The organism is Pedobacter sp. AK013 (assembly GCF_014205835.1).
Lineage (GTDB): Bacteria > Bacteroidota > Bacteroidia > Sphingobacteriales > Sphingobacteriaceae > Pedobacter.
Map to the genome: position 1 here is coordinate 115,343 of NZ_JACHCQ010000004.1, position 57,671 is coordinate 173,013.

55 protein-coding genes (2 of these 55 running past the window's edge) are annotated in these 57,671 nt (G+C 37.0%); 29 read left to right on the forward strand and 26 right to left on the reverse strand.

Annotated elements, in window-relative coordinates; all coding sequences use genetic code 11:
* A protein-coding gene (locus HDC90_RS04355) for a DUF5686 and carboxypeptidase regulatory-like domain-containing protein (RefSeq protein ID WP_184464232.1) crosses the window boundary here: on the reverse strand, positions 1–2,233 show its 5' portion. The gene continues 215 nt to the left of window position 1, outside the view; 2,233 of the gene's 2,448 nt are visible here — the first part of the coding sequence; the start codon lies at positions 2,231–2,233; its stop codon lies off the left edge, out of view.
* Positions 2,234–2,481: 248 nt separating this feature from the next.
* Between HDC90_RS04355 and kbl the strand changes: the two genes are divergently transcribed.
* The 4 genes from kbl to HDC90_RS04375 all read left to right on the forward strand — a co-directional run bounded on the left by kbl (position 2,482) and on the right by HDC90_RS04375 (position 5,845).
* Complete coding sequence (gene kbl / locus HDC90_RS04360; protein WP_086547474.1) at positions 2,482–3,669, forward strand: glycine C-acetyltransferase; 1,188 nt, start codon at positions 2,482–2,484, stop codon at positions 3,667–3,669.
* Positions 3,670–3,817: 148 nt separating this feature from the next.
* On the forward strand, positions 3,818–4,858 hold the full coding sequence (gene pheS / locus HDC90_RS04365; RefSeq protein ID WP_184464235.1) for a phenylalanine--tRNA ligase subunit alpha: 1,041 nt from the start codon (positions 3,818–3,820) through the stop codon (positions 4,856–4,858).
* A complete protein-coding gene (locus HDC90_RS04370) occupies positions 4,858–5,268 on the forward strand; it encodes a hypothetical protein (protein WP_184464237.1) in 411 nt (136 codons plus the stop codon). Before pheS ends, HDC90_RS04370 begins: the two co-directional genes overlap by 1 nt.
* Before the next feature lies 1 nt (position 5,269).
* Positions 5,270–5,845: a TetR/AcrR family transcriptional regulator gene (locus HDC90_RS04375; RefSeq protein ID WP_167296736.1), complete on the forward strand. Its 576-nt coding sequence runs from the start codon at positions 5,270–5,272 to the stop codon at positions 5,843–5,845.
* Between the two features lie 164 nt (positions 5,846–6,009).
* On the opposite strand, the gene HDC90_RS04380 is transcribed toward HDC90_RS04375, so the two are convergent.
* From HDC90_RS04380 to carA, 5 genes are all read right to left on the reverse strand, one after another.
* The gene (locus HDC90_RS04380; protein ID WP_184464239.1) at positions 6,010–6,693 is read right to left on the reverse strand and encodes a hypothetical protein; all 684 of its coding nucleotides are present in this window, start codon (positions 6,691–6,693) and stop codon (positions 6,010–6,012) included.
* A gap of 54 nt (positions 6,694–6,747) precedes the next feature.
* Positions 6,748–7,704, reverse strand: coding sequence for a Fic family protein (locus HDC90_RS04385; RefSeq protein WP_184464241.1), 957 nt, complete (start codon positions 7,702–7,704; stop codon positions 6,748–6,750).
* A gap of 117 nt (positions 7,705–7,821) precedes the next feature.
* Entirely contained in the window at positions 7,822–8,898 is a 1,077-nt protein-coding gene (locus HDC90_RS04390) for an ABC transporter permease (protein WP_184464243.1), read from the reverse strand.
* A 182-nt stretch (positions 8,899–9,080) separates the two neighbouring features.
* The gene (locus HDC90_RS04395) at positions 9,081–9,845 is read right to left on the reverse strand and encodes an ABC transporter ATP-binding protein (protein ID WP_184464245.1); all 765 of its coding nucleotides are present in this window, start codon (positions 9,843–9,845) and stop codon (positions 9,081–9,083) included.
* A gap of 229 nt (positions 9,846–10,074) precedes the next feature.
* Entirely contained in the window at positions 10,075–11,187 is a 1,113-nt protein-coding gene (gene carA / locus HDC90_RS04400; RefSeq protein WP_184464250.1) for a glutamine-hydrolyzing carbamoyl-phosphate synthase small subunit, read from the reverse strand.
* A gap of 278 nt (positions 11,188–11,465) precedes the next feature.
* Between carA and panB the strand changes: the two genes are divergently transcribed.
* The 3 genes from panB (at position 11,466) to HDC90_RS04415 (ending at position 13,631) form a co-directional block, all read left to right on the forward strand.
* The gene (panB, locus tag HDC90_RS04405; RefSeq protein WP_184464251.1) at positions 11,466–12,281 is read left to right on the forward strand and encodes a 3-methyl-2-oxobutanoate hydroxymethyltransferase; all 816 of its coding nucleotides are present in this window, start codon (positions 11,466–11,468) and stop codon (positions 12,279–12,281) included.
* A gap of 155 nt (positions 12,282–12,436) precedes the next feature.
* The gene (locus HDC90_RS04410; protein WP_184464252.1) at positions 12,437–13,123 is read left to right on the forward strand and encodes an RluA family pseudouridine synthase; all 687 of its coding nucleotides are present in this window, start codon (positions 12,437–12,439) and stop codon (positions 13,121–13,123) included.
* A gap of 82 nt (positions 13,124–13,205) precedes the next feature.
* Positions 13,206–13,631 (forward strand): hypothetical protein, encoded by a 426-nt coding sequence (locus HDC90_RS04415; protein ID WP_184464255.1) that lies wholly within the window; start codon positions 13,206–13,208, stop codon positions 13,629–13,631.
* 136 nt (positions 13,632–13,767) lie between these two features.
* On the opposite strand, the gene HDC90_RS04420 is transcribed toward HDC90_RS04415, so the two are convergent.
* The 13 genes from HDC90_RS04420 to HDC90_RS04480 form a co-directional block, all read right to left on the reverse strand.
* Positions 13,768–14,241, reverse strand: a complete 474-nt coding sequence (locus HDC90_RS04420; protein WP_184464257.1) for a hypothetical protein — start codon at positions 14,239–14,241, stop codon at positions 13,768–13,770.
* A 151-nt stretch (positions 14,242–14,392) separates the two neighbouring features.
* Positions 14,393–15,697: a HAMP domain-containing sensor histidine kinase gene (locus HDC90_RS04425; protein WP_184464259.1), complete on the reverse strand. Its 1,305-nt coding sequence runs from the start codon at positions 15,695–15,697 to the stop codon at positions 14,393–14,395.
* 167 nt (positions 15,698–15,864) lie between these two features.
* Positions 15,865–16,542, reverse strand: coding sequence for a response regulator transcription factor (locus HDC90_RS04430; protein WP_184464261.1), 678 nt, complete (start codon positions 16,540–16,542; stop codon positions 15,865–15,867).
* A 56-nt stretch (positions 16,543–16,598) separates the two neighbouring features.
* Positions 16,599–17,789, reverse strand: coding sequence for an aspartate aminotransferase family protein (locus tag HDC90_RS04435; RefSeq protein WP_184464263.1), 1,191 nt, complete (start codon positions 17,787–17,789; stop codon positions 16,599–16,601).
* 71 nt (positions 17,790–17,860) lie between these two features.
* Positions 17,861–18,301 (reverse strand): hypothetical protein, encoded by a 441-nt coding sequence (locus tag HDC90_RS04440; RefSeq protein WP_184464265.1) that lies wholly within the window; start codon positions 18,299–18,301, stop codon positions 17,861–17,863.
* 3 nt (positions 18,302–18,304) lie between these two features.
* Positions 18,305–18,961 carry a hypothetical protein gene (locus HDC90_RS04445; RefSeq protein ID WP_184464267.1) on the reverse strand — a complete coding sequence of 219 codons (657 nt, stop codon included), beginning with the start codon at positions 18,959–18,961 and terminating at the stop codon, positions 18,305–18,307.
* 33 nt (positions 18,962–18,994) lie between these two features.
* Entirely contained in the window at positions 18,995–19,555 is a 561-nt protein-coding gene (locus tag HDC90_RS04450; protein WP_184464269.1) for an RNA polymerase sigma factor, read from the reverse strand.
* Between the two features lie 92 nt (positions 19,556–19,647).
* Positions 19,648–20,604 (reverse strand): transketolase family protein, encoded by a 957-nt coding sequence (locus HDC90_RS04455; protein ID WP_057932755.1) that lies wholly within the window; start codon positions 20,602–20,604, stop codon positions 19,648–19,650.
* A 77-nt stretch (positions 20,605–20,681) separates the two neighbouring features.
* The gene (locus tag HDC90_RS04460; RefSeq protein WP_184464271.1) at positions 20,682–21,527 is read right to left on the reverse strand and encodes a transketolase; all 846 of its coding nucleotides are present in this window, start codon (positions 21,525–21,527) and stop codon (positions 20,682–20,684) included.
* Between the two features lie 57 nt (positions 21,528–21,584).
* Entirely contained in the window at positions 21,585–22,049 is a 465-nt protein-coding gene (gene bcp / locus HDC90_RS04465; protein WP_184464273.1) for a thioredoxin-dependent thiol peroxidase, read from the reverse strand.
* A gap of 182 nt (positions 22,050–22,231) precedes the next feature.
* Positions 22,232–23,965: a M23 family metallopeptidase gene (locus HDC90_RS04470; protein ID WP_184464274.1), complete on the reverse strand. Its 1,734-nt coding sequence runs from the start codon at positions 23,963–23,965 to the stop codon at positions 22,232–22,234.
* 3 nt (positions 23,966–23,968) lie between these two features.
* Positions 23,969–24,580 (reverse strand): fumarylacetoacetate hydrolase family protein, encoded by a 612-nt coding sequence (locus tag HDC90_RS04475; RefSeq protein WP_184464276.1) that lies wholly within the window; start codon positions 24,578–24,580, stop codon positions 23,969–23,971.
* A gap of 75 nt (positions 24,581–24,655) precedes the next feature.
* Complete coding sequence (locus HDC90_RS04480) at positions 24,656–25,186, reverse strand: T9SS type A sorting domain-containing protein (protein WP_221451787.1); 531 nt, start codon at positions 25,184–25,186, stop codon at positions 24,656–24,658.
* A gap of 180 nt (positions 25,187–25,366) precedes the next feature.
* On the opposite strand from HDC90_RS04480, the gene HDC90_RS04485 reads away from it, so the two are divergent.
* Positions 25,367–27,325: a KUP/HAK/KT family potassium transporter gene (locus HDC90_RS04485; RefSeq protein WP_184464278.1), complete on the forward strand. Its 1,959-nt coding sequence runs from the start codon at positions 25,367–25,369 to the stop codon at positions 27,323–27,325.
* A gap of 3 nt (positions 27,326–27,328) precedes the next feature.
* Positions 27,329–27,481: a hypothetical protein gene (locus HDC90_RS04490; protein WP_167296717.1), complete on the forward strand. Its 153-nt coding sequence runs from the start codon at positions 27,329–27,331 to the stop codon at positions 27,479–27,481.
* Positions 27,482–27,583: 102 nt separating this feature from the next.
* Here the strand turns inward: HDC90_RS04490 and HDC90_RS04495 are convergent, their stop codons facing one another.
* From HDC90_RS04495 to HDC90_RS04505, 3 genes are all read right to left on the reverse strand, one after another.
* Positions 27,584–28,129, reverse strand: a complete 546-nt coding sequence (locus tag HDC90_RS04495) for a transposase (RefSeq protein WP_184464280.1) — start codon at positions 28,127–28,129, stop codon at positions 27,584–27,586.
* Between the two features lie 123 nt (positions 28,130–28,252).
* Positions 28,253–28,804 carry a hypothetical protein gene (locus tag HDC90_RS04500; RefSeq protein WP_184464282.1) on the reverse strand — a complete coding sequence of 184 codons (552 nt, stop codon included), beginning with the start codon at positions 28,802–28,804 and terminating at the stop codon, positions 28,253–28,255.
* Between the two features lie 16 nt (positions 28,805–28,820).
* Positions 28,821–30,770: an amino acid permease gene (locus HDC90_RS04505; RefSeq protein ID WP_184464284.1), complete on the reverse strand. Its 1,950-nt coding sequence runs from the start codon at positions 30,768–30,770 to the stop codon at positions 28,821–28,823.
* A gap of 291 nt (positions 30,771–31,061) precedes the next feature.
* On the opposite strand from HDC90_RS04505, the gene HDC90_RS04510 reads away from it, so the two are divergent.
* The gene (locus tag HDC90_RS04510) at positions 31,062–32,279 is read left to right on the forward strand and encodes an MFS transporter (RefSeq protein ID WP_184464286.1); all 1,218 of its coding nucleotides are present in this window, start codon (positions 31,062–31,064) and stop codon (positions 32,277–32,279) included.
* A 374-nt stretch (positions 32,280–32,653) separates the two neighbouring features.
* Here HDC90_RS04510 and HDC90_RS04515 read toward each other — a convergent pair whose 3' ends face one another.
* The 3 genes from HDC90_RS04515 to yihA form a co-directional block, all read right to left on the reverse strand.
* Entirely contained in the window at positions 32,654–34,357 is a 1,704-nt protein-coding gene (locus HDC90_RS04515) for a M3 family oligoendopeptidase (protein ID WP_184464288.1), read from the reverse strand.
* 97 nt (positions 34,358–34,454) lie between these two features.
* Positions 34,455–35,312, reverse strand: a complete 858-nt coding sequence (locus tag HDC90_RS04520) for a UbiA-like polyprenyltransferase (RefSeq protein WP_184464290.1) — start codon at positions 35,310–35,312, stop codon at positions 34,455–34,457.
* 218 nt (positions 35,313–35,530) lie between these two features.
* Positions 35,531–36,154, reverse strand: coding sequence for a ribosome biogenesis GTP-binding protein YihA/YsxC (gene yihA, locus HDC90_RS04525; protein ID WP_184464292.1), 624 nt, complete (start codon positions 36,152–36,154; stop codon positions 35,531–35,533).
* A 154-nt stretch (positions 36,155–36,308) separates the two neighbouring features.
* Between yihA and ubiE the strand changes: the two genes are divergently transcribed.
* The 14 genes from ubiE to HDC90_RS04595 all read left to right on the forward strand — a co-directional run bounded on the left by ubiE (position 36,309) and on the right by HDC90_RS04595 (position 50,531).
* Positions 36,309–37,040 carry a bifunctional demethylmenaquinone methyltransferase/2-methoxy-6-polyprenyl-1,4-benzoquinol methylase UbiE gene (gene ubiE, locus HDC90_RS04530; protein ID WP_184464294.1) on the forward strand — a complete coding sequence of 244 codons (732 nt, stop codon included), beginning with the start codon at positions 36,309–36,311 and terminating at the stop codon, positions 37,038–37,040.
* The gene (locus tag HDC90_RS04535; protein ID WP_184464296.1) at positions 37,037–37,834 is read left to right on the forward strand and encodes an outer membrane beta-barrel protein; all 798 of its coding nucleotides are present in this window, start codon (positions 37,037–37,039) and stop codon (positions 37,832–37,834) included. The genes ubiE and HDC90_RS04535 overlap by 4 nt, the downstream gene beginning before the upstream one ends.
* An 89-nt stretch (positions 37,835–37,923) precedes the next feature.
* Complete coding sequence (locus tag HDC90_RS04540) at positions 37,924–38,682, forward strand: SDR family oxidoreductase (protein WP_184464298.1); 759 nt, start codon at positions 37,924–37,926, stop codon at positions 38,680–38,682.
* A 91-nt stretch (positions 38,683–38,773) separates the two neighbouring features.
* Positions 38,774–39,220, forward strand: a complete 447-nt coding sequence (locus HDC90_RS04545) for a GatB/YqeY domain-containing protein (protein ID WP_184464300.1) — start codon at positions 38,774–38,776, stop codon at positions 39,218–39,220.
* A gap of 196 nt (positions 39,221–39,416) precedes the next feature.
* Entirely contained in the window at positions 39,417–40,181 is a 765-nt protein-coding gene (locus HDC90_RS04550; RefSeq protein ID WP_057932771.1) for an alpha/beta fold hydrolase, read from the forward strand.
* On the forward strand, positions 40,182–40,844 hold the full coding sequence (locus HDC90_RS04555) for a CBS domain-containing protein (RefSeq protein ID WP_184464303.1): 663 nt from the start codon (positions 40,182–40,184) through the stop codon (positions 40,842–40,844). It begins immediately after the preceding gene.
* 9 nt (positions 40,845–40,853) lie between these two features.
* Positions 40,854–41,735: an NAD kinase gene (locus tag HDC90_RS04560; RefSeq protein ID WP_184464305.1), complete on the forward strand. Its 882-nt coding sequence runs from the start codon at positions 40,854–40,856 to the stop codon at positions 41,733–41,735.
* Between the two features lie 2 nt (positions 41,736–41,737).
* Entirely contained in the window at positions 41,738–42,550 is an 813-nt protein-coding gene (locus HDC90_RS04565; protein WP_184464307.1) for a DUF6089 family protein, read from the forward strand.
* A 19-nt stretch (positions 42,551–42,569) separates the two neighbouring features.
* Positions 42,570–43,310, forward strand: coding sequence for an isoprenyl transferase (locus HDC90_RS04570; RefSeq protein WP_184464309.1), 741 nt, complete (start codon positions 42,570–42,572; stop codon positions 43,308–43,310).
* A 149-nt stretch (positions 43,311–43,459) separates the two neighbouring features.
* Positions 43,460–46,003 carry an outer membrane protein assembly factor BamA gene (bamA, locus tag HDC90_RS04575; protein WP_184464312.1) on the forward strand — a complete coding sequence of 848 codons (2,544 nt, stop codon included), beginning with the start codon at positions 43,460–43,462 and terminating at the stop codon, positions 46,001–46,003.
* A 102-nt stretch (positions 46,004–46,105) separates the two neighbouring features.
* Positions 46,106–46,627: an OmpH family outer membrane protein gene (locus HDC90_RS04580; RefSeq protein WP_184464314.1), complete on the forward strand. Its 522-nt coding sequence runs from the start codon at positions 46,106–46,108 to the stop codon at positions 46,625–46,627.
* Positions 46,628–46,698: 71 nt separating this feature from the next.
* Positions 46,699–47,277, forward strand: coding sequence for an OmpH family outer membrane protein (locus HDC90_RS04585; protein ID WP_184464316.1), 579 nt, complete (start codon positions 46,699–46,701; stop codon positions 47,275–47,277).
* 223 nt (positions 47,278–47,500) lie between these two features.
* The gene (murI, locus tag HDC90_RS04590; protein ID WP_184464318.1) at positions 47,501–48,322 is read left to right on the forward strand and encodes a glutamate racemase; all 822 of its coding nucleotides are present in this window, start codon (positions 47,501–47,503) and stop codon (positions 48,320–48,322) included.
* Positions 48,323–48,629: 307 nt separating this feature from the next.
* Positions 48,630–50,531, forward strand: coding sequence for a class II glutamine amidotransferase (locus HDC90_RS04595; protein WP_184464320.1), 1,902 nt, complete (start codon positions 48,630–48,632; stop codon positions 50,529–50,531).
* Positions 50,532–51,150: 619 nt separating this feature from the next.
* Here the strand turns inward: HDC90_RS04595 and HDC90_RS04600 are convergent.
* On the reverse strand, positions 51,151–51,777 hold the full coding sequence (locus HDC90_RS04600; RefSeq protein ID WP_184464322.1) for a LysE family translocator: 627 nt from the start codon (positions 51,775–51,777) through the stop codon (positions 51,151–51,153).
* Positions 51,778–51,919: 142 nt separating this feature from the next.
* Here HDC90_RS04600 and HDC90_RS04605 point away from each other — a divergent pair, with 142 nt between their 5' ends.
* The 5 genes from HDC90_RS04605 to HDC90_RS04625 form a co-directional block, all read left to right on the forward strand.
* Complete coding sequence (locus HDC90_RS04605) at positions 51,920–53,356, forward strand: MFS transporter (protein WP_184464327.1); 1,437 nt, start codon at positions 51,920–51,922, stop codon at positions 53,354–53,356.
* Positions 53,357–53,420: 64 nt separating this feature from the next.
* Positions 53,421–53,879, forward strand: coding sequence for a dCMP deaminase family protein (locus HDC90_RS04610; protein ID WP_169502862.1), 459 nt, complete (start codon positions 53,421–53,423; stop codon positions 53,877–53,879).
* 659 nt (positions 53,880–54,538) lie between these two features.
* The gene (gene guaA, locus HDC90_RS04615; RefSeq protein WP_184464329.1) at positions 54,539–56,068 is read left to right on the forward strand and encodes a glutamine-hydrolyzing GMP synthase; all 1,530 of its coding nucleotides are present in this window, start codon (positions 54,539–54,541) and stop codon (positions 56,066–56,068) included.
* A gap of 113 nt (positions 56,069–56,181) precedes the next feature.
* The gene (locus HDC90_RS04620) at positions 56,182–57,393 is read left to right on the forward strand and encodes an ABC transporter substrate-binding protein (protein ID WP_184464331.1); all 1,212 of its coding nucleotides are present in this window, start codon (positions 56,182–56,184) and stop codon (positions 57,391–57,393) included.
* A 32-nt stretch (positions 57,394–57,425) separates the two neighbouring features.
* A protein-coding gene (locus HDC90_RS04625; protein WP_184464333.1) for an RsmB/NOP family class I SAM-dependent RNA methyltransferase crosses the window boundary here: on the forward strand, positions 57,426–57,671 show its 5' end (the start). The gene runs 924 nt beyond the window's last position; 246 of the gene's 1,170 nt are visible here — the first part of the coding sequence; it begins with the start codon at positions 57,426–57,428; its stop codon lies beyond the right edge, outside the window.

Below are 57,671 nucleotides of genomic sequence, written 5' to 3' on the forward strand. Positions count from 1 at the left end.
TATGTTCTAAATGTGCTTCGAAATATTGTTGATTGGTACTGAACTGGTAAAAATCTAAATATTGAAACTTCCGCAGATTAGGAGGGAAAATGGTAGAAATGTTACCTGCAAAGTGTTTAAAATCAGGATAAAACATGCTTTTGTTGTTCAGGAATTTACCCACACCAGCCAAAAATGAAGTATAACCCCATAAACCCAACCCGATCCTGTCCTGAGAAACCTCAAGTTTTACAAAATCATAATCAATATCACTGTTTAATACACCGTTAAACCCTTTTTTATACAATAAGGTCATTTTTGGGAATTTAGATTCGGTATAAAACTTGCCATCCGGACGTGTAATGTATTTCTGCCCAATAGTATAAGTTAAACTTGCAGTTGCACTGAACGAGTTATAGGTTGGAAAAAGTGGCGTTTCGGTAGCCGGACTAAAAGGGTTGTTGGATGTGAACTCCCTATCTTTTGCGTCGAAGAATTTAAAGGTAGAATTATTGGTTAAGCTTTTATTTTTGCTATAATCTACACTTACACTTCCCTGCAGGCCCGTTGCCAATTCTCTGGTTGTATTAATGTTAATAAAACTCTTCTCATAAAATTTTGAGAAGTTCTTTTCGTAGAGTAACGAGTTAATGGTATTACCCAATGCAGTCATTGAACCTAAGTTGTTCAAATCAAAAATGCCATTTCCGAATGATGCGCCTATACTTGCTCTTTTAAGGGGATTGTAGTAGTAACTTCCTGTTAAGCTTCCGGTAAGTTTTTGGTTGGCAAAACCATACCTCAGTTCAGGACGGATGGAATAAGATCTCCTATTCTCGAAATCCTTTCTATAGGTAACCCCGTATTTTACTGCAAAACCTTCTACGGTATTGTAAAATATGGCCCTAAGTACTGGATCAAAAGACCAATACTCCTTATCATAGCGGTCGTTAACACTGTAGCCGTGTAATAACAATTTAACTATGCCGAACTTATTATTGTCTTTTTCAAGCGAATCGAGATACTTTTTCGATTCTTTTAACTTCGCTATACTGTCTTTTTTAACATAATTGATTTTTTCATCTTCTGTTAAAGGGATAGGTCGGTTATTTTTCCAGTAAAGGGAATCTTTTTTGTTCACCATTTCGGTAATTTTTAAGATCTCGCCGCTAAAAAAGTTTTTAGGGAATTTAGGGTTCAGGTTATAATTATTGTAAATCCCAACATAATAACCTGCAATTTTAAAGCCCAGCACATTACCTGCAAATTGAAAATTAATAGCGGTAGGCATATAAGTATCCTGAACCTTGGTAAACTGCTGACTGATGTTTAAAGTATCTATAAAGTTAATTCCCGCGTTCTTGGTGAGGTAAACATCAGTATTGTAAATTCTCCAGCTATCATCAATAATATAAATAATCCCCCTAAAAACCGGGTCATTTTCACGGCGGGGAATCACTTCTATTTTGTGGATAGTCTCCCCGTTTTCCTTGCTTTCGCCCAATAATTTATATTTATAATAAAATAAGGCATTGTCTGCAATTGGAGAAATGAACCCTCTTGCGCTTAATTTGTTTTCAAGTAGATAATTGTCGTAAAAATTAATAATTAAATCAGATGCTTTGTTAAAACTAAAGGAATTGTTTCTGCCAGCAACTTTTGATGAAATCATTTCTTCGTGCACATCGTTGGGCCTTCTAAAATTGAACTTGCTTTGCGATTCTGATAAATAAATGATGCCTTTCCTATTGGTATCGAGTTCTAAAACTTTTTGGATGTCCCGACCAAAGAACTTTTTAGGGGCACCCCTTAAACGTTGTACACCTTTGATATAAACATCACAACTAAATTCCTTAACCTCATTTAAATGTGTTTTTCTCTGTTTAATAGCCTTGCGGATAATAGCGTAAGCCGGATCTTCAGCATTTGCCCTAATATTTACGTTTTCTAAAGTATAACTTTCTGATGTTAATGTGATGTTAAGCGATTGATCTGCAGAAAGGTTAATGATATGATCTTGCTGTTTATAGCCCACAGCCCTAAAACTTAAAGTGTATTCGCCATTTTTTAACTTCATGGAGTATTTTCCATCAATATTTGCAGATGTTCCACTAGTTGTATTTTTTAAATAAACAGAGGCAAAAGGAATAGGTTGACCGCTATTATCTTTAACTACACCTGTAACAGTAGATTGTTGAGCAAAAATAATATTGGTAAGGCCACAAAAAAACAGGAGTGCGCAAATTCTTGTCATAATTAATTAGTATACCCTAAATATCGAATATCTTTTAACATATACACATAGTTACATGTTAAAGTTTGTTAAGATCGAAAAAAAAATAGCGATGGCACAATATTTTATGGTAATAATAAAATGCATCACGTCAATTGGTTTGCCGATCAAACGTTTGTCTGTAAGGTTTATGGCGAAAATTGCCTTTTTAGGTCGGAAAAGACTTTTTTTTATAACTTTGAACGTAAAATCAACCATATAAAAAGGCCATGTATAAAACATTACAACCTGTTCTTCAAAAAGAACTTGAAGAAATCGAAAACGCTGGATTATTTAAACGCGAACGTATAATTATTACACCTCAGGGTGCCGACATTAAAGTAAGTGGTGGTGCTGAAGTAGTCAACTTTTGTGCAAATAATTATTTAGGTCTTTCTTCTCATCCAAAAGTAATAGAAGCAGCTAAGAAAGCAATCGACGATCATGGCTATGGAATGTCTTCAGTGCGTTTTATCTGCGGAACACAAGATGTGCACAAAGAACTGGAAGCTAAGATTTCTAAATTTTTAGGTACTGAGGATACCATTTTATATGCTGCCGCATTTGATGCAAATGGCGGAGTTTTTGAACCATTATTTAATGCAGAAGACGCAATTATTTCTGATGAGTTAAATCATGCATCCATTATAGATGGTGTTAGATTGTGCAAAGCACAACGTTTCCGGTATAAAAATGCCGATATGGAGGATTTGGAAAAACAGTTAATTGCAGCCAAAGATTGCAGACATAGGATTATTGTTACCGATGGTGCTTTCTCTATGGACGGATCTGTTGCTCCATTAGATAAAATTGCTGATTTAGCTGATAAATATGAGGCATTGATTATGATCGATGAATCGCACTGTACAGGTTTTATCGGTAAGAATGGTCGCGGGACACACGAGCATTTTAATGTGATCGACCGTATCGATATCATTACCGGCACTTTAGGTAAAGCTTTAGGTGGTGCATCTGGTGGTTTCACCTCTGGCAAAAAAGAAATTATCGATATGTTGCGTCAACGTTCACGTCCTTATTTGTTTTCTAACACCTTAGCGCCAGCAATTGCAGGTGCATCTATCGCAGTATTAGATATGCTAAGCGAAACCACATCATTAAGAGATAAATTAGAAAATAATACAAAATATTTCCGTGAGAAAATGACTGAGGCCGGTTTCGATATTAAACCAGGTTTCCATCCAATTGTTCCGGTAATGTTATATGATGCAAAAATTGCACAGCAATTTGCCGCTAAAATGTTAGAAGAAGGAATTTATGTAATTGGGTTCTTTTATCCGGTTGTACCTCAGGGCAAAGCGAGGATCCGCGTACAATTATCCGCCGGACATGAGCAACATCATTTAGATAAGGCTATTGCTGCATTTACCAAAGTGGGTAAAGAATTAGGTGTAATTTAAAACTTATAGATTTACGATTACTACAAAAGCCGCTTTAAGCGGCTTTTGTAGTTTATGGGTTCATTTTCTTTTATAATGGTATTGTAAACAGATTATTTGAACTCACCAACCCTAAAATTATTGGATAATTTGCCGTATATTTGAAGCCATGTTACAGGATAAAATAACACAATATACCGATAAAATTAATGCTTTCGTAACTGAAAAAGCAGATGAGTTAGAGCAGTTCCGTATTAAATATTTAGGGAGCAAAGGTATAATCAAAGAGATTTTCGACGAATTCAAATCGGTTTCTGTTGAAGAAAAAAGATCATTGGGTAAAGTATTAAATGAGTTTAAACAACTGGCAGAATCTAAATACTTAACTTTAAAAGAATCTACTGAAAATTCTGAAGCGAAAACTGAAAGCACGCAACAAGATTTAACTTTACCTGGCGAAGGTTTCGAAATTGGTTCGCGCCATCCTTTAGCCTTGGTACGTAGAGAAATTGTAGAGATTTTTGCAAAACTTGGTTTTACGGTAGCTGAAGGTCCTGAAATTGAAGATGATTGGCATAACTTCTCGGCACTGAACTTTCCTGAAGAGCATCCAGCAAGAGATATGCAGGATACTTTTTTTATAAAAAAAGATAGTGAGAAAGGCGATATTGCCTTACGTACGCATACTTCTTCAGTACAGGTGCGAATGATGGAGCAGGGCCAGCCGCCATTTAGGGCAATTATGCCAGGGCGTGTGTACCGTAACGAAGCCATTTCTGCCCGTGCACACTGCTTTTTCCATCAGGTAGAAGGTTTGTATGTTGATGAAAATGTTTCATTTGCCGATTTAAAGCAAACCTTGTTTTATTTCGTTCAGGAGTTATATGGAGAAGGTACAAAAGTGCGTTTCCGACCATCATATTTCCCTTTTACCGAACCATCTGCAGAGATGGATATTTCTTGTACCATTTGTAAAGGTACTGGCTGCCAATTTTGTAAATACAGTGGTTGGGTAGAAATTTTGGGTTGTGGTATGGTAGATCCAAATGTTTTGGAAAACTGTGGTATTGATTCAAAAAAATACAGTGGTTTTGCATTTGGGATGGGGATAGAACGTATTGCCAATCTGAAATATGTAATTAAAGATTTGCGCTTATTCTCTGAGAATGATGCACGTTTCTTAAAGCAATTTAAATCTGCTTTAATTTAATGATGAAATATCTATATAGCATATTGTTTGTACTGCTAATTGTTACAGGTTGCGGTAAAGATGGAGGTTACATTCCTGATGTAGCTGTAAATTATAATGTGACCATAACCGAATTTAGCCTTAAATCGGTAAATAATGTATTGGTAGTTTCGAATAATGGAGTGGGTGGGCTACTAATTGTAAAAACACCACTCGGAGGATATGTCGCCTTCGATCGCTGCAGCACCGTAAACCCGGAAAAAATCTGCAAAGTAGCGCCTGATGACAGTGGCGTAACTGCAACCGACCCTTGTTCTGGTGCAAAATTTTCATTGCTTGATGGTAGCCCACAAAAAGCACCTGCAGAAAGAAGCTTAAAAGCATACAATGTTTCTTTGCAAGGCAATACACTAATACACGTAAGCAATTAAAATGGAAGCTGAAAAAATAAAAGAAACAGTAAAAAAGGCTGCCAAAGAACTATTTAGAAAATACGGTTACCATAAAACCAGTGTAAACGAAATTGCAAAAAAAGCCCGTATAGCTAAGGCTACTATTTACAAATATTTTGAGAGTAAGGAACAGGTTTTAGATGGTATCCTGATGGATTACCTGGATCAAAACCTTTACGAAATATTGCATAATAAAGTAAGTTACACTTCAGAAGAAGAGCACTTAAAAGCATTGGTAATGAAAACTAGCCGTTTATCATTTACGGCATGTAACGAATTTATCGGCTGGGACTTTGTTCGTGAAAATGCAAATTCGCAGGAGTTTTTAAAACATTTATCAGATCAGCTTGAGGCCTTATTATTAGCTGCCTATCTGCAATTGGATAACTTTAAGAATAATCCTGCAAGAAGAGAAGGATTGGCCTTTTTACTAAAAGCAAGTAAAAGTATTGTGTTTTCATTTGCATTTACTTCGGTTAGCGATTCTGATGTTCGTAAGAACTTTGTAAGTTTCCAGAAAGAAATATTGCCATTTTTGGTAAAAGCGGCGCTTTAATCCATTAAGCTATATAAAGGCGATCGTCATGCTGAATTTATTTCAGCATCTTTCTTTGCGGTATAGACCCTGAAATGAATTCAGGGTGATGCGGATCTAGTAACTATAGCGTATCCTCGAGAGTTATGTCCTTGATTTGATAAGCAGGCAATAAATAATCAGATTTATTGATTATAATAATCTTTCATCTTAAATTTTTGTACGGTTCTTTTTATTTTTCCATCAACTATTTTTTGAGTAATCACCGTAACGTTATCAGCGATGCTCGAATCTTCAATTATCGATGAGTCTTCGTATAATACATTTTTAGCATCAAATTTGTAATTGATGGTTTTATCAAAACAACAACCATCTTTCTGATGGATGGCAATTTGCTTTGTTTTTTTATCAATATCAAACATACCCAGGTTTTCGCTGGCCAGTTTGGTGAGTTCCTTGTTCGGTAAGAATTTGTTTTCTTTTGATGAAAGATAAACCTCGTATGACGGACTCGCATAAGCACCATTATTACCATTTCTGATGGCAAGATCTTCAAAACCGTCAAAATTAAAATCGCCAAAAATTAAAGGTGTTTGGTATTTGCCAAGTTCCAGCCATCCAAGTTTAGCATTTTGAGTTTCAGTTAAGCTAAAGTACAGGTCTTCAGAGTGGAAGGTGTCTACTTCTCTGTCTGTGACCTTATCATAAACAATAATCGTTGCTTTCCCACCGCAGGCATTCCCTTCACATTTATCAACAAAAATTTTAGCCTTGTATTCGTCAGAGCTGTTGTTTGCCAAGAATTTAAACTGTGCTTCCGAAGTATTGGCAATAAGTAAAATACCACAAAAGATGATCAAACTTTTCATTAAATTTTTTCGGTAAAATTACGCCAATACCATCCACCGAAAAGTTAAAAAAGGTTAACGTTTTCTTTTGCGTGTTTTGATATAGCTTTGTACCGCAGATTTTGTAGTAAGCCAATCTCTACCTTCTTTATAGGCATCTATTTTGCCTTGTCTCGCCAAAAGGCTAACATACTCTTGGCCATAGGGAACATCAGGCTCAGAAACGATATGTGATATTGGTTCATAATCGCCATAATTGTTTCCAGGCAATGCATTTATATAGATATTTAACGAACGCTCTAAGGCCTGTAGCATTAATAAGCAAAGTTTATGGTAATTGCCCTTATTAGCTTGGTTAAGTGCTTCGTAGTATTTCTTTCTGTCATTTTTAAGGATAATAGCAGGAGGGAATCCATTTCGCATGAGTAGTAAATTCATGGCAAGCCTCACGGTACGCCCATTCCCATCAAAAAAAGGATGGATCCAAACGAGTTTATGATGGAAAATACTAGATAATAGAATATCATTTAACCCCAATGGGTTATTATTTACAAAGCTGATTAATTGATCTAATAAATCAGAAACCTTATTGGCATTGGGCGGCGTAAAGTTTGCGCCCACAATGCGCACACCGGCATTTCTTAAACGGCCCGCATAATCATCTTCAATACTTCTAAGCACTAGACCATGAAGCGATAAAATATCAATACTTCTGAGTGTATAGTTTTTATTAACTAAGGTGTAGAGATAATCAATAGCTTTTTCGTGATTATAAGCTTCAAAATGTTCTCGTAACGATTTGCCTTTAACGGTCATACCTTCCTGCAAAACCATTTGGGTTTCTTTCAGGCTTAGGGTGTTTCCTTCTATGCTGTTCGAGTTATAAGTCCACTCTAGCGTAAGGTCTTCTTTGATACGGTGTAGGGCGCTATTAGGTAATGGCCTTGAAGTTTCTAACTTGGCCTTTTTTTCGTATAACCTTTCTATTTGAGGTAATAGCTCTTCTAAATCACTTAAATCAAAATCCCACATACCCAAAGGTAATAATTATCGGTTGTACTTAAAAATAAACATATCCGATATTAATTTTTTTCTCCAAAAATAAATGATAACATATACGTTATCATTTATAATTGTTTTTTAAAGTACTTATTCCCACTTAAATACTTTTACCGCTACTGCGTAGATGCCAATGCCCCATATCAATAGGATCATAATCTGGAATTTAACATCCCACAAACCTAAACCTTCAAAGGCTACTTTGCGCATAGCATCATTTAAATAGGTAAGGGGTAAGGCCCGGCTAATCGGTTGTAACCAACTTGGAAAAGCCTCGATAGAAAAGAAGGTTCCCGATAATAAAAACTGCGGCAGGGTAATAATGTTCGATATTGGAGGTACCATGCTTTCGCTTTTGGCAATACCCGAAATAATAAAGCCAAAACCCATAAACACAATAACACCAAGTGTAGCCAGTATAAGCATGTTGACGACAGTGAGTGCGCCATTTACTAGGGTAAAGCCAAAAAAGAAATGGCCAATTAAAATAATAAATAACGCACCAATTAAGGCAAAGCCAATACGGGCAATTCCTTCGCCAATTACAATGCTCGAACGCTTTACCGGAGTTGCAAAAAAGCGTTTAATTACGAGGGTTTGTCGAAGACTTAAGAATACGAATGCTGTTCCGAAAACGCCCGTGCTTAATAGCGAAAATCCCAGTTGGCCTGGAAGGATAAAATCAATCGTTTTATATTCGCGGCCGGTAATAGTGCTTTCTTTAATTTCTGCTACTGTGGGTTTTAAGGTTTTATCGTAAAAGATGTTGTTTAAAACTGATTTTAAAATCCCGCCTTTATCTCTCGATGCAGAAGTATAAACTACATTAACCGAATAGGCAGCAGAATTTACTTTTCTGTGTACATCAATCATGGCATCAACATTACCTTTTTCAAGTAATTTATCAAACTCGGCTTTTGATTTGTCTTTTATCAAACGGATCATGCCTGTTTTTTCGAGCATACCCATCACTGGGTTGTTAACGTCTGAGCCGGGGGTAACGCCCACATCGATATGTGTTCCGCCCCCACCCAAAAACCCAAAAACAAGGATAAATATCAAGGGGAAAGCGAGGGTAAAAACCACCGCCGAAGGACTCCGCATAATAGACCTGAAACTTGCTTTTGCAAGGGCTAAGGTTGCTGTAAGGTTATTGTATTTTTTCATTTACTATTTGATTAATAGTGGTACTGTTTTTATGTTCTTAGGCCCGTATTGTATTAGTGTAAGTCGTTTTTGTTTAAATGCTGTAATTGCCCGACATAACATTCACAAAAAGATTGCAGCGAAAAGAGCAGGACCTACATTGATACAGGCACTGTCTTAACTTTTTTAAAGACCCCGAAATCTTATTCACGCCATTCCTGACCTGTAAGATTAATGAAAACATCCTCCAGATTAGCTTTTTTAACCTCTTTTTTACGCTCAAAACCGCTGTTTACTAATTTATCTATTAAGTTGTCGGGCGTGTCCAGAGCGATAATCTGTCCGCGTTCTACAAAAGCTACGCGATCGCAAAGCTGTTCGGCTTCATCCATATAATGGGTGGTAATAACCACAGTTGTTCCTGCATCGCGGATTTCCGTAATCAGGTCCCAGAGATTTCTGCGTGCCTGTGGATCTAGGCCTGTTGTAGGTTCATCTAAAAAAATAATCTTCGGTTGGTTAATGAGCGTTGTGGCTATAGAGAAGCGCTGCTTTTGTCCGCCTGAAAGCGCTTTATATTTAGCTTTGGCCTTGTCCTGGAGGTTTACTTTCTCCAGCATCTCCATGGGTTTAATGTTAGCGCCATATAAACCGGCAAAAAGTTCAATCAGTTCGATCAGGTTTAGATTTGGGTAATAACCAGCTGCCTGTAGCTGTACGCCAATAATCTGTTTAATATCCTGCGGCTGTTTGTCGACAGAAAAACCATCAACAATAATTTCACCCGATGTTTTCGCTCTCAAAGTTTCAATAATTTCAAGGGTAGTGGTTTTTCCGGCACCATTAGGGCCAAGCAGACCGAAAATTTCGTGCTCATATACCTCAAAACTAAGCCCTTGAACGGCCACAAAATCATCGTATTTTTTTACCAGGTCTTTAACACTGATAATGGCTTTTTTTGTTTCCATATTGCGAATGTAAGGAGCTTTGAATGAATAGGAAATGAATTTTTGAATACATAACCGAAAATGTCGGTGAAATGATGTTTTATACGGGCGAAAATAGATGATAAAAGAAATCTGCGGATCGGCAGCTTAATTTTTGCCGCAAATCCGCAGATTATTTATGCTTATTCCTTTAACCTCGCGCGCTGGTTTTTTACCTTAACCCTTCGCCTATCAGCCTACTACTTTAACACTACCAAATCAGCTGGCCTTTCATTACTTCAACGAAATCGTCGAATAAGTAACGCGAATCGTGCGGGCCTGGAGAAGACTCAGGGTGATATTGTACTGAAAATGCTTTTTTACCTTTAACGCGGATACCTTCAATAGATTTATCGTTTAAGTTAACGTGGGTAATCTCAACTTTGTCTGAGTTTTTAACCTCATCTGGAATTACACCAAAGCCGTGGTTCTGTGAAGTAACCTCGCAGTGGTTCTTGATAATATTTTTTACCGGGTGGTTTAATCCACGGTGGCCATTAAACATTTTCATGGTGCCGATACCGTTAGCTTCGGCCAATAACTGGTGACCTAAGCAGATACCAAACAATGGTTTATCAACTGCCAAAATTTCAGTGATTGTTTCTACAGCATAAGGCATTACCGATGGATCGCCAGGGCCATTTGAAATAAAGTAGCCATCAGGGTTAAATTTTTCCATTTCGGCAAAAGAGGTTTTAGCAGGGAAAACCTGAACATAGATATCGCGGTTTTCGAAATTGCGCAAAATATTTTTCTTGATACCTAAATCTAAAGCGGCAACTTTTAGGCTTGCTTCAGGGTTACCGTAAAAATAGGGTTGGGTGGTACTTACTTTAGAAGAAAGCTCTAAGCCTTCCATTGAAGGTACTTCAGCCAATTTTTGTTTTAACTCTTCAAGGTCGGTAATTTCAGAAGAAATAATTGCGTTCATTGCGCCTTTATCTCTAATGTGACGAACCAATGCACGTGTATCGATATCAGAAATGGCAACCAGGTTATCATTCTGGAAATAATCCTGAATAGATTCTGTTGCTTCTTTACGGCTATAAACAATGTTGTAATTTTTGCAAACTAAACCAGCAATTTTGATCGAACCTGATTCGATTTCGTCTTTATGGATACCATAATTACCAATGTGTGCATTGGTGGTAACCATTATCTGCCCAAAATAACTTGGATCTGTAAAAATTTCCTGGTAACCTGTCATCCCGGTATTAAAACAAATTTCGCCAGTAGTGGTGCCAATTTTTCCGGCCGCTTTGCCGTAAAAAACTGTGCCATCGGCCAGTAATAAAATCGCAGGTAACTTGGTGTAGTTAGTCATGGTAATTACAATATGGATTTTGATTTAAAAAAGAGTTGAAAAAAGAATGGCTTTCGGCATTAAAGCCGTTTTTGCAGGGTGCAAAAAAAGATGAATATATCCCTTCCATTTCGGGGTACAAAGATAGAATTTTAGATTGGGAATGTAAAGAGAAAAGTGAAATAAGGTGAAAGGTTTAGGGTGTAGGGCTTAAGATGGCTCAACCCTAAACCTTATGCCTCAAATCTTATACCTTTTTAAAGAAAAAACAATACTTTTGGCAACACAAAACAAATCCCATGTCGGTACATAAAGAAATCAAACGCATCACCACACACATTTTACAGGAAATGAAACAACGTGGTGAAAAAATATCTATGTTAACGGCCTACGATTATTCGATGGCAACTATCCTAGATGATGCTGGATTAGACGTTTTACTTGTTGGCGATTCTGCTTCGAATGTAATGGCTGGTCATGAAACTACTTTGCCTATAACGCTAGATCAGATGATTTATCATGCTGCATCTGTAATAAGAGCGGTTAAACGGGCTTTTGTTGTAGTTGATTTACCTTTCGGTTCTTATCAGGGAAACTCTAAGGAAGCTTTGAACTCGGCAATAAGGATTATGAAAGAATCGGGGGCTCATGGCGTTAAATTGGAAGGCGGCGAAGAAATTATCGAATCCGTTCAAAGAATCATCACAGCAGGAATCCCTGTAATGGGACACTTGGGCTTAACACCACAGTCTATTTATAAATTTGGCACCTATACTGTTCGCGCTAAGGAAGAAGAAGAAGCAAATAAGTTAAAAACAGATGTTTTGGCTTTACAGGCTGCTGGTTGCTTTGCAATCGTGTTGGAGAAAATTCCTGCTGCGCTAGGCAAAGAAGTTACAGAAAGCCTGCATATCCCGACTATTGGTATTGGTGCCGGACCAAACTGTGATGGACAGGTTTTGGTGGTAAATGATATGATTGGTTTAACCAAAGGATTTAAACCCCGTTTTTTGCGCCAATATATAAATCTTTATAACGAAATTTTGGGTGCGGCACAATCGTACATCCGCGATGTAAAGGGAAATGATTTCCCGAACGAAAAAGAACAGTATTAAGTCCTTAGTCTTAAGCCTGGAGTTCTGAGCCGGTTAATCGGTTTAAACAACCAATGATTAGTTTGCAATTTGCTTTAACAATCTAGCCATTCAACAATTGAACGCTCACTATTTTCAGTTAACCAATTTAATCAATTAACCAGTTCACCTTTACAATGCCAATTACCGATAAAGACATTCTTTTTGAAGACAATCATTTAATCGCTATTAACAAAAGGGCAGGTGACATTGTGCAGGTTGATGAAACTGGCGATGAGCCTTTGGATGAACAGGTAAAAAAGTATATCGCTAAAAAGTACAATAAACCCAATGGTGCTTTTTTAGGGGTAGTACACCGTTTAGACCGACCGGTGAGTGGTGTAATTTTGTTTGCTAAAACCAGTAAGGCTTTAGAACGGATGAATGCTGTTTTTAAAAACAGGGAAGTAAAGAAAACCTATTGGGCGGTGGTGAAGAACAAACCGCAGAAAGAATCGGCTACTTTGGTGCATTGGCTGGTTAAAAACCCACAGAAAAATGTGGTTTCCTATTATAATACAGAAGTTACTGGCAGCCAGCGGGCCGAGCTTTCTTATAAAGTAAAAGCCAAGGTTGGCGATTATTATCTTTTGGAAGTTGATCCTTTAACAGGCCGCTCGCACCAGATTAGGGTTCAGCTATCATCAATGGGCTGCCCGATTATGGGTGATAATAAATATGGCTATCCGAGGGGAAGCAGAAAAGGAAGTATTTGCCTACATGCACGGCGCTTACAGTTTATACACCCAGTAAAAAAAGAACCTGTAAACATATTCGCTAAATTACCTGTTGATGGGTTTTGGGAACGGTTTGAAGATTTATAGACTAAATTATCTCTCGATTAATCGGACTTTTAAGGATTTGGCACAATATTTAGTCATGTTTCGGCTAAAAACTAAATCCATCATGAAAAACACCTTCTTATCAATTGCCGCAGTAGGCATGCTGGCTTCTACATTAGTATCCTGCGATAGTACTAAAAAAACGGAAACAACTAAAGACTCAAGCGAAATTTCTGCTAATGGAGACACCATTACGAAAGTGACTACAAAAACAACTGAAACCGTTAAAACAGAAGTTCCGACTTTCTCAAGTGAAGAAGTAAATAAAGGCCTTGCTGAGTATAGCAAATTAAAAGACGAATATGTTGCGGCAGTAAAAAGTAAAAATGCTGCTGAAATTAAAGCCATAAGCGATAAATACACTGCTTGGGCGAATCAGGCAACAGGCTGGGCAAGCAAGCTAAAGCCAGATGAAATACAAAAATATTCTGATTACGTACTTAAGTTAAGTGAAGAATGGACGGAAGCTGCAAAAGACGCTTTAAAGTAATTTTAAAATAATAAGAAAACTGGTCATAATGCGGGCTAGAAACTGTCACGTTGAGCCTGTCGAAACGCCTTAAATATATTTTAAGTGTCCTTCAACAGGCTCAGGATGACAATGCTATTTAAGTATGCAACCTCTTTTATTTACATTCTATTTTATCAAAAGTCATCGATCCATCAAACTTTAGTTTGCTTAGGTCTTTGAACTTGGTTTCCCCTTTTTCTTCCTGCACATCGCCAAATCCCTCCGCTATCTGGTTACCCTTTTTCAAAAAAGCCACTTCTCTAATAGATGTTTTGCCTTCAGACTGAAAAATATAGTTCGCAATTATGGTATCACCTTTAACAATTCCGGTTATAGTACCTGCATTTTTATCTTTTTCGTACAAATTATAACCTAGTGTACCTGTTACCTTATTATCCTCTGTTTTTAACGATAGGATGGCAGTATCTCTGTTTTTAATGTACTGGTAGCACCGGATAGAATCGGGGTTTGCCGATGCATTGGCTACTATGGTGGAATCGATTTTGGCCTGTGTTTTTTTTGCTGTGCCGCCCTGGCAAGATGCCATGAATAAAGCCGTTGCTCCTAGTATTGGGATGATGTTTTTCATTAAGATATATTCTTTTCTTATCAGATTGATTTTTTATTATTAAGCAAAGCCTTTGCCAAAAAAATTAGTCAACCTGTGCCGAACTTTATATCGGAATTAAGTTGTACTAAATATAGGGGCAACGTGATAAGTCTATTTGGGAAGTTTTATTTTAAAAAAACAACGAAATGGTGGTTCCTTTGTGTTCTTCAGATTTAATATCGACTTCTATTTTATGGAAACGGGCAATACTTTGCACAATAGCGAGCCCTAAGCCAAAGCCATTTTCTTCGGTATTTCCCCTTTTAAAACGATCGAATGCATTTTCTACAAGTGCCATACTCATGCCAGATCCAGTATCGCTAATGGAAAGGATATATTTTTCTGCTTCGGTTTTATCCGTTATGGTAATGGAACCGCCCACAACATTGTACTTTATCGCATTATTGATGATGTTGATTAAAAGTGTATGTATCAATGCTTTATTTCCTGTGAAATGGAAATCCTTTGAAAGATTAGCACTATAACTGATGTTTTTATCCACTATTCGATCTTCCAGATCTTCATATATATCATCTATTTCGCGTTTGAGGCTAATTTCTTCCGTTTTTAGGTATTGATTGTTTTCAACTTTCGAAATAAGTAACAAGCTGTTGATAATCACCTTTAATCGGTTCAGGGTTTTTAACGACGCGTATATCTTATTTTCATGCTCTACAGGAATACCCGGTGTGTTAAGCATATTTTCGAAGCGTGTACTTAAAATTGAAATTGGGGTAAGTAGTTCGTGCGAAACGTTAGCAATAAACTGCTTTTCTAAGGCGAAAAGTGTGTTTATTTTACGCATAAGAGAATTTATGCTGTTATCCAGGATTTTGAAATCGTTGGTAGTGGTTGGTATATTCTGATAGTTGTAGTGAGATGGATCGTCGACCAGATTAATTTTTTTATCGATTATTAGATAAAAAGGTTTCAATAAGAAGTTGGAAAAAGTAAAGTCGGTTACTAGGGTAATAAGTAAGGCAGCCACCAGTACAATCAGCATGTAAAAACGGATCGAATTTTTAATGGACTGGAGCGCCGTCATGGTTTCTCCAATCTCCAGGTTATACCAGTTTGTATGATAAGAAAATTTATAATTCAGAATTCTGTATACTTCAATATCACCTTCAATTTCCCTCTTTTCTGTAAATACCTTTGCTGTAGAATCTTTTTGATTGTCTGGAATGTCTGTTAAAACAATAAATTCTTCTTTTAATATGTTATAATCGGTAAAAGATTGTTGTTTATTTAATAGGCTGTCAATTTCATCATCATTTAAGTGCTTAATAATTTTATTCTTTTTTTTGATCAGGCGGTTATCAAACTGGTTGTAGGCAAGTCTGTCAAGCGAAAATAAAATGATGGCACCCAACACCAAGATGATGGCAATTTTAGTTATCGCATTATATAAAGAAAATTTAACCTGTAACTTCATTTATATGGATATGATGTTTGATGTAAAATAGGGGGATGGTTTATTGGGCATTGGGTTAACTGGTTAATTGTTTAAAACGGTTAACTGAATTTTTGTATTTTCTAAATCCCTAACCGCAAACTGCTGACTGAAAATTGCAACCCATTAAGCTTCCAGCCCCCAACTGATTAGCAATTAATCCTGTATCCAATACTCCTTACCGTTTCAAACCAATCTATTGAGCTAATCCCTGCAAGTTTTTTTCGCAGGTTTTTAACATGTACATCTACAAAGTTAGAATCAGAATTAACTTCTAAAATGTCACCCCAAACATGCTCAGTTAAGCTCATTCTCGATACCACGCGGTTTTTGTTCAACACCAAATAGTTAAATATTTCGAATTCCTTTTTGGTAAGGTTTAATCTTTCATCACCAAAAGAAACGGTTCTATTCTGGATATTGAGCAAAAAGTTATGAATGTTTACCTCGTTTTTCTCTAATTTGTGTTTCCTACGGGTAATAGCATGCATACGTGCTAAAAGTTCGTTTAACGAAAATGGCTTTGGTAAATAATCATCTGCACCTTCATCAAGGCCTTTAATACGGTCGTCGACAGCACTACGGGCAGTTAAAATGATTACAGCATCATCTCGGTCTTTCGTAGATTTTAATTGTTTTAAAATGTCGAAACCATCGCCATCTGGCAAGCCCAGATCTAATAAAATGAAATCGTAATTGTTTACAAATATCTTTTCTTCTGCAGAAGATTTTTTCCAGGCATGTTCTACAATAAATCCTTCTTTACTCAAGAATTCATCCATTTCTAGCGCCAGGCTTTTTTCATCTTCAACGATTAATACATTCATTTCAGCTAACAGTTAGTAGTTTTATTTTTCAGCATTTTAAGCTATACCTTATGCTTTTACCCTGCAACTAAGTTAATGTTTTTTAAGATGGTCTTGCAAGCTTCTTTAATTTCTTCTTTTGTAATAATTAAAGGAGGGGCAATGCGCATAGAATTGCTGCAATGTAAAAACCAGTCTGATAATACGCCGTCTAAGATACAGGCATCGATGATTTTTTTATTGATCTCGAAATTCTCAAACTCAACAGCAAGCATTAAACCTTTTCCTCTAATTTCTTTAATGGCGGGATGTTGAAGGAGCTGTTTAAACAATTGCCCTTTTTCTTCTACTTCGTCAACAATGAGATCATCAACCAAGGTGCGTAAGGTTGCCAAGCCAGCAGCGCAACAAACCGGATGACCACCAAAAGTAGTCATATGGCCCAAAATTGGTGTGTGCGATAATACCGACATTATTTCCAATGAACTGATAAAAGCGCCAATTGGCATTCCACCACCAATTCCTTTCGCCAGAAGCAGTACATCGGGCACAACATTATAATGCTGGAAGGCGAACATTTTACCGCTGCGGCCAAAGCCAGATTGTATTTCATCGAAGATTAATAAAGTTCCGGTTTCTGTGCATTTTGCCCGCAAAGCCTGCATATAGTTTAAATCAGCAACCCTTATTCCAGCTTCGCCTTGTATAGGCTCGATAAAAACCGCAGCAATTTCTGAAGTGATTTTTTCGAGATCATCAACTTTGTTATGTTCAATAAAACTTACATGAGGCAAGAAAGGGCCATAGCCAGAAGAGTAGAAATCACTTTCCATTAAACTTTCTGCTCCTTGTGTGCTGCCGTGGTAAGCATTTTTGCAGGCAATAAACCCTTTTCTGCCGGTATATCGTTTAGCCAGCTTCATGGCACCTTCTACAGCCTCAGTTCCTGAGTTTAAAAAGTAGGTGCAGCTTAAACTTTTGGGTAAAATATCGGCAAGGGCTTTGGCAAAATTTACCTGAGGCGTTTGCACGTATTCGCCATAAACCATCAGGTGCATATAGGTTTCTGTCTGATCTTGAATAGCCTTCACTACCGCAGGATGGCAATGGCCAACATTACTTACACCAATACCGGCAATAAGATCGATATGTTTTTTGTCCTGCGCATCGTAAATGTAGATTCCTTTTGCCCTTACAAATTCGAGCATAAGTGGCTCTGGAGAGGTTTGTGCATTGTGTTGTAAAAACAACTGACGTTGGGTAAGCATGGCACAAAAGTACGGAATTGAAAGAGTGCTTTAAAACAAAAAAGACCTACATTGCTGTAAGTCTTTTTTGTTTATTGCTTTTGGCCGCCTTTAAATCTATTGAGTAACTCACGTTTAAAACCTTCCTGCGCCCGATAAAACTTTCCAACAATTTTTATCGGTAATACTGATTTAAGTTTATTGTAATATTTTTTATCAAGATTAAGATCTTTTTGCTTGAAATCGAATTCGCTGGTAATTAAACTTTGCACCTGTGCATCGGTTAGATTATCTATTTCAGTTGTTTTTCTGAAAGAGATCATTTTCTGCATCCGTTCTTTGCGTAAAGCAGTTTGTTCGGCCTGCATATCGTTATAAATTGGCCAGAAAATCTTAGCCTCTTCTGGCGATAAATCCAGTTTTTGAGTGAAAAAAGCTATTTTAAGTGATTCTATTTCTTCTGCCTTTGGTCTTTGTGCCAATAGGCTTGTAGGTAATAAAAACATTAAAGCAACAAAAAGTAAATTCTTCATTTCTTAATTATTTAGTTCCTGAGATAAATCACTTGAAGAGAAATTACTCAGGATGTAGTTTTCCATTTCTGTATCTGAGGCAGAAGTAGTTTTTGTATTAGGTGATGTAGTATTTTGCGCTTCTAAATGATCAATGATTGTACTTTCATCAATATCATATAACAGTTGTTCGTTTATAGCTTCCGGTGATTGTACCTGTTGAGCTGTAGTAATTGAGCTGTTCTGGTAAAAATAAATACCAAAGGAGGTCATTAATAAGAAACACGCCGCACTTGTATATTTAACAATGTTGCGTCTCCATAAAGGAATCACTTTAACTTCCTTTTTAGGCGCTGATGCTGCAATCCTATCGGCAATTCTATTCTGCAGCGTGTCGAAATAATTTTCGGGTACTGCAAAGGCTTGTTCTGCCTTAGGCATTTCGGAAAGGGCAACCCGGGTTTGAATGCGTTCCGTTAAATCTTCGAAATAATTCTGCGGAACTTCAAAATTATTGTCACTGGTTTTCTGTTTCAATCCATTTAAAAAGACACCAGAAAAAATGGCCTCATCACAATTTTCGAAATATCCATCAGGAACGGAGAAAGGATTGCGTTTCCCCATTGCCGCAAGTGCAGGGGCTTCGTTCATCCAATCGTTATTTTCTATATTTTCGTTCATCACAGATATATGATACAATTAAAGTGAAAAGGTTTAATAGTCTATTTCATCATTTGTAATAAAAGCTTCAATTTTTTTTGCGGCAATGTGAAATGATGCCTTTAGCGCGCCTACCGAGGTTCCTAAAACCTCCGAAATCTCTTCATATTTCATATCATCAAAATATTTCATGTTGAAGATAATCCGTTGTTTTTCGGGTAGGGTAAGGATTGCTTTTTGCAGTTTAAGCTCAAGCTTATCGCCGTTAAAATAAGATGATGCTACCAGATTATCGGCCAGTTCAGATGAAACTTCATCTAAAGGGGTATTGTTTTTTTGTTTTTGCTTGTTTAAAAAAGTAATTGATTCGTTTGTAGCAATGCGGTATATCCAGGTGTACAATTGTGAATCACTTCTGAATTTATCAAGGTTTTTCCAAACTTTAACAAATACTTCCTGCAAAAGGTCGTCGCAGTCGTCGTGGTTTATCACCAATCTCCTAATGTGCCAATATATTTTTTGCTGGTATTTTTTTAATAACAGGTTAAAGGCTTCATTACGCGTGCGCTCGACAGCAAACATGGTAAGGATTTCTGAATCTTCAACTTGTTTCATTTATGATAATTATAAAACCAAAAAGACACTAAATACACAAAGGTTTGGTTATGCTTAGTGCTCTTGGTGTCTTTGTGGTTAAATTTTAAATTCTATTTTTTTCTGCCAATTACTTTTTGAACAGCTTCAACAATGTTTACAGCATCTAAGCCATATTTAGACATTAACTGATCTGGTGTTCCGCTTTCGCCAAAAGTATCGTTAGTGGCTACAAACTCTTGTGGAGTTGGCAATTCAGTAGTTAACAAGCGTGCTACGCTTTCGCCCAGGCCACCAAATTTATTGTGCTCTTCGCAGGTAACCACACAACCTGTTTTCTTAACTGATTTTAAGATGGCTTCGTCATCCAAAGGTTTAATGGTGTGGATATTAATGATTTCAGCGTCAATACCCAATTCAGCTAATTTTTCACCAGCCTCAATCGCTTTCCAAACCATATGGCCTGTAGCAATAATAGTCACATCAGTACCTTCGTTAACCATCCATGCTTTACCGATCTCAAATTTTTGATCCGGATCTGTAAAAACAGGGATTACCGGGCGACCAAAACGTAAATAAACCGGGCCTTCATATTCTGCAATGGCTATTGTTGCTGCTTTAGTCTGGTTGTAATCGCAAGGATTGATTACTACCATTCCCGGCAACATTTTCATTAAACCGATATCTTCTAAGATCTGGTGTGTTGCACCATCTTCGCCTAAGGTTAAACCAGCATGTGATGCACAGATTTTAACGTTTTTGTTAGAATAAGCTACCGATTGACGGATCTGATCGTAAACACGGCCAGTAGAGAAGTTGGCAAAAGTGCCTGTAAAAGGAATTTTACCGCCTATGGTCATACCTGCTGCAATACCGATCATGTTTGCTTCAGCAATACCAACTTGCGTAAAACGCTCAGGAAAATCTTTAATAAAAGCATCCATTTTAAGCGATCCAACTAAATCGGCACATAAGGCAACCACATTTTCGTTTTTCTTTCCAGCCTCATGTAGACCAGCACCAAAACCCGAACGTGTATCTTTTTTTTCTGTATATGTATATTTTTTCATACCTCAAACCCCTAAAGGGGCTTTATTTGTAGTTAAAATTAAAAGTTATTTACTCCCCCTTCAAGGGGTAAGGGGGGTTAATAGTCCCCTAAAGTTTCTGGTAGTTGCGCTAACGCTGCTGCTAATTGCTCATCATTTGGCGCTGTACCATGCCATTTGTGTGTACCCATCATATAATCTACACCAGCACCCATCTGCGTGCTCATTAAATTCAAAATAGGTTTGCCTTTTCCGGTTAAGGTTTTAGCATAATGTAAACCTTCAACTATAGCTTGCATATCATTACCATCTGTATTAATTACATGCCATCCGAAAGCTTCGAATTTAGCCTGTAAATCATCTAAAGCAAGAACTTTGCTTGTAGGGCCATCAATTTGCTGTCCGTTGTAATCAACCGATGCGATTAAATGGTCAACTTTGTTAAATGGGGCGAACATAGCTGCTTCCCAGTTTTGTCCTTCCTGTAATTCTCCATCACCCAATAAGGCAAAAATGATAGATTTATCGCCATTTAGCCTTTTAGCTAATGCAGCACCAATGGCAACTGATAAGCCTTGACCTAATGAACCTGAAGCAATGCGGATACCAGGCAAATGTTCATGTGTAGTTGGATGACCTTGTAATCTGGAATCTAGTTTACGGAAAGTTGCCAGTTCGCTTTTGTCGAAAAAACCAGCATGAGCCAATGTGCTATACCAAACAGGGGAAATATGTCCGTTCGAAAGGAAGAATAAATCTTCGCCTGCACCTTCCATCGTGAAGTCGGTTTTGTAGTTCATTACTTCAAAGTATAATGCAGTGAAAAAATCTGTGCACCCAAGTGAGGCACCAGGGTGGCCAGACTGACATCCGTGAACCATTCTTACGATATCTCTTCTGATTTGAGAGGCAATATCTTCTAGCTCTTTAATTGTATGTTTCATTAAAATAAGAGGTTGTTGTTATATAACAAAGGTAATATTTTACCCGCTATATCATAATTAGTTATTGATTAAATTGAGTACTTGTTGTGTTGGGTTTTTGGTGTCAACTTTTTTGATGATACGGATAATTTTTCCATCGCCATCTATAATGAAAGTAGTGCGAACTGTACCCATATATTTTTTGCCATACATGTTTTTCTCTGCCCAAACACCATAGTCATTTACAATTTTCTGATCGGTATCTGCCAGTAAGGTAAATGGCAAATTATGCTTGGTTACAAATTTATGATGCGATTTTTCATCATCAACGCTAACGCCTAAAACTACAATGCCTTTGGCCTGTAAACCTTGATAGTTATCTCTGAAATCACAAGCTTCGGCGGTACAGCCAGGAGTATCGTCTTTTGGATAAAAGTAAAGCACAACTGTTTTGCCTTTATAATCGCTTAAAGAAACATCAATACCGTTTTGATCTTTTGATGTAATTGCTGGTGCTTGATCACCTTCTTTTAATTCTGCCATAATTATTGGTTAATCGGTTAACTTTTTGAATCGGTTAATCGTTATTGTTAACCGCTGTGCAATTTAAACAGTTTAAGCTGTTATAGTGTTCTATATATGTTAAAAGATGACATTTTTAGCTTAAAACATGGGTTTTGACATCAATTTGAGCTTGAAATCCCATAATTTTAAGCATCTTATTGCTATTTAAAAAATGTTACCGTGTATTTTCGTGTATTTTCTTTCATGTCTGCTACAACCAGTTCAAGCGTATGTTTTCCAGAAGCGGTTCTTTCGTCGAAACTGTGCCACAATGTTGCCGTTTTAGTATCGAATTCCATCAAAGTCCATTTGCCATCGATATAGCCATTAAAGCTTTTTATTCCAGATAGGTTATCGCTGATCCTAAAAAATATTTTCGGCAAACCTGCCATGTTTTTCCCTTCTGAGATATTAACGGGTACTATTCTCGGCGCAATGGTATCGATGGCAATATAAAAGCTGCCAAAGTTTTTTGGAGTAGCCTTAACATAACCATTTTCGAAAAATCCGCCTTGAGATGAACCGTTAGAATTTACGATTAATGCTTTACTCTTCAGGTTCTCCGGTAGATTATCAGCCTTGATTGAGATATCGAAACCAACATGCAGTGGCGTATACTTATTGTGAATCTGATGTACGGCCGACCAGGCATTACCAGCTGGTTTAGGCAGTTTTTTATAAGTGAAATTTAAATCACTGTACAATGTTCCTTGTTGAAAAACTATCTTAACGTCGTCGGTATTAAATTCATTCACTTTATTATATGGATAAATTATCCCCGCAGGAACACTTGCTTTTGCTATTGGCGCTAAGCCCGCATTTACTGTGAAAGATAAAACAGACGAATTTCCTTTGGAATCGGTAACGATATAACTAAGCTGATGTGTAGCACCATCATTGAAATTAATCCTCCCGCTATTGACTAAGCCACTATAAATTTTTAAAGGGTTACCAGGCTCAACAAAACTTTTCTGGATACTTACTTTAGTATTTAAGTAGGTAGGATAATCAATATGCGAATTAATCGCTTTACTGTCTTCGAAAGCAAAACGTTCAAGAGCAGAAGTGTATACTTTCTTACCATCTACTTCTAACTGAATGGAGTATACTCCATTGGTGCCCGATAAACCATTATGCCTGTCGGTTGCCACGATACCGAAGCCAACCTCGCCTGTTAAACTAATAGGTGCAGTGGCCTTATAACTGCCATTTGTTCCACTAATGCTAATGGCTTGTTTTGCTATATTTTCGTTAAAGGTTTTGCCATTTAAGCGATATACATACAAGCCATGAATAACAGGCGGAATATTATCGGGAATGATGATCCCAAAAAACTGCGGATTTATGGTTTCTTCAGTTTTGGTATCTCTGATTTCGAAATGTAAATGTGGACCGCCTGAGCTGCCACGGTTACCAGACCAGGCAATAATTTCGCCTTTATGTACCGGAATTAATGTAGCATCAGGAAATTCATCAATCTCAAAAGACTTCTTTTCATATTCGAGATTTTTAACAATTGTGGCAATTTTTGGGGCGAAACGCTGTAAATGGCCATAAACTGTAGTAAAACCATTAGGATGATTGATGTACAATGCCTGCCCAAAACCACTGTTCTGAACCCTTAGGCGCGAAATATATCCATCCGCAACTGCGTAAACGGGATAACCTTCGCGTTGGTTGGTTCTGAAATCAATTCCAGAATGAAAGTGGTTGCCTCTGAGCTCTCCAAAAGAACCTGCTAGGGCAGGAGGGGTGATATCCAGAGGCTGTCTGAAATCTGTAATTGGATATTTGTTATTACTGAAAATCTGTTGCGCCTGAACAAAGGTTGAAGCAAATAAAAGGCAAATTGAAATGGAAAATTTGAACTTGTATTGGATCGGGTTTTTAATCATTCGTTACTTTACATCAAAATTTAAAAGTTGCTTTCCTTCTAACCAGGCTTCCAGTTTATCGCCCTTATTTATTTTTCCGACGCCCTGGGGCGTTCCGGTAAAAATTAGATCGCCTTTTTTTAAAGTAATATATTGGGAAACAAAGCTGATTATCTTCTCGAACGAGAATAACAAATCTTTAGTATGGCCAATCTGCCTGCTTTCGTCGTTTATTTTTAACTCGAAATTTAAATTGTAAAGATCTTCAAAATCACTTTTAGGAAGAAAAACGCTAATGGGGGCAGAATTGTCGAATGCTTTGGCCAGCTCCCAGGGTAATCCTTTTTCTTTGTGCCTGCTCTGGATATCACGTGCTGTAAAGTCGATGCCTAAACCTAGTTCGTCATAATAATTAGTCGCAAACTTTTCGGCAATGTGTTTTCCTTCCTTACAGATTTTTAACACAACTTCCAGTTCGTAGTGAATATCATCAGAGAAATCGGGTAGATAAAAAGGTTTATTATCTTTTAAAACTGCTGTATCAGGTTTTAGGAAAATTACTGGTGTGGTTGGAACCGGGTTGTTCAGTTCTTTTGCATGTTCGGCATAGTTTCTGCCAATGGCGATGATTTTCATTCTTAAGAATATGAAATATGATAAAATAGACAGGAATTAAATCCACATCAATCAAAAATAGAAAAGAAAATGGTGTTATAAAACTGAGATCCGTTTTACCTGGCTTTCAGAACCAGCAATAACCCTTAAAAAGTAAATGCCTGGGTTAATTCTATTCGGAATAACAAAACTTTTGGTCTGTTCGCCTGTATTTAAGCGTTCATTTAAAAGTGTTGCCACTTCATTTCCCAATAAATCGATGATTTTGATCGTAGTTTGGGTGCCATCTTTTCCTATAGATAAAACGATATTTAATTGATCTTCTACTGGATTAGGATATATTTTTACGATGCTTAACAATTTATCTTTCGCTACAACTGTTGCATTCTTAGGGGTTGTAGCATAAGTATTGAACATCCCAGAACCACCTACAGTCATATAAAGCGGCTTGTAGGGCGTGATATTGGCTTTAATTTCAGGAATCCGGCTTGTTTTTTTTGTTCTGTTTTTTAAGCTGATGTGAATGCTATCAGTTTGTTGCGACCAAGAGTTTACGCTGCACAGCAAAACAATGCACAATGTGCATGCAAGTTTTGTGAGTAACGTTATCTTAGTGTAGGGTTTCATCAAATTGGTATAGCAAATGTATTAATTTAAAACAAAGAAATTAAACATTTTGTTTAAAACCCATAATTTAACACAATTTAACAATAAAATTTAATTTTCATAGTGTTAAAAATACACAATAATTTGGTTGTTAAATTGTTATAGTTAGTTTACTTTTGCCGCACTAAAATAATCAACGAAGTGTCAAATCATAAAAATGTCAACGCGTTAACCGCCGGCGGTGTTCTAATTAGTTTAGGAATTGTGTTCGGTGATATTGGTACATCACCCCTATATACCTTAAATGCAATTTTTACAACAATTTTAGGTGGTAAGCAAGATATCAATCCAACAAATGTGCTAGGCGTTTTATCCTGTATCATTTGGACATTAACCCTACAAACCACCATTAAGTATGTTATTATAACGCTAAGAGCCGATAATAAGGGCGAGGGTGGTATTTTCTCTTTATTCTCCCTGGTGCGCAAAAAGGCTAAATGGCTGGTGGTTCCGGCCGTTGTAGGGGGCTGTGCATTACTTGCAGATGGTATTATCACACCCAGTATTACCGTAACATCGGCAATTGAAGGGCTTACCAATAAGTTTGAGGTACCGGTTATTCCAATTGTACTAACCATTTTAACTATCTTATTTGTTATCCAGCAGTTCGGAACCAATTTGGTAGGGAAGCTATTTGGTCCGGTCATGTTTGTTTGGTTTGCTGTTTTGGGTGTTTTAGGTGTGTCTTTTATTGTAAAGGATTTCAGCATCCTAAAGGCATTTAATCCATACTATGCTATTCATTTACTGGTTACCAATAAACTAGCATTTTTAATTCTGGGCGGTGTCTTTTTATGTACAACAGGGGCAGAGGCTTTATATTCTGACTTGGGGCATTGCGGTAGAAATAACATTAGAACCAGTTGGATTTTTGTGAAACTTACCCTTATTCTAAACTATTTGGGGCAGGGTGTTTGGATTTTGCAGAACAGTGGGAGTTACGTTCCTGGGGCAAAGATGAATCCGTTTTTCCAGATCGTTCCAGATCAGTTTCAGATCCCAATGGTTATACTGGCTACAATGGCAGCAGTAATTGCCAGTCAGGCTTTAATTAGTGGCTCTTTTACCTTAATTGCCGAGGCAGTGCGCTTAAATCTTTGGCCTAAAATTAAAATTGTTTACCCATCAGTTTCTAAAGGCCAGTTATATGTTCCTTCGATTAACTGGATGTTATGGATTGGTTGCTGTGGCATTGTATTGTTGTTCCAAAAAGCAGAGAAAATGGATGCAGCCTATGGTTTATCAATTACGATAGCCATGTTAATGACCACTATTTTGGTGAGTTTTTATTTGAGAAGTAAACGTTTTCCGAAATATTTAATAGCCTTATTCTTTTTTACTTACGTCATTATTGAGGGTACATTTTTGATCAGTAATTTAACCAAATTCTTACATGGTGGTTGGGTAACGGTATTAATCGGCTCGTTACTATTTACCGTGATGTGGAGTTGGTTTGTGGCCCGAAAAATCAAAAACCGCTTTGTTAAATATGTCGAAATTGAAGATTATTATGAGATTTTAACTGAATTAAGCAGCGATGAATCGGTTCCAAAATACTCTTCTCAGCTGGTTTATTTAACCAGCGCTAACTTTAAAACGGAGATCGAATCGAAGATTATCTATTCCATTATTCAAAAGGAACCAAAACGTGCTGATGTATACTGGTTGGTACACGTTGATGTAATGGACGAGCCATATACTTTAGATTATAAGGTTGAATTCCTAATTCCGGGCAAGTTAATCAGAATCGACTTTAGGTTAGGTTTCAGGATTGAACAACGTGTAAATTTATTGTATCGTAAAGTGGTTGAAGAGTTAGTGAAAAATGGAGAGATCGATATTACGAGCCAGTATACCTCGTTAAACAAACATAAAATTGCAGGCGATTTCAGGTTTGTTCTTTTAGAAAAACATTTATCTAAGTTTACCAAGTTGAGTTTCTACGAGAGGCAGATTATGGATTACTATTTTATCCTTAAAAAATTAAGTTTGTCTGAAGAGCGAAGTTTTGGTTTGGATAGCAGTTATGTTGATGTAGAGAAAGTTCCATTAATTTTCGTTACACCAGATGATATTGAATTAAACAGGTTGCCAGTTTAATTAATGAGAAAAGCGATCATGATAATGGGAATCGGCTTGTTTTTAGCTGGCCCCATAGCAAAAATATATCATCTAGACCATGCCAATAATTATATGATAGCATCTGGATTAGGGTTGGTGATGATTACCGCTCTGGCCTTTATAAAGAAGAAATAAATATAATCCTCTTTCTATTAAAGAAAGGGGATTTTTGTTTCAATAAAAAACTTATCCTCATCCCATTTGCGCTATCGGTTGGTGTCTCACCAACCGAAACAATCAATCCCTAAAATGTGTTAGTATCTTGAATTGATCAATTCCTGTTTCATAAAAGTTTGCGCTACTCCATTTATAGTCTTCAGGATAGGTACATAAATTCCATTTCTCTTTAATTGGATTATCATGTATATAATCTAATTTTTGAATCAAAATGCTTTCTCTACTTAATGGAATGGCTAATGGATCTCTTTTCCAGAATTGAAAAATCCTATCGCTCTTTTGAGAACGGTATTGATTTATAAGTGTAGGATTATTAACCATTAAATATTTTCTGAACTGGTGCGCTGTGAATTTAGTGAAGCTTGCTGCTGGAGCTTCTTTTCTATTTAATTTGAGCATGTTCCAGATTAAATGAATATGATTAGGCATAATGCCATAACCATAAACTTCAATAAGTTTTTGATCGACTAAAAATTTCAGCGAATTTATGATGATCATTTTTAAGTTATCATCTATTAATAAATGAGCAAAACTGCAGATGGTATTGGTATAAAAATATGGATAATGATAATCCATTTGTCCCTGTCTTTTGTGGAAAATATTCATAATTTATTCGTATTTGAGTTGCAGGGACAACTTTTATACAATATACAGATATTCCAATTATTATCAAATTTTTTCGGTCGGTGAGACACCGACCGATAGCGTAATGAGTAATTAAGTAACAGCTTATAGCTTTCCCCTTAAATATTTACTCATTGTATTGGTATAGTTATCATCAAAGCCTATAGCAGAAATTTCCTTATACTTTATCTTTGTCAGTTCATCATCCAGATAACCTGCGGGATCGAAGTTCAGAATTTTTAAACTTCTTTTTTTCACTTTTACAATCTCACCGATTTTAAAAAAGAATCTTTTATTGTTTTCGTTTTCTACAACACAGTTTAACTTTGTGTTTTTTATAGAATTGAAAATGGTTTCCCAGCTTTCTAAATCAATTTGGTAAGGCATTTCGATCAGCTTTTTCTGTCCCTCCTGTTCCATTATAGCATCGAAAAATTGATCATAATTGTTGTGCCTGATTTTGATAATAGAAGATATTGGGAAAATGGCAAATCCGTTAAACAGAAAATCATCGTTCTCTTTAAGGAAAACGAAATCAAATGAGTGACCTAAGATATAACCGTGAGAAAGTGCGTAATATTTGTTACCAACGTCTCTTTTAATTTTGACATAGTTTTTCTCTTCCTGAAGTTTCTCTATTTTCTCAAAAATTGTCATATCATTCATCTATAGCTTAAATCTCTGGATTTGCCAATTTACTATGCTTGTAACCGTAGGCAAAATAAACCACAAGCCCTACTACCAGCCAGATGCCAAAACCAATCCAGTTCGAAATGCCAAGCTCGCACATCATGTACAAACAGCTGATCAGCCCTAAAACTGGAATTAACGATAAGTTCTTGGTAATGCAATAGTAGGTAATGATTACACAGATGATCAAGAAAATCCACATTGGAATTTTGTGTTTAAATAAACCCCAGCCACTTTCGTATTTCTTTTCTATAGGTACTTTGGAAGTTGAAATAAACTGCTCGTAACGATCAGCAGGTAATGCACTTAGATAAGATTCTGCATCTACTTTTTCTGCCAATAAAATTTGTGGTGCAGCATTCTTAACAATTTCTTCTTTAACAATTTTCAGCTCATCGCCACTTAAAGAAGTAACAAAAGTTACGGTTTGGATGGTTTTAGGCGAATTGAAAAAGAATGCTTTTGTTTCTTTCCCATATTTGGTGAATGCAAAAATTATGGTCGCAATTAATATAATCGGAATAATAAACTTACTATTTATGTAAGGTATTTTGAATTTCCCACGTTGAACATCGGGCCTGTTCTGTAATACTAAAACCCCTGCACAAACCAATACGAAAGCAAAAAGTGTTCCGATAGAACAGAGATCGGTAACGATGGTCAGATTCATAAACAATGATGGTACAGCCACTACAAAGCCTACTACAATAGTTGCAAATGAAGGTGTTTTGTATTTCGGGTGAATTTTAGAAAAAGATTTAGGTAATAGCCCATCTCTGCTCATACTCATCCAGATACGTGGTTGACCCATCTGAAAAACCAAGAGCACACTGGCCATTGCAAATACGGCACTTACGGCAATAATACCGCTCATTAATTTTAAGTTAATCTGATCAAAAACGAATGCTAACGGATCGCCAACGGCTAAGGTATCCGATTTAACAATGCCGGTTAAAACCAATGCGATAGCTACATAAAGGATGGTGCAGATAATAATCGCCCACATCATTCCACGAGGTAAATCGCGTTGAGGGTTTTTACATTCTTCAGCCGTTGTAGAAATGGCATCGAAACCGATATAAGCAAAAAAAACTGCCGAAACCCCCTTTAAAATTCCAGAAACTCCGTTTGGAGCAAATGGATCCCAGTTTTTTGTATCTACATAAAATATACCCACGGCCAATACCAAAAGAATTACCGCAAGTTTAACCACCACCATGGCGTTACTGGCATTACGGCTCTCTTTCATACCGCGGTAAATTAACCAGGTAATTAAAATGATAATGCCTAGAGCAGGAATATCTGCAACGAGGTGAAAACCACCGATTTTCGGAGCGGTAAGCCACGCATTATTGGCCAAAGCTGTAGCCGAATCTAAATCTGCTAGGTTTTTGCCAGCTGCTAAAAGCGCCTCAGCATGTTTATGTCCGTTATAAGCACTGAGATAATCCATTGTCATCCAATCGGGTACATGGATGCCATCTATGCCTAAAGGAGGTATTTTTATGGTAGAGAGTAATCCTGTAAAGTAATCAGACCAGGATATGGCTACCGTAATATTACCGATGGAATACTCCATAATGAGCGACCACCCGATAATCCAGGCAATCAATTCGCCAAAGGCCACATAAGAATAGGTATAGGCACTACCAGAAACGGGCACCATTGATGCAAACTCTGCGTAAGCAAAGGCCGCAAAACTACAGGCTACTGCAGTAAAAATAAATAAAAAGATTACTGCCGGACCACCATCTGCACTTGCCTTGCCAATCGTACTAAAAATTCCTGCTCCAATAATCGCTGCAATTCCAAAAGCTGTTAAATCGCGTACACCGAGTGTTTTATGTAGTGTATTTTCATGGTCGCCATAGCCTTTTGCCGCATCTTGTAATATCTTGGAAATAGATTTCTTTCTGAATAGCTTTTCGAACATCTTTTATTTGCTTGTTTCTCCAAACTTATAAAAAGTTTGGTTAAAAACGTTTAAAGCAGGATATAATTTTCATTTCACTACTCGTTGGATGGTATAATGCCGTCGAAAAGAATGGTAATTATTAGATTAAAGTAAAAATTTGCAATTATTTGGCTTAAATAATCCTTTGTTTGATTCGCATAATTTTTGAATAAGTGAAAGCCTTAATTTTGTTGTCAATAATCAATCAGGTAAATAAGAGCTCATAAATGGATGTTTGATTTGAATATTTTTAACGATACAGTGCCCAATATGAATGCAGATACAACACAAATAAAATACATTAAAGAACGTCACCAGGGTTTGGCTACTTTACTGGCCTTTGCTTTAATCCCGTTATCGGGTTTTGCTACCGATATTTACATACCTTCTTTACCAACAATGGCTGGCGAAATGCAGGTAAGCAGCGTTCAGGTTCAACTTACACTGAGCATTTTTTTAATTAGCTATGGGGTGGCACAACTTTTTATCGGGAGTGTGCTCGATAGTTTTGGCAGGTATAAAATCTGTTTATATTCGCTATTAATCTTTGCTGCAGCAAGTATCATTATCGCGGTTACCCACAACATTTACCTCATTTATTTGATGCGGATTGTTCATGGACTTACTGTTGGCGCAATTGTGGTAGCAAAAAGGGCTTACTTTGTCGATCTTTATGAAGGCGACCAGCTAAAGCACTATCTCAGTATGTTTTCCATCATCTGGTCTACAGGGCCAATTATAGCGCCTTTTATTGGCGGTTATCTTCAAACGGCATTTGGCTGGGAATCTAATTTCTATTTTTTGGCTGGTTTTGCACTTGTTTTTGCGGTGCTGGAGTTATTGTTCAGTGGCGAAACCTTAAAACATTTTACCGATTTTCAACTGAAAAAGATAACGGGCATTTATATCGAAATGATTAAAACAACGAGCTTTACATTGGGGATTGTAATGTTGGGACTAGCCTATTGTATGGTGATGGTTTATAATATGACCGGTCCGTTTATTATTGAGCACCACTTTAATTTTTCGCCGGTTATTGCCGGTTATAGCTCCTTGTTTTTAGGTTTTGCATGGATGGTTGGAGGCTTTATCGGCAAGGCTACCATTAACAGGCCCTTCTTTAAAAGATTAACCATAAACGCCTTATTTCAGGTAGCTTTTGTAGTGTTGATGATGGTGAGCTTAAATTTTGTTTCTAACCTCTGGTCGTTAATTTTCTTCGCCTTTTTGATTCATGTAGGAGCGGGTTTCACCTTTAATAATTACTTTACTTTCTGCCTAAGCAAATTCCCGAAAAATGCCGGCATTGCAGGTGGATTAACAGGAGGGATTACCTATGTGATTGTTTCTTTTTTGAGCTATGGCATTGTAAACCTGATCCCGGCCAAAGATGAACGTAACCTTAGTTACAGTTATCTGATCATGATTTTGTTATCGATTTTGGTGATGTTTATCATCCTTAGGATCAGGAAAAAGAATGAAGTGTAGTTTATAGGAGATGATGTGTTTTTTTTCCTCTATGTGAAGTAGCATATTTTTTTGGAGCGCAAAGCCTGTTATACATAGGTAAGGTTCAGTCCCGCTGTTTGTTACAATCCTTTATTCTCATTCGGCTTACCACGCTTAGTGGGGTCGAATAGCCTTTACAACATCCATGGGCCGTGATAAAAGAACTAAACTTTAGTTTTAGCGAGACGCTAAGACCAGGTAAGAGTGACCAGAATTGGTAGTAATCTGTATTCATCCTTTTTGTCTGTGTTTCATAAAAGCAAAAAAGGTTGTGATAAAATACCACGACCTTTGATTTATTATGATGAGGAGGAAAAGCCTTTTGTCTTTCACCTCAAAACCTTCTACCTTTCTTACCCTAGTTTCTCTAGTTCATCTTTCACAAAATTCGCCAGCTCTTTTACATATTCGGCACTAAAATCAAATTTGATTCCGGCAGTTTCATATATTTCGTTCATTGGTTTTGTATAACCTAAAGCAAGCGCTGCTAAATATTGTTCTAAAGCTTTTTTAGGGTTTTCTTTATAATTTTTCCAAACTGCAATGGCACCTAACTGGGCAATTGCATATTCGATATAATAAAAAGGAACTTCGAATAAATGTAGCTGTTTTTGCCAGCCATTACCGAATTGTTGTTCTAAATCTGTCCAATCAGCAAAACCTGCACCAAAACGGTTAAAAATCTGCTTAAAGGTTTCTTCACGGTCGGCTGCGGTATGGTTAGGGTTGGTGTAAATCCAGTGTTGAAACTGATCAATTACGGCAACCCATGGCAATGTTTTCAAGACATCGGCCAACTGTTCTTTTTTAGCACGGTTTAAATCTTCTTCATTGTCGAAATAAACATCCCAATTATCCATTGAGATTAATTCCATACTCATCGATGCCAGTTCGGCCACTTCAGACGGACAATGCTTAAAATCGTTTAACTCTAAATTTGCTGTTAAAAAGGTATGAATGGCATGGCCGCCTTCATGAACCATTGTGGTTAAATCGCGCAGTGAATTTGCTGAGTTCATGAAGATAAATGGTGCTCCGGTTTCAGCTAGTGGATAATTGTAACCACCTGGCGCTTTACCCTTTCTGCTCTCTACATCAAAAAGGTTATTGGCTTTCATTGTAGCGAGTTTTGAACCTAATTTTTCGTCAATGGCATTAAAGCAGGCAATACTTTTATCAATGAGTTCTTCACCATTGTTAAAAGGTTTTAAAGCTGGTTTACCACTTATACTCACTTCTAAATCCCAAGGTTTTAACACCTCCAGGCCTAATGCTTCGCGGCGTTTTTCAGCTTGTTCTTTTAAAATCGGAACAATTTCTTTTTCAATCGCATTGGCAAAATCATAACAATCCTGCGGGGTATAGTCAAAACGGCCTAAGGCTTGGAACATATAATCGCGATAGTTTTCAAAACCAGCATTTAAGGCAACCTGATTACGCAGTTTAATCAGGTCATCAAACAAAATGTTTAAATCATCTTTATCAACCAAACGGCGCTGTTGGATCGTTTTCCACGCATTTTCGCGTACCTCGCGGTTTAAATCTTTAATAAAAATCGAGGCTTGCTCCAAAGTATATTCCTGGCCATTTAGCTCAACACTCATGGCGCCTGTAATACCCTGGTATTTTTGTTGTTTTACCTGTAATTCGGTAAACAGCTCAATATTTTCATCGCGGTAAAGTTCCAGGGCTTTTTTAATGGCGCGACTGTATACAAAATATTTTTCTTTGTCCAGATCATCCATAAACGGACTTTCGACAAATTTTTTGTTCAATTCGTTGGCTAATGGAGAAATTTTTGGCTCTATTTCAGTCGCAAAATATTGAAAGTTTTTAACCAGTTCTTCATTTGTGGTATCGCAGCTCATTCTGATGTATCTCCAGGCAAAGTCTTCTTCCAAAGCGGCTTCCAGTTCAGAGCGGTCTTTTAACCAATGCTCTAACTCAGCAGTGCTGGTTATTTCGCGGTTTTGCAGTTCGGTAAAAAGTGGTTCTAAATTTTCCCAGGTAATGTTTAATTCCTGTGGAATATATGTTCTAGTTTTCTTAGTTATCATAGTAATTAATTATTGAATTAGAGAATGATTGAAGGAGTGAATGGTTTACTGCACAATGCTATATTCTCCCATTCAAAATTCAGTTATTCACTCATTTTTATTTATGTCTTAAATACGCGTCTATTAAAAAGCATATTGCAAATACTACCGATGCATAACCGTTTAAGGTTTGGAATGCCCGGTTTACCTTGCTTATGTCGTTTGGTTTTACAAGCAGGTGCTGGTAAATCAACATCGAACAGAAAAATATAATCCCTACATAATAAACCCAGCTAAACTCGGTAAAGAATACAGGTAAAATTACGCAGGCTGCCGATAATACATGCAATAAAACCGAAACGTTCAGCGCATTTTTTATGCCAAGCGCCGATGGAATGGAATGTAATTTTTCTTCACGGTCAAATTCTTCGTCCTGTAAGGCATATATAATATCAAATCCACTTACCCAGAATAATACGGTTAAGGAGTAAAGTACAGGAACCAACGCAAAATGTCCGGTTACGGCAATGTAAGCACCAATGGGAGCAAGTGCCAGGCCTAAGCCCAAAACCAAATGGCAAAGCGCAGTGAAACGTTTGGTGTAGCTATAAAACAAGACCACAAACAAAGCCACTGGCGATAAATAAAAACAAAGCGGGTTAATGAAGTAGGTGGTAATGGCGAAAAGTACACAATTGGCGATAACGAAAATCAACGCCTCATTTGCCGAAACTTTCCCTGCAGGTATATCGCGCATTTTAGTGCGCGGGTTCTTTGCATCAATATTTCTGTCGAGATAACGGTTAAAAGCCATGGCTGAGTTTCTGGCAAAAACCATACAGAGCAAAACTAAAATCAGTTTATACCAGGAAAATGGGTTTTCTGTTGTGGTTACGCCCAAAAAGAAACCAATCATGGCAAATGGTAGTGCAAAAACAGAGTGAGCAAATAATACGAGTGAAAAGTATTTTTTCATTTGTTTGTTAAAACGGGTTAACTGGTTAATTGTTTAAATCGGCTAACTGGTTAATTGTGTTAGTTGGGTCAATGGTTTAATCGTTCATAGCTTAAAAGTTCAAAGAAAAATCAGTCATTAAAACGATTTCTGAAACATGCTACCAACAACCCAACCATGAACTACAAAACTACGAACCATTTACCAATGAACTAATGACTAGTGAACCAATATGCCATTTAGAACTTCTTATAATCTGTTGGTACAACAAAATCCTTATTTACTTCGTAGATGAAATTTAAAACATCATCTTTTCCGTTCCCTTTTTCGGCAGAAGTGATAAAGGTAGCCGGAATCTCTTCGAAAAATTCGCCTAATTTTTTCTTAAAGGCAGCTACATTTTTCTGGGTGGTGGTCATGCCCTGTTTATCGGCTTTGGTAAAAATTAGCGAAAACGGTATCTGTTTTTCACCTAACCAATAACAAAATTCAATATCAATTCCCTGAGGATCTAAGCGGCTGTCTATCAAAACAAAAACACATTGCAGACTTTCTCTTTTGGTGATGTAGGCGCGGATAAATTTCTCCCACTTCTCTCTGCTGGTTTTAGAAACCTTGGCATAACCATAACCAGGTAAATCGACAATATACCAGGCCTCATTAATTAAAAAGTGATTAATTAACTGTGTTTTTCCCGGACGTTGCGAGGTTTTGGCCAATCCATGCTGATTAACCAACATATTGATTAATGAAGATTTACCTACGTTAGAGCGGCCAATAAATGCATATTCGGGCATGGTTGGTACAGGTAGTGCCGAAATCTGCGTGTTGCTGCAAACAAATGTTGCCGTTTTGATAATCATAGTGCAAAGGTAACAATTAGTTTTGAGTTGAGAGTTGGGCGTTCGGAGTTGAAAACCCGTTGCCGTCAGCGATTCGTAAAGTTTAGAGGAATTGCTAAACTGCAAACTCTAAACGCCCAACTGCAAACTCTTTTAGCTATCTTTGCTCCATATCATGAATCAGAATATCACCCCATACCAAGTAGAAGATGCAACTAAAAAAGAACAGGTTGCAACCATGTTTAATAACATTTCTGGCACTTACGATTTTTTAAATCATTTTCTTTCCTTAGGCATTGATGTATTATGGCGCAAAAAAGCCATTAAAGAACTGGTTTCCATCCATCCAAGAACTTTACTTGATGTTGCTACAGGAACTGGTGATTTTGCTTTTGAAGCCATAAAAAAGCTTCAGCCCGAAAAGGTAATTGGCGTTGATATTTCTGAAGGAATGTTAGAAGTGGCCAAGAAGAAAATTAACGAACGTAGCTTAAACGAAGTTTTTACTGTTCAGGTAGGTGATTCTGAAGGCTTACATTTCGAAAATGATACTTTTGATGCCATTACTTGCGCTTATGGTGTGCGTAATTTCGAAAACCTCGAAAAAGGATTAACCGATATGTACAGGGTATTAAAGCCTAACGGGAAAATGGTGATATTAGAGTTTTCTAAACCAAAGGTTTTCCCCGTAAAACAATTGTATAGTTTTTATTTTAAACAGGTAACGCCTTTCTTTGGAAAACTATTTTCTAAAGACCATAGAGCCTATACTTATTTGCCAGAATCGGTAGCTGCTTTTCCTGACGGAGAAGATTTTACCAATCTGATGGAAAAAGTTGGCTTTAAAAGTACCAAACAAAGAATTTTAACGTTTGGAATAAGTTCGATATATGTAGGAACCAAATGATCAGAAAATTAAGCCTCATTCTTTTACTTTTTATCGCTTCTAAAACCACTTTTGCTCAAAATTGGGGTGGCGGAATAGATGATGAAGATTGGAGTTTTGGTTTTAATTTTCAATATATCTCAGCCGAATACAAGATACTTAAAAAGCCAAACTGGCGATCGTCTTTTTATGAGGTGCCAAATTCTCTGGATCCCTCTTACGATCCGAATTCGGGCATTCCGGTTACCTCAACATTAAATTCTATTTCTAGCCCACCATCTCAAGGTTTTGGATTGGGTTTTGTAATGAATAGGATGATTTCTGATAACTTCGATATCAGGGCAACGCCCTCCCTTATTTTTAGCGATAGGATGGTAATTTATGAGTATGAGCCCATGGCACCGATTAACTTGGGCAACGGACAAACAAAAAACTTTCAAACAGTTGTAGAAAGAAAAGTTCAGGCCACGATGTTTGAATTTCCATTGGGCATAAAGGTAAAATCGAACCGGATGAACAATTTTAGGGCATACTGGTTGGGTGGTGCTAAATATTCGATAGATATAGCTTCGAAAAAGAAAACCTTCGATGAAGGAGAAACAGCCGTAAATAAGTTTTTAAAAAATAAAAGAAATTACCTGTCGTACGAAACAGGTATCGGTTTCGATATTTATTTCGAGTATTTTAAAATGTCGCCCGAAATAAAACTCTCGTATTCAACCAATGATTTGCTTCAGCACGACAATACTGTTTATGCCAATCCGATAGATAAGTTGAAATTACGTCAATTAACATTCAGTTTGATTTTTCAATAGTCCTGCAATCCAAAAAAACTTACCTTTGTTGGTGTAGGTAAATCAAAGATGAGATCTTAAAGGATTACCAAGGCTTAAAATTCATAAAAATGTCTAAAATCGCATTAATTACAGGTGCAACTTCTGGTATTGGCGAGGCGTGCGCACATACATTTGCCCAACAAGGTTATAATTTGGTATTATTGGCCCGCAGAGCAGATCGGTTGGCTAAAATTGCCCATCATTTGGAAGATAAATATGCCATTAGCATTAAACAGGTTTTTGCAGATGTTCGCGATAAAGAAAGTCTTACTACTGCTTTAGAAGTTTTGCCAGCAGAATGGAAAAAGGTTGATGTTTTGATTAACAATGCTGGTTTGAGCCAAGGTTTAGATCCCATTGATAAAGGTGATACCAACGATTGGGATACCATGATTGATACCAATGTAAAAGGCTTGCTTTATGTAACCAAAATTGTTTCCAACTGGATGATCCCAAATCAATCGGGCCATATCATTAACATTGGTTCTATTGCCGGGAAAGAAGTTTATCCAAATGGAAACGTATATTGTGCTAGCAAACATGCTGTAGATGCTTTGAGTAAAGGTATGCGTATCGATTTATTGCCACATGGGATAAAGGTTACCGAAATTAATCCAGGCATGGTAGAAACCGAATTTTCGGTAGTGCGCTTTAAAGGTGATGAAGACCGGGCGAAAAAAGTGTATGAAAACCTGGAGCCGCTAGTTGCCGATGACATTGCCGATGCGATTTGGTATGTAGTAAGCAGGCCGAAACATGTTAACATTAACGATATGCTGATTATGCCAACCGTACAGGCTACAGCAACAATTATAAATAGAGTATAAAGTTTTCAGTTGACCAATTTGGTAATTCAATAATTAACAACCTTGAACAGTTAACCGATTTAAACAGTTAACCAATTAACCACAATTAACAATGATATCAAATACAATAGATCAGGAAATAAAAAAAGCCATGTTGGCTAAAAATAATGCACAGTTAAGAGGTTTAAGGGCAATAAAAGCAGCCTTACTTTTAGCTAAAACAGAGAAGGGATCTTCAGAAGAAATTACCGAACAAGCTGAACTTAAAATTCTTCAGAAACTGATTAAACAACGCCGCGAATCTGCTGATATTTATAAGCAACAAAATCGAGAAGATTTATATCAGGTAGAAGAAGAAGAAATTGAAGTGATTAATCAATTTTTACCAAAACAGTTAGATAGGGCTGAGGTTGCCTCAATTATTGAGGGTGTAATCAAACAATCTGGTGCTACATCGGTTAAGGATATGGGTAAAGTAATGGGGATGGCAAATGCAGCACTTGCAGGTAAGGCTGATGGTAAATTAATTGCAGAGATTGTTAAAGAAAAACTAGCATAGTTTAAAGCTAAAAGCGTAAAAACTAAAGCTAAAAGCTTATTATAAAATGCGTATCTGGGTACTGAATAATTGTTTCTCGATACTTATAAATGGGTTTTTATACCGTTTTCGATTTTATTTCAGAAAAATGGCATATAAATGCATAAATTTAATTTTACTCTACTAACTTAGTAGCACAATACCATCTAGAATATATATGACTTACCCGATAATAGAAGAAGACGGATTTAAATACATCGAAGCTGGAACAGGCGAGACACTGGTATTGCTACATGGCCTAATGGGCGAACTAAGCAATTGGGAACTGGTTATCGAACAGTTTAAAGATCGCTATCGTGTAATTATTCCAATTTTACCAATTTACGATTTGCCTATTTTAACATTGGGCGTAAAAGCATTGTCGAGATATCTTCATCGCTTTTTAAAATATAAAAATTTAAACCAGGTAGTGCTTGTTGGTAATTCACTTGGTGGCCATGTAGGTCTAGTATTTACGGTTGCTCATCAGGAATTTGTTAAGGCCCTGGTGCTTACCGGTAGCTCTGGTTTATACGAAAATGCTTTTGGAGGATCTTTTCCACGTAGAGAGAGCTACGATTATATTAAGGAAAAAGTAGAATTTACTTTTTACGATCCGGCTACGGCAACTAAAGAACTGGTTGATGATGTTTTTAAAACAGTTAACGATAGATCGAGGGTTATTCGTATCTTAACCATGGCAAAATCGGCAATACGCCACAATATGGCTAAGGAACTGTCTAAAATTACCATACCGGTTTCCTTAATATGGGGTAAAAACGACAAGGTTACTCCGCCAGAAGTGGCAGAAGAATTTCACGAATTGCTGCCGAATTCGGAATTGAACTGGGTTGATAAATGCGGTCATGCACCTATGATGGAGCATCCCGAAATATTTAATGCATTTTTAGAGAAATTTTTAGATAGAATATTGTTGAAATAAATGTTTGCAGCAGAAATCATATCAGGTGCAATTCCATCACTAAGAACCGATGACACGGTACAGAAAGCTTTAGATCGCATGAACGATTTTAAACTAAAGCACTTACCAGTTGTTAACGAGGTAACTTTATTGGGTTTGGTTTCTGAAGATGATTTACTAAATATTGATAATCACGATACCCTTTTAAGCGATAGTGCAGTAAATATACTTAATGTTTTCGTGTTGGGTAATGCACATGCTTACGATGTAATCAGGTTATTGAGCCAGCTAAAATTAACGGCTGTTCCGGTTTTAGATCAACAGAAAAATTATGTTGGTTTAATTTCTATCAATAACATGGTAAATGCTGTGGCCGAACAGTATGCCGTAAACGAACCCGGCGGAATTATTGTTTTGGAGATTAGTAACCGCGATAATTCGCTGGCACATATTGCGCAGATTGTTGAAGCCGATAATGCACAGGTACTCTCTTCTTATGTGAATTCTTTCGAAGATTCTACCCGTTTAGAAGTAACGCTCAAAGTAAATAAAACAGAAATTACTTCATTGGTAGCCTCTTTCGAAAGATATGATTATCTGGTTAAAGAGGTATACAATAACACCCAGATTGATGATGGATCGCAGGAGCGTTACGATTCTTTCATGAACTATTTAAATGTATAAACCTACTTTATGAGGATTGCAATTTACGGCAGAGATTTTAATGATACGGTTTTGCCCTATGTACAAGAGGTTTTTAATCATTTAGCCGAGCATCACATTCAGCCTGTTTTATATTCTAAGTTTAAAACATCGCTTCATGGTAAAATTAAATTGCCTGCAAACACCGTTATTTTTCATAATCATACCGAATTAAAGGAACTTGCCGATGTATTGCTGAGCTTAGGTGGAGATGGTACCTTACTCGATACCCTATCATTAATCCGCAATTCGGGCATACCTGTAATCGGAATCAATTTTGGCCGTCTAGGATTCTTGGCCAGTATAAACAAAAATGAAATTGGATCGGCGCTCAATGCCCTGATCAATAAAGAATATACCTTAGATTCCCGCTCACTTTTAACTTTAGAATCTGATAATGGTTTATTTGGTGAAGAAAATTTTGCATTGAACGATATTACCATTCATCGTCGCGATAATTCAGCAATGATGATTATCCATGCTTCGATGAATAATGAGTTTATTAACTCTTATTGGGCCGATGGATTAATTATTGCCACCCCAACAGGTTCAACAGCGTACTCATTAAGTTGCGGCGGACCGATTATTTATCCAGATTCTGAAAATTTTGTTATTACCCCTATTGCGCCACATAATTTGAATGTGAGACCAGTAGTTGTGCCAGATAACAATAAGCTCTCTTTCGAGGTAGAAGCCAGAGAATCAAAATTTTTGGTTTCCTGCGATAGCCGAACCGTTACTGTAGAGCGTTCAGTAAAAATTAGTATAAAAAAGGCAGATTTTTGTATAAATCTTGTCCGCCTTAATAATGAAACCTACTTAAACACGTTAAGAAATAAATTATTATGGGGCATCGATACCCGTAACTACTAAGTATGACGCCAAACAAACAGCTATTAATTATCCTCTTTTTCATCTTTAGCGGGCAGCTTGTTCATGCACAGCGTACGGTAATAGGCGAACCCTCTTGGGAAGTTGGGGTGATGGCTGGTGGTGCAGGTTATATCGGCGATCTTAATCAGAACAATCCTTTGCTAATTAGTGGTCTTTCGGGTGGGCTTTACGTAAAACGAAACTTTAACCAATACCTTGGTGTGCGTTTAAATTATACTTACGGGCAGATAAAAGCCGATGATTCTTATTCGAGCAATGAGCAGTTCCGAGAAAGGAACCTGCGTTTTAAAACGATGCTGAACGAATTTAGCGGCTTAATTGATTTCAATTTTTTCAATTTTAATCTCGGTGGAGGAAACAGACAATTTACACCATACCTTTTTACGGGGGCTGGTCTACTTATATTTAAACCTACGGTAAAAATTGATGGTGAAAGATATCGGTTAGATCGACTCAGAACCGAAGGTCAGGAAAATGGTTATAACAATGCTGTTTTAACTATCCCATATGGAGTAGGGCTAAGGTATAACTACAAAAACACCTGGAGCGTTTTTACAGAATTAGGTTATAGGACACCATTTACCGATTATCTGGATGATGTGAGCGGCCGTTATCCGGTTAATCCTGTATTTGTTGGAGAAGGCCAAAATCAGGTTAATTTATCCGATCCTTCACGCTATCAAATCGGACAGCCAGGAACCCAAAGAGGCGATTTTCGAAAAAGGGACACTTATCTATTTGTTAGTGTTGGCATATCTTTTACCTTTGTATCCTCAAAATGCTATTCCTTTTAAGCTGATTTTGACATAATTAATGGGATTTAAAGAACAAATAGACTATAGCCGCCTGCCAAAGCACATTGCCGTAATCATGGATGGTAATGGAAGATGGGCAAAAGGCCAGGGCAAAGTGCGGGTTTTCGGACATGAACAAGGTGTACTTTCTGTAAAAGACATTGTAGAAGGTTGTGTTGAGGTAGGTATTGAATACCTTACTTTATATGCTTTTTCTACTGAAAATTGGAATAGACCCAAAGAAGAGGTAGATGCTTTGATGCAGATTCTGATTTCTACCATCAACAAGGAAACCGAAACACTTAATAAAAATAATATTAAGCTGAATGCTATTGGCAATATTGCTTCTTTACCCCAAGAGTGTATTGATGATTTAAAAGAAGCTATGGAGAAAACAGCCCATAACGAAAAATGTACATTAACACTGGCATTAAGTTATAGTGCAAAATGGGAGATTTTGGAGGCTGCAAAAAAAATTGCATTAGCAGTAAAAAACAATATCGTTTCTTTGGATGATATTAACGAAGACCTGTTTTCTTCTAAACTAACAACTGTAAATATACCCGATCCTGAACTCATGATCAGGACAAGTGGCGAACACCGGATTAGCAATTATCTGCTTTGGCAAATGGCTTATACCGAGTTTTATTTTACTGATGTTTTATGGCCGGATTTCAGACGTGAAGATCTTTTCGAGGCTATTGTAGACTATCAAAAACGCGAACGCCGTTTTGGTAAAATTAGTGAACAATTAAACTAATTTTTCTTTTAACACTTTTTAACAAGCGTTTAAACTAACTTAGCACCACTTTTATACGATAAATGAAACCATAATAAGGGAACAACGTAAAGAAATTTTACTTTATAAAATATCGTTACCTTTTGGCCATTACTGAACAACTAATTTTAATGAAAAGAATATTTCAAGTTTTAATCCTACTAGTTTTAGCCGCTCCGGCCTTCGCTCAAATACGTCCACAAGGTCAGGCACCGGCAACCCCTTCTTTAAAGGTTGGTGGCCTAGATCTCGATTATTTTAGTCCAAAGGAATACATCATTGGTGGTACAACAGTAACGGGAACCCAGTATTTAGATAAAGAGGTATTAATTACCTTATCTAAATTAGCTAAAGGTGATAAAATCGTTCTTCCTGGCGAGGCGACTTCTGATGCAATTAAAACGTTGTGGGCACAGGGCTTGTTTGATGATGTTAAACTTAACATCGAAAAAATTGTTCAAGATTCTGTTTATTTTGAAATTGAAGTAGTGGAACGCCCGCGTTTAAGTTCTATAGATTTAAAAGGTATCCGCAAATCTGAAAAAACTGCCATTCAGGAAAAGCTAAATGATAAAACAGGTAAAATCGTAAACGATAACTTGTACAATACCACCTCGGCCATTGTTAAAAAATACTTATTGGATAAGGGCTTTTTCTTTACTCAGATCGATTACAAAACACGTAAAGATCCGAATGCAGAGAACAGTGTGGTATTAGAAGCTAATATAGATAAAGGTCACCGTGTTAAAGTACAGCATATCGATTTTACCGGGAACAAAGATTTCAAATCAGCAAAACTGAGAAAATACCTTAAAAACCCTAAACAGTTTGCTTGGTGGCGTTTTTGGGGCTCGGGAAAATTCGCGAAAGAGAAATACGAAGAGAATAAGGTAAAAATGATTGCTAAAATGCACGAGAAAGGTTATCGTGATGCAGAATTACTAAAAGATACCATTTACCAATATAACAAGAAAAAGGTTAACATTAGAATGGACCTTTACGAAGGTAAAAAGTATTATTTTGGTAATATTACCTGGGCAGGTAATGCCATTTATCCGGATAGTATTTTGAAAAAAGTATTAACCATCGAAAAAGGTGATGTTTTTAGCGAAGAAAAATTAAATAAAAAATTAAACGGTGGTGGAGAAAACGGTGGCGACATTAACAGTATGTATACCGATAATGGATATTTAACTTTTAATATCGATCCGGTACAGACCAAAATTTATGGCGATACTGTTGATGTGGAATTACGCATGTACGAGGGGCCGCAGTATACCAACAACCGCATTACTTTAAAAGGTAACACGATTACAAACGATAAGGTTGTTTTACGTGAGATCCGCACTAAACCAGGACAGAAATTTAACAAAAGTGATTTAATCCGTACCATTCGCGAAATTGGTCAATTAGGTAACTTCGATGAGTCTAAAACTGTACCTACGCCTCGTCCTAACCCAGCAGATGGTACCGTAGATATTGAATATGCAGTAGAAGAGAAGCCTTCAGATCAGATTGAGCTATCAGGTGGTTTTGGTGGTGGCCGTATCATTGGTACGTTAGGTTTAACTTTCAATAACTTTTCATTACGTAACTTATTTAATTTAAAAGCTTATAAACCGTTGCCAAAAGGTGATGGGCAAAAATTAAGCTTACGTGGACAGACGAACGGTAAATATTACCAATCGTATAGTTTCTCATTCTCACAACCTTGGTTTGGTGGCGAGAAACCGGTAAGTTTTGGGGTGAGTGCATTTACTTCATTACAATCTAATGGATTAAGTTCTGATAACGCGCAGTTCCAAAAAATACGTTTAAATGGTGTAACTGTTAGTTTGGGTAGAAGATTAAACTGGCCAGATAACTATTTCCAATTAAGCCATGCTATTAACCTGCAACAATATATCTTAAATAATTATTCAGGATATTTATTTAGCACAGGTACTTCTTATAACTTAAACTTATCACAAGAGATTAGCCGCGATTCAAGAGATTCGCCTATCTTCCCTAAATCTGGATCGTTCTTACGTTTCACTATTCAGGCAACGCCACCATATTCACTGTTTAACAAGGTGAATTATGCAACAGCATCTGATAAAGAAAAATACCGTTTTACAGAATATCATAAATGGAAATTTGATTCACAATGGTATCAACGTGTTGTAGGTAACCTGGTAATTAAAGCACAAGCACAATTCGGTTTCTTGGGTCAATACAATAAAGCAGTTGGCCAGTCAGCATTCGAGCGTTTCAAACTAGGTGGTGATGGTATGCAAGGATTCGATTTCTTACAAGGATCTGAGTTAATTGCAATGCGTGGTTATTCTAATAATACTGTAATTCCGGTAGGTTCTAATCCAAACGTAGCACAACAGTCTGGTAGCCCAATTTACACTAAATATGTATTGGAAGCGCGTTATCCGGTTATTGCAAGTCAACAAGCTACTGCATTTGTTTTGGCCTTTGCAGAAGGTGGTAATACCTGGAACAGGTTTAGTGATTTTAACCCTTTCAACATTAGAAGATCAGTTGGTGTTGGTGCAAGGATCTTCCTTCCTATATTTGGCTTGCTAGGTATTGATTACGGATATGGTTTTGATGCTATACCTGGTTTACCAAGCGCGAACAAAGGTCAGTTCCATTTTAGTATCGCACAACAATTAGGTGGATTTTAATTGATAAAGAACAAAAAATTAACTAATTATGCAATAAATCATTGCAATAGGAGTTTAAAGAAAGCTTAGGTTATTAACTATATCATTTAACACACACACAAAATGAAAAAATATCTTTTTATCGCATTCCTACTCTGCACTTCTTTTGGTGCCTTTGCACAGAAGTTTGCTTATGTAGACACAGAGTATATTTTGAAGCATTTACCAGAATATAAATCGGCATTAACTCAGTTAGATGTTGCCTCTAAACAGTGGCAACAACAAGTAGATCAGAATTTTTCTGAAATAGATAGGATGTACAAGGCTTATCAGGCCGATCAGGTCTTATTAACTGATGATATGCGCAAACGCCGTGAAAACGAAATTATTGAAAAAGAAAAACAGGCTAAAGAATTTCAACGTTCTAAGTTTGGACCAGATGGAGACCTTTTTCAAAGCAGGGTAAAATTAATTAAACCCATTCAGGATAAAGTAGCCGAGGCCATTAAACAGATTGCAAAATCTAAATATTTAGACTTCATTTTTGACAAGAGCAGTGAAGCAACAATGATGATTTATGCAAGTAGCAGTTACGATGTTAGTAATGATGTAATTGTAAAATTAGGTTATAAACCGGGACTGTAAATAATTAGTATATTCGCCCCTGATTTTTGAAGAAAAACAATTAGAAAAAAATAAAAAAGTAAAATAAAACGATGAGAAAGTTAATTAACGTATTCTTTGTAGCAGCAGGTTTATTGTTTACAGCGAATATGGCAAGTGCACAACAAAAATTGGGTCACATTAATTCTGAGGAGGTATTTGCAAATTTACCAGAAGCTAAAACAGCTCAAACCACTTTAGAAACCTTAGGTAAACAAAAGCAAGCCGATATTGATGCAATGATCAAAGAATATCAAAGTAAAATGGCTGCCGCAGAAGCTAAACAAAAAACTTTAAGCGAAGCTAATAAAGAAACAGTGGGTAAAGAATTACAAGCTGCAGGTCAAGAATTACAGGATTTAGAAAAACGCATTACTGATGCGCGCACTAAAGCTTCACAAGATATAGGTACTAAACAAGGTGAATTATTCCAACCAATCCAATCTAAAGTTGCAACGGCAATTTCTGCTGTAGCTAAAGAAAAAGGTTTAGCTTACGTTTTCGATATCGCAAACGGACAGGGTGGTAACAATTTGGTATTCTGGGATGGTGGTGATGATATTACTGCCGCAGTTAAATCTAAATTAGGTATTACAGCAACTACTGCAAAACCAGCTGCACCTAAAAAATAGTATTGAGTTTCGAGTTCGGAGTCATTAGTCTCCTAACCAGTTTAAAATATAAAGCGGAATTAAGTTTAACTTAGTTCTGCTTTTTTGTTTAGGAGAAGTTTTAATGTTGTAAAGGTAGGAAAATTCTGTTCTGGTGCGCTAAAACATTCCGACGTTCCAATATTTCAACCTTCAAACATTTAAGCTAACTTTACAACTTTTTAATATTTCAACTTCCAGCACAATGCAAGAATTTCCAATAGGTATTTTCGATTCAGGTTACGGTGGCTTAACGGTTTTCCGTTCTATTGCCGATAAATTACCCGATTACAATTATATCTACTTGGGAGATAATGCCCGTTCGCCCTATGGCGATCATTCTTTCGATACCATTTATAAATATACTTTGGAATGCGTAGAATGGCTTTTTGCTAAAGGATGCCATTTGGTTATCCTGGCCTGTAACACCGCATCTGCAAAAGCACTTAGAACCATCCAGCAAAGGGATTTGCTAAGCAAGTATCCCAATAGAAGGGTACTGGGTGTAATCAGGCCCACCGCAGAGGTTATAGATGGATATACCAGCACAAAACAAGTTGGTGTAATGGGAACCAGGGGAACGGTTAATTCTCAATCTTATCTTTTAGAGATCAATAAATTTTTTCCTGAAATTAAGGTTTACCAGCAAAGCTGCCCGATGTGGGTTCCGTTGATCGAAAACAACGAACACTTACAACCGGGGGCAGATTTTTTTGTCAACGAATATTGTGATCAGCTATTGGGCCAATCGGCAGATATCGATTGTGTATTATTGGCCTGCACGCATTACCCTTTGTTAATGCCTAAACTGAGGAAAGTATTCCCTGATCATATAAGCGTTTTAACACAAGGCGAGATTGTAGCCAACAGTTTAGCTGATTATTTAAAGAGACACCCCGAAATGGAACAAAAATTAGGGAAGCAGGGAGAGAAATCTTTTTATACCAGCGGCGATCCAATTGCTTTTGATGAACATGCCTCTGTTTTTTTTGGAGAGTCGCTGAAATCAGATAGAATGATTGTATAACTGTAAACTGAATGCTGGTTAATCGGTTAATTGTTTAAATTGGTTAACTGAAAATCGCAAACTGTTGACTGGCTTTTAATAACTTATCGTTTGTGGCCATATTGAATTGCTTAAAGGTGTAAATTTTACACTAACTATGCGAGTGATTTAGAAATATTTTAATTATTAATAGGGGCTTTTGAGTTGAAAGGGCAATTCCTAGGTTTTATGCACATCTGTCAGTCTAAACTCATCATAATAAAAGAAAGCATTTTTCTTTAGGTTGTAATGAGTTAAAAGGATAACTTTGCGGCTTCAAACCCACACAATGAGTGATCAGATAAAACACGAATGCGGAATCGCTTTTATTCGCCTGTTAAAACCACTTTCTTACTACCAGCAAAAGTACGGTACAGCACTTTACGGCCTTAACAAATTATACCTTTTAATGGAAAAACAGCATAACCGTGGCCAGGATGGCGCAGGTATTGCCACCATTAAGCTGGATATGAAACCCGGCAGTAGGTACATTAGCCGATATCGTAGCATGGCATCAAATGCGGTAGCTGATATTTTCGAATATGTGCAGAACAAATTTGTTGATATCCAAGAAAACACTCCTGAATTAATGCAGGATACAGAATGGCTCAAAAACAACGTAAGCTTTATCGGCGAGGTGTTAATGGGCCATTTGCGTTATGGTACGCATGGTAAAAACAGTATCGAAAATTGCCACCCTTTTTTAAGGCAAAACAATTGGATGACACGTAACCTGGTTATTGCAGGTAACTTTAACATGACCAATGTTGATGAGTTATTGGAACAATTATACGAGTTAGGTCAACATCCAAAAGAAAAAGCAGATACCGTAACGGTATTGGAAAAAATCGGTCACTTTTTAGATGATGAGAACCAGGAGCTTTTTGATCAGTACAAAAAAGAAGGGCACGATAACGTTGCAATTACGCATAAAATATCTGATAACTTAGATATTGCCAATATTCTTCGCCGCTCGGCCAAAACCTGGGATGGTGGTTATTCTATCTGTGGTATGGTTGGCAATGGTGATTCGTTTATTATGCGAGATCCGGCAGGTATCCGTCCGGCATATTATTATTATGATGATGAGATCGTTGTAGCGGCTTCTGAAAGGCCAGCTTTGCAAACTGCATTTAATATTCAGTTTAAAGATATTAAAGAGATCGATCCAGGTCATGCTTTAATTATCAAGAAAAATGGTGAGGTAAGCATGGAGCAATTCCGCGAGCCTACCGAAAGGTTGTCTTGCTCTTTCGAGCGTATCTATTTCTCAAAAGGAAGTGATGTAGAGATTTACCGCGAACGCAAGCAGTTAGGCCGTTTATTGAGTGATAAAATTCTTCAGGCGGTTAATTACGATTTAAAAAATACAGTATTTTCATTTATTCCAAATACGGCAGAAGTTGCGTTTTTTGGAATGGTTGACGGTGTTCAGCAATATGTGCGCAGGCACCAGAAAGATGTCCTCTTACATAAAAAAGAAACGCTAACAGATCAACAGCTCGAAGATTTGTTGTCTTTAGCTCCTCGTGTAGAAAAGCTGGCCGTTAAAGATGTAAAGTTAAGAACTTTCATCACCCAGGATGCAGATCGTAGCGAAATGGTGGCACACGTTTACGATACTACCTATGGTATTATCAATAACCACCAAGATACTTTAGTTGCACTTGATGATTCGATTGTACGCGGTACCACCTTAAAGCAGAGTATTATTAAAATTGTTGACCGTTTACACCCTAAGAAAATCATTATTGTTTCTTCGGCCCCTCAGATCCGTTACCCTGATTGTTATGGTATCGATATGAGTAGGATGGGACAGTTCGTGGCTTTCGATGCGGCTATTCAGTTGTTAACAGAGCGCGGTATGTGGCAGGTAATAGAGGATGTTTACACTAAATGTAAAGCTTCGTTACTATTACCTAAAGAGGAGATTGTAAACCACGTTAAAGATATTTACAAACCGTTTACGCCAGAAGAAATTTCGGCTAAAATTGCACAGATCATCACCCCAAAAGGTACTGTTGCCGAGGTGGAGGTAATTTATCAAAGTTTAGAGAACCTGCACGAGGCTTGTCCGAAAAATAAAGGTGATTGGTATTTCTCAGGGAATTACCCAACTCCAGGCGGGAACAAAGTAGTTAATAAAGCTTTTGTTAACTGGAAAGAAGGAAATAACCAAAGGGCTTACTAGCCCCTAAATCCCCTAAAGGGGACTTGAATAACAAATAGCTCATAGTAATATGGGCTATTTTTTTGCGTTTATTTTTTGCTGCGGAGAAAGAAAGAGTTCCTAGACTCTGCTACTATTGGCAGTTTCTTAGGGAAAGGTCATCATTGCTTCGTCAGTGTTGAGGGTTCAATTGTTTTTCCCGCCCACGCGTCGTCCTGAATTTATTTCAGGATCTGTTTTTTTTTTTTTTTTTTGATAATGTATTGGATAACAGGTGTTTAATGTTTTATTGATTCGTGAGGACACAAACCACGGCGGAAGATAACTTTAGGAGATGGTCTCCATAAAATTCTTCCGTCATTCCTATGATTTTTACCATCAAGACACTAAGAAGGTTCATGTTCATTTAATAATACTGCCTTTTCGTACCTAAACCTGACATTCGCGGAAAGCCCGGAGCCCGATCCTCCATCGGGTGAGGAATGCAGCATTGGCAGGACTAAAAATAATAGCAGCACTTCACCTGCTTTCCAAAACATAATTTTAATCACCATGGCATAGAGAAGCAAAATAGTTAACTGGTGCCATCTGTCATCCTATTCCAAATGGCCAGAACCAGGATTTATTTATCGCGGAAAATCTATGCGTAGAATTTCAGATAAGTTTTAATGATGAGCCAGAAAGCAAAGAAGATGATGACTACACCGGCAATTTTATTCAGCTTTTTAAGTGCATCTTCCTTTATTTTATAACGGAGTTTACTGGAGTAAAAGCTCTTTGCTCCATCGATGCTTAATTGAGTAGCCATGGCGATAAAAAAGCAAACTAATTTTTCGTTCAGCATATTGTTCAATTTAACCGAAATGATCCCACTTACAATAATCCAGAACATAAGGGTAGAAGGGGTGAGGATGCACATTAAGAAGCCTTTGAGCACATACCCCCGTTTACTCACTTTTTGAAGCGTTGAACTATCATAGTGCACTGTTATTTTAGAAACCAGGTAATATATACCTACGGCAAGCAGAAATACACCGCCAATACTGCCAACATATTTATCAAATTCGGCTTTATAATCAACAAACTGACTCCCAAAAAGGACCAATGCAATTAAGATCACATCACTAATAATTACGCCAACAGCTAAAGAAAACCCAGCTTTGAAGCCCCTTTCTATGCTGGTTTTGATCATTGCAAAAAATACCGGCCCAGTTAAAAAAGACGAAATAATCCCTGCTCCTATACCGAGTAATATGGCTTCAAACATGCATTGTATTGTTTATAATATGCGAATATGCAACTTTATACCTAAACATATAACATTTATTTTTGTTGCATAGGTTGCATAAAATTACTGGTTTTCATTTTTTTTTATTTATGTTTAGAGCCACTAAAACTAAATTTAAAAAATGAGTTCAGAACAAACACAAACCAAATGGGGGCAATTTATTCCTTTGGTCACGGTATTCTTTTTCTGGGGCTTTGTGGCCGCCAGTAATGACATTTTAATACCGGTATTTAAGCAGGCTTTTAATTTAACTCAATTCCAAAGCCAGTTGGTATCATTTGCATTTTACATTGCATACACGGTTGGGGCTTTAATTTATAATGGCATTTCGGTAGTAATGGGGCAGGACATTGTAAATAAACTAGGCTACAAAAACTCTTTGGCTTTGGGGCTTGTTATTTCGGCAGCTGGAACGCTTTTGTTTTATCCGGCAGCAAATCTGCACTCATTTCCGCTAATGTTATCTGGCTTGTTTATTGTTGCCCTGGGTTTCTCTTTACAACAAACTGTTGCAAATCCTTTAGCTATTGCTTTGGGGCCAATTAAAACTGGTTCACAACGTTTAACTCTTGCAGGGGGTATTAATAATTTTGGTACAACCATTGGCCCCTTGTTGGTAAACTTCGCTATTTTTGGTGTTGCTACAAGCGCTACTACCAATGTGAGCATCGAAAGTGTAAAAATTCCATATTTAATACTAGGAGTAGCCTTTCTTTTAGTAGCTGTATTTTTAAAAATGTCGTCTTTGCCTGATCGACCTACTTTAGTAGAAGCTTCAGCTAATGATACTAAATCGATTAAGGGCTCTGCTTTGAACTACCCACAGCTGGTACTGGGAATGATTGCTATTTTTCTATATGTTGGCGTAGAGGTGTCTACTGCCAGTAATTTGCCGGCATATATGGAAGAGAAATTAAGATTTGCCATTAAAGATATTGCGCCATATGTTTCTTTATACTGGGCCAGTTTAATGATTGGTCGTTGGACAGGGGCGGTAGAAGCTTTTACTGAAGATATGACCTTGCAAAAAATATTGAGATTTGTAGCACCTTATTTAGCTTTTGGTGTTTTCTTAATTGCAAATGCTATCGCCAAACACGATTTAACACCATTTTATGTATACGCAGCCGTAATAGTTGTATTAATTGGCGCCGATATGGCCAGTAAAGGAAACCCGGCGCGCATGTTATTAATTTTTTCGGTAATGGGCATTATAGCCTTATTTATCGGTATGTTTACTACAGGTATGACTAGTGTTTACGCGTTTACCAGTGTGGGTTTATTCTGCAGCACTTTGTGGCCGTGTATTTTTACTTTGGCTGTTAGTGGCTTAGGTAAGCACACCAGTCAAGGAAGTAGTTTTTTAATTATGATGATTATGGGAGGTGGTATTGTGAGTTTAGCGCAAGGATACCTTTCAAAGTTTACAGGTATCCAATACAGTTACTTAGTCGGGGTGGTGTGTTTCGCATATCTTGCATTCTATGCAATTAAAGGAAGTGCTATTTTGAAGACACAGGGAATTAATTTTGATGAGAAAATTTCTGGTGGACATTAATTTTTAATAAAGTAATTTTACAGCCACAGAGATTTAGTTCTTTGTGGCTTTTTTGATTTTTATAATGACAGATAAACCAAGTTTCGATTCGATATTTATGAACCTGGCCACCGATTTGGCTGCCCGTTCACATTGTGTGCGTGCTCATGTAGGTGCAGTATTAACAAAAGATACCCGCATAATTTCTATTGGTTATAATGGTCCGCCGGCCGGTACCCATAATTGTGACGAAGAATGGCCAGAGCATGGCTGCGCGCGCGATAGTAAAGGAAGTTGTTCTTTGGCATTACATGCGGAGGAAAACGCGATCCTCTATGCCTCAAAAAATGGATCCAAGATAGAAGGATGTACTTTATATACCACCTTGTCGCCTTGTATTGCCTGTGCCCGCTTAATTTTATCTTCAGGAATCAAACTGGTATACTATTCTAAATCTTATGCAGCTTATAAAGGTTTGCCTAGCGACGAAGGCGTAGATTTTTTAAGAAAATTTGGGGTAGAAGTGATTTTGATAGAATCATAAAGGTTCTGTGGTCCATTTGTTATTAGTTTATTGGCGACTGTGAGCTGTATAACAGTTCACCAGAGTTTGTACTTAAAACATAACTCATTTTTATCTTGACAATTTGACAAGTTTTGCTTGTATTTGATTATAAAACTTTTAGTTATGAAAACAATGTCGGTTGGTGAATTTAAAGCTCATTTTTCTGAAGTTTTGGAAGATATTAAAGCAGGTTCAGCATAGCTGTAACTTTTGGCAGGAAAAAGGAAGTCATTGGTTACTTTGTTCCTGAATTAGAAAAAAGTAATAGCGAACGTAAAATCGGTATGCTAGATGGAAAGGCTGAAGTAATATTTAAAGACGATTTCGAAATGACCGAAGAGGAGTTTTTAGGATTATGATTTACTTGTTAGATACCCATGGACTAATTTGGTCGCTAATGTATTCTTCTAAGCTCTCTAATAATTGCTTAGAAATTCTAAAGAACAAAAAAAATATAATTTCGGTAAGCGCAATAAGTTTTTGGGAAATATCTTTAAAGCATTCTTTTGATTAACTGTTCAAATCGGTTAATTAACTCCTGTTGCCAAACGCTCAGCTCCAAACCGACTCCGGACTTTTTCCTTCAAAAATCTTAAATCTCTGGTCTCAAATATCATATCTAATTACTACTTTTGCGGATGCAAGAGAAAATCATTATCGTCGATTTTGGTTCGCAATTTACACAGCTCATCGCCCGTAGGGTTCGCGAACTAAATATTTACTGTGAAATATATCCATACAACAATCTTCCTGAGGTTACGCCTGATGTAAAAGGAGTTATATTTTCAGGTAGTCCTTATTCTGTCCGTCAGGAAGATGCACCTCAAATCGATTTATCGAAATACCATTTAAAATATCCATTATTGGCTGTTTGTTATGGTGCACAATATATTGCCCAACATTCTGGCGGTGCTGTTCAGCCATCTTCAACACGCGAGTACGGCCGTGCTAACCTGAATTTTGTAAACCAGGAGAACAAATTATTTAAAGGTATAAACATCGACTCGCAAGTTTGGATGAGCCACGGAGATACCATTACCGATATTCCTGAAAACTTTGAATTGATTGCCAGTACCGATAGTGTAAAAGTGGCAGCTTATCATATTAAAGATTCAGATACTTATGCTATCCAGTTTCACCCTGAGGTAACGCACAGTATTGATGGAAAAATCCTTTTAGAAAACTTTTTGGTTGATATATGTGGATGTAGCCAGGATTGGACTTCTGCTGCTTTTGTTGAAACTACCATTGCCGATATTAAAGCTACTGTAGGTAACGATAAAGTTGTTCTGGCGCTTTCGGGCGGTGTTGACAGTAGTGTTGCGGCGGTACTTTTGCATAAAGCCATTGGTACAAACCTACACTGTATATTTGTTGATAACGGCTTATTGCGCAAAAATGAATATGAAAGTGTTTTAGAGCAATACAAAGATTTTGGCTTAAATATTAAGGGGGTTGATGCAAAGGATAAATTCTTGGGTCAGTTGGCCGGAGTAGAAGATCCAGAAACAAAACGTAAAATTATTGGCCGTGTATTTATCGAAGTTTTCGACGAAGAATCTCATCTTATTCAAGATGTAAAATGGTTGGCTCAGGGTACAATTTACCCGGATATTATTGAATCTATTTCGGTTAAAGGTCCATCTGCAACCATTAAATCGCACCATAATGTAGGCGGTTTGCCAGATTTTATGAAACTTAAAGTAGTAGAACCACTTAAAACTTTGTTTAAAGATGAAGTAAGAAGAGTAGGTACCACTTTAGGTTTAGAATCGTTTATTTTAGGTCGCCATCCATTTCCTGGACCAGGTTTAGGCATCCGCATTATTGGAGAGGTTACTCCAGAAAAGGTAGCCATTTTACAAGATGCCGATAAAATTTATATCGACAATTTAAAAGAAGCAGGCCTTTACGATAAAGTATGGCAGGCAGGCGCTATCTTCTTGCCAGTGAGATCCGTTGGAGTAATGGGCGATGAACGTACTTACGAAAATGTAATTGCACTAAGAGCGGTAGAATCGCTTGATGGAATGACAGCAGATTGGTGCCACCTACCTTATCCGGTATTGGCTAAAATCTCAAACGAAATCATCAATAAAGTTAAAGGCATCAATAGAGTGGTATATGATATCAGCTCTAAACCACCTGCGACTATCGAGTGGGAATAGCTTTTAGTTTGGTATTGTGAGTTTTCAGTTTGTAGTACAAACAGCATAAAATAAAGGTGATGCTAGCAAGGTGGAATAAACTTTGCTAGCATATTTTGTTAAAAATGATAGGTATGAATTTCAAGAAGGTTTATGGGTTGCTGGTTTTGTTTGCGGTAGTTTTGGGTGCTTGTTCGCCTAAAATCAGGACACCCAAACCTGAAGCAGGTAAACCGGTTGAAAAAGAAAAACCAACAGATAAAAAGCCTATCAAAAAAATTTCGCAGGCAAGCGTTTCCCTGCTTGTTCCCTTTAAATTGGATGAGCTGAATTTAAAAACAGCCACAAAAGCCGATATTGAGAAATATGCCATGCCTATTGATTTCTATCAGGGCTTTAAATTAGGATTGGATTCTGCCGCAGCCCAGGGTCTAAATTTTAAACTGAATGTTTTCGATACGCAAGATGATAATGCACATATATCGCTCTTGTACAAAAATGAGCGGTTTAAACAAAGCAATTTAATTATTGGCCCCGTTTTTCCCGATGGATTAAAGTTTATCGCCAATTATGCCAAAGAAAATAACGCAATTATTGTGTCTCCTTTGGCCGCTTCCGAACCCGCTGAATTTAATAATCCAAATCTGGTGTCAATTGTAAATAATATTGACTTACATGGAAAAAAGATAGTCACATACATTGCTAAAAACTATAATCCTGCTAATACTATAGTGGTGTTGATTAATCCTAAGAAAACAGAAGACGAACAGTTTGCGGCACCAATAAGGAATTATTTTAAAAGCAATACAAAGTTTGTGGTACAGGAGTATGCTTCGGCTTATGCTTTTGAAACAAAAATGATTAAAGGTAAAGACTATGTAGTAGTGCTTACCTCATCCGACAGGACTTTTGTATTGCCAACAATAGAAAAACTGTATAAATTAAAGCATCTACCTGCAGGTGGTTATAGTATTAATTTGTTTGGTCATCCTAACTGGGTAAAACAGAATTATCCTACAGATAAATTACAAGATCTGAATACGATTATCAGCTCTTCTTATAAAATAGACTACAAAAGCAGTGCAGTTATTGCCTTTGTTAAAAAATACCGCTACAGGTACGGATTTGAGCCTGGAGAATACGCTTTTAAGGGCTTTGATATTGGGTACTATTTCGGTAAACTGTTAACCACATACGGAGAGGATTATAGAGATTATCTGATAAAAGATAAATATAAAGGGCTACATAATAACTTTTCATTTATCCATGATGAAAAATTAGGTTATATTAACACCAGTTTAATGTTACTGAAGTTTAAAAATTTTGCTTTAAACATAGTTGAGTAATTCTATATTTTTTCTTCCATTTTAATTATTACATGAGAGCAGATCATCAGTTAAGAGCATTTGAACAGATTTTAAATAATTATGATGGAAGTTTGCCCTTGCATCGTTTTCTGCCAACCTATTTTAAGCAACATAAACAAATGGGGTCATCCGATAGGAGATGGGCCACACGCCATATATATAGCTTTTTTAGATTAGGTAAGGCTTTATCAGGGCTTCAACAAGAAGAGCGTTTGAGTATTGCCGATTTCTTGTGCCACGATACGCTTAGCCTTATT

Excerpts from the sequence above, each read along its gene's own strand:
- HDC90_RS04385 (WP_184464241.1), bottom strand. The coding sequence starts at position 7,704 with ATGTGGGATTTTGATTTAAGTGATTTAGAAGAGCTATTACCTCAAATA.
- HDC90_RS04470 (WP_184464274.1), bottom strand. The coding sequence starts at position 23,965 with ATGATTAAAAACCCGATCCAATACAAGTTCAAATTTTCCATTTCAATT.
- HDC90_RS04610 (WP_169502862.1), top strand. The coding sequence starts at position 53,421 with ATGACAGATAAACCAAGTTTCGATTCGATATTTATGAACCTGGCCACC.
- HDC90_RS04440 (WP_184464265.1), bottom strand. The coding sequence starts at position 18,301 with ATGAAGAATTTACTTTTTGTTGCTTTAATGTTTTTATTACCTACAAGC.
- HDC90_RS04585 (WP_184464316.1), top strand. The coding sequence starts at position 46,699 with ATGAGAAAGTTAATTAACGTATTCTTTGTAGCAGCAGGTTTATTGTTT.
- HDC90_RS04415 (WP_184464255.1), top strand. The coding sequence starts at position 13,206 with ATGAAAAACACCTTCTTATCAATTGCCGCAGTAGGCATGCTGGCTTCT.
- HDC90_RS04505 (WP_184464284.1), bottom strand. The coding sequence starts at position 30,770 with ATGTTCGAAAAGCTATTCAGAAAGAAATCTATTTCCAAGATATTACAA.
- HDC90_RS04480 (WP_221451787.1), bottom strand. The coding sequence starts at position 25,186 with ATGAAACCCTACACTAAGATAACGTTACTCACAAAACTTGCATGCACA.
- HDC90_RS04565 (WP_184464307.1), top strand. The coding sequence starts at position 41,738 with ATGACGCCAAACAAACAGCTATTAATTATCCTCTTTTTCATCTTTAGC.
- HDC90_RS04380 (WP_184464239.1), bottom strand. The coding sequence starts at position 6,693 with ATGAAAAGTTTGATCATCTTTTGTGGTATTTTACTTATTGCCAATACT.
- HDC90_RS04515 (WP_184464288.1), bottom strand. The coding sequence starts at position 34,357 with ATGATAACTAAGAAAACTAGAACATATATTCCACAGGAATTAAACATT.
- HDC90_RS04550 (WP_057932771.1), top strand. The coding sequence starts at position 39,417 with ATGACTTACCCGATAATAGAAGAAGACGGATTTAAATACATCGAAGCT.
- HDC90_RS04395 (WP_184464245.1), bottom strand. The coding sequence starts at position 9,845 with ATGGAAACAAAAAAAGCCATTATCAGTGTTAAAGACCTGGTAAAAAAA.
- HDC90_RS04510 (WP_184464286.1), top strand. The coding sequence starts at position 31,062 with ATGAATGCAGATACAACACAAATAAAATACATTAAAGAACGTCACCAG.
- HDC90_RS04370 (WP_184464237.1), top strand. The coding sequence starts at position 4,858 with ATGATGAAATATCTATATAGCATATTGTTTGTACTGCTAATTGTTACA.
- HDC90_RS04450 (WP_184464269.1), bottom strand. The coding sequence starts at position 19,555 with ATGAAACAAGTTGAAGATTCAGAAATCCTTACCATGTTTGCTGTCGAG.
- HDC90_RS04455 (WP_057932755.1), bottom strand. The coding sequence starts at position 20,604 with ATGAAAAAATATACATATACAGAAAAAAAAGATACACGTTCGGGTTTT.
- HDC90_RS04445 (WP_184464267.1), bottom strand. The coding sequence starts at position 18,961 with ATGAACGAAAATATAGAAAATAACGATTGGATGAACGAAGCCCCTGCA.
- pheS (WP_184464235.1), top strand. The coding sequence starts at position 3,818 with ATGTTACAGGATAAAATAACACAATATACCGATAAAATTAATGCTTTC.
- HDC90_RS04500 (WP_184464282.1), bottom strand. The coding sequence starts at position 28,804 with ATGACAATTTTTGAGAAAATAGAGAAACTTCAGGAAGAGAAAAACTAT.
- HDC90_RS04535 (WP_184464296.1), top strand. The coding sequence starts at position 37,037 with ATGATCAGAAAATTAAGCCTCATTCTTTTACTTTTTATCGCTTCTAAA.
- HDC90_RS04545 (WP_184464300.1), top strand. The coding sequence starts at position 38,774 with ATGATATCAAATACAATAGATCAGGAAATAAAAAAAGCCATGTTGGCT.
- HDC90_RS04420 (WP_184464257.1), bottom strand. The coding sequence starts at position 14,241 with ATGAAAAACATCATCCCAATACTAGGAGCAACGGCTTTATTCATGGCA.
- HDC90_RS04595 (WP_184464320.1), top strand. The coding sequence starts at position 48,630 with ATGAGTGATCAGATAAAACACGAATGCGGAATCGCTTTTATTCGCCTG.
- HDC90_RS04435 (WP_184464263.1), bottom strand. The coding sequence starts at position 17,789 with ATGCTTACCCAACGTCAGTTGTTTTTACAACACAATGCACAAACCTCT.
- HDC90_RS04605 (WP_184464327.1), top strand. The coding sequence starts at position 51,920 with ATGAGTTCAGAACAAACACAAACCAAATGGGGGCAATTTATTCCTTTG.
- HDC90_RS04460 (WP_184464271.1), bottom strand. The coding sequence starts at position 21,527 with ATGAAACATACAATTAAAGAGCTAGAAGATATTGCCTCTCAAATCAGA.
- HDC90_RS04600 (WP_184464322.1), bottom strand. The coding sequence starts at position 51,777 with ATGTTTGAAGCCATATTACTCGGTATAGGAGCAGGGATTATTTCGTCT.
- HDC90_RS04430 (WP_184464261.1), bottom strand. The coding sequence starts at position 16,542 with ATGAATGTATTAATCGTTGAAGATGAAAAAAGCCTGGCGCTAGAAATG.
- HDC90_RS04375 (WP_167296736.1), top strand. The coding sequence starts at position 5,270 with ATGGAAGCTGAAAAAATAAAAGAAACAGTAAAAAAGGCTGCCAAAGAA.
- HDC90_RS04580 (WP_184464314.1), top strand. The coding sequence starts at position 46,106 with ATGAAAAAATATCTTTTTATCGCATTCCTACTCTGCACTTCTTTTGGT.
- bamA (WP_184464312.1), top strand. The coding sequence starts at position 43,460 with ATGAAAAGAATATTTCAAGTTTTAATCCTACTAGTTTTAGCCGCTCCG.
- HDC90_RS04520 (WP_184464290.1), bottom strand. The coding sequence starts at position 35,312 with ATGAAAAAATACTTTTCACTCGTATTATTTGCTCACTCTGTTTTTGCA.
- HDC90_RS04410 (WP_184464252.1), top strand. The coding sequence starts at position 12,437 with ATGCCAATTACCGATAAAGACATTCTTTTTGAAGACAATCATTTAATC.
- HDC90_RS04495 (WP_184464280.1), bottom strand. The coding sequence starts at position 28,129 with ATGAATATTTTCCACAAAAGACAGGGACAAATGGATTATCATTATCCA.
- carA (WP_184464250.1), bottom strand. The coding sequence starts at position 11,187 with ATGACTAACTACACCAAGTTACCTGCGATTTTATTACTGGCCGATGGC.
- HDC90_RS04475 (WP_184464276.1), bottom strand. The coding sequence starts at position 24,580 with ATGAAAATCATCGCCATTGGCAGAAACTATGCCGAACATGCAAAAGAA.
- HDC90_RS04390 (WP_184464243.1), bottom strand. The coding sequence starts at position 8,898 with ATGAAAAAATACAATAACCTTACAGCAACCTTAGCCCTTGCAAAAGCA.
- HDC90_RS04490 (WP_167296717.1), top strand. The coding sequence starts at position 27,329 with ATGAGAAAAGCGATCATGATAATGGGAATCGGCTTGTTTTTAGCTGGC.
- yihA (WP_184464292.1), bottom strand. The coding sequence starts at position 36,154 with ATGATTATCAAAACGGCAACATTTGTTTGCAGCAACACGCAGATTTCG.
- murI (WP_184464318.1), top strand. The coding sequence starts at position 47,501 with ATGCAAGAATTTCCAATAGGTATTTTCGATTCAGGTTACGGTGGCTTA.
- kbl (WP_086547474.1), top strand. The coding sequence starts at position 2,482 with ATGTATAAAACATTACAACCTGTTCTTCAAAAAGAACTTGAAGAAATC.
- guaA (WP_184464329.1), top strand. The coding sequence starts at position 54,539 with ATGCAAGAGAAAATCATTATCGTCGATTTTGGTTCGCAATTTACACAG.
- bcp (WP_184464273.1), bottom strand. The coding sequence starts at position 22,049 with ATGGCAGAATTAAAAGAAGGTGATCAAGCACCAGCAATTACATCAAAA.
- HDC90_RS04570 (WP_184464309.1), top strand. The coding sequence starts at position 42,570 with ATGGGATTTAAAGAACAAATAGACTATAGCCGCCTGCCAAAGCACATT.
- HDC90_RS04620 (WP_184464331.1), top strand. The coding sequence starts at position 56,182 with ATGAATTTCAAGAAGGTTTATGGGTTGCTGGTTTTGTTTGCGGTAGTT.
- HDC90_RS04425 (WP_184464259.1), bottom strand. The coding sequence starts at position 15,697 with ATGAAGTTACAGGTTAAATTTTCTTTATATAATGCGATAACTAAAATT.
- HDC90_RS04560 (WP_184464305.1), top strand. The coding sequence starts at position 40,854 with ATGAGGATTGCAATTTACGGCAGAGATTTTAATGATACGGTTTTGCCC.
- ubiE (WP_184464294.1), top strand. The coding sequence starts at position 36,309 with ATGAATCAGAATATCACCCCATACCAAGTAGAAGATGCAACTAAAAAA.
- panB (WP_184464251.1), top strand. The coding sequence starts at position 11,466 with ATGTCGGTACATAAAGAAATCAAACGCATCACCACACACATTTTACAG.
- HDC90_RS04540 (WP_184464298.1), top strand. The coding sequence starts at position 37,924 with ATGTCTAAAATCGCATTAATTACAGGTGCAACTTCTGGTATTGGCGAG.
- HDC90_RS04555 (WP_184464303.1), top strand. The coding sequence starts at position 40,182 with ATGTTTGCAGCAGAAATCATATCAGGTGCAATTCCATCACTAAGAACC.